General features: G+C 35.2%; 59 protein-coding genes, 1 tRNA gene and 1 other RNA gene (2 of these 61 running past the window's edge). 25 read left to right on the top strand and 36 right to left on the bottom strand.

The features are described 5' to 3' along the window. Both PKC21_05760 and PKC21_05765 read left to right on the top strand, forming a co-directional pair. On the top strand, window positions 1-78 hold the final stretch of the coding sequence (locus PKC21_05760) for a cupin (GenBank protein HMR24841.1). 336 nt of this gene lie to the left of the window's left edge; only the last 78 of its 414 coding nucleotides appear in the window; the start codon falls outside the window, past its left edge; its stop codon occupies window positions 76-78. A gap of 60 nt (window positions 79-138) precedes the next feature. Then, window positions 139-492 (top strand): TIGR02266 family protein, encoded by a 354-nt coding sequence (locus PKC21_05765; GenBank protein HMR24842.1) that lies wholly within the window; start codon window positions 139-141, stop codon window positions 490-492. Here the strand turns inward: PKC21_05765 and PKC21_05770 are convergent. Further along, window positions 458-886: an NUDIX domain-containing protein gene (locus PKC21_05770; GenBank protein ID HMR24843.1), complete on the bottom strand. Its 429-nt coding sequence runs from the start codon at window positions 884-886 to the stop codon at window positions 458-460. The two genes, PKC21_05765 and PKC21_05770, sit on opposite strands and share 35 nt — an antisense overlap. Before the next feature lie 65 nt (window positions 887-951). Here PKC21_05770 and PKC21_05775 point away from each other — a divergent pair, with 65 nt between their 5' ends. Further along, window positions 952-1,647, top strand: a complete 696-nt coding sequence (locus PKC21_05775; GenBank protein HMR24844.1) for a gamma-glutamyl-gamma-aminobutyrate hydrolase family protein — start codon at window positions 952-954, stop codon at window positions 1,645-1,647. A gap of 15 nt (window positions 1,648-1,662) precedes the next feature. Further along, entirely contained in the window at window positions 1,663-2,229 is a 567-nt protein-coding gene (locus tag PKC21_05780) for a DUF2585 family protein (protein ID HMR24845.1), read from the top strand. Window positions 2,230-2,302: 73 nt separating this feature from the next. Here PKC21_05780 and PKC21_05785 read toward each other — a convergent pair whose 3' ends face one another. After that, entirely contained in the window at window positions 2,303-3,424 is a 1,122-nt protein-coding gene (locus PKC21_05785) for a small ribosomal subunit Rsm22 family protein (GenBank protein ID HMR24846.1), read from the bottom strand. Between the two features lie 33 nt (window positions 3,425-3,457). Between PKC21_05785 and polA the strand changes: the two genes are divergently transcribed. From polA to PKC21_05800, 3 genes are all read left to right on the top strand, one after another. Beyond that, window positions 3,458-6,238, top strand: a complete 2,781-nt coding sequence (polA, locus tag PKC21_05790; GenBank protein ID HMR24847.1) for a DNA polymerase I — start codon at window positions 3,458-3,460, stop codon at window positions 6,236-6,238. Window positions 6,239-6,301: 63 nt separating this feature from the next. Further along, window positions 6,302-6,679 carry a hypothetical protein gene (locus PKC21_05795; GenBank protein ID HMR24848.1) on the top strand — a complete coding sequence of 126 codons (378 nt, stop codon included), beginning with the start codon at window positions 6,302-6,304 and terminating at the stop codon, window positions 6,677-6,679. Window positions 6,680-6,787: 108 nt separating this feature from the next. Further along, window positions 6,788-7,162 carry a hypothetical protein gene (locus tag PKC21_05800; protein HMR24849.1) on the top strand — a complete coding sequence of 125 codons (375 nt, stop codon included), beginning with the start codon at window positions 6,788-6,790 and terminating at the stop codon, window positions 7,160-7,162. Window positions 7,163-7,455: 293 nt separating this feature from the next. Here PKC21_05800 and PKC21_05805 read toward each other — a convergent pair whose 3' ends face one another. Then, entirely contained in the window at window positions 7,456-7,881 is a 426-nt protein-coding gene (locus PKC21_05805; GenBank protein HMR24850.1) for a hypothetical protein, read from the bottom strand. Window positions 7,882-8,081: 200 nt separating this feature from the next. Here PKC21_05805 and PKC21_05810 point away from each other — a divergent pair, with 200 nt between their 5' ends. The 4 genes from PKC21_05810 (at window position 8,082) to PKC21_05825 (ending at window position 11,664) form a co-directional block, all read left to right on the top strand. Further along, on the top strand, window positions 8,082-9,185 hold the full coding sequence (locus PKC21_05810; protein HMR24851.1) for a hypothetical protein: 1,104 nt from the start codon (window positions 8,082-8,084) through the stop codon (window positions 9,183-9,185). 112 nt (window positions 9,186-9,297) lie between these two features. After that, window positions 9,298-10,551, top strand: a complete 1,254-nt coding sequence (locus tag PKC21_05815) for an adenosylhomocysteinase (GenBank protein ID HMR24852.1) — start codon at window positions 9,298-9,300, stop codon at window positions 10,549-10,551. Window positions 10,552-10,593: 42 nt separating this feature from the next. Further along, window positions 10,594-11,154 carry an elongation factor P gene (efp, locus tag PKC21_05820; GenBank protein HMR24853.1) on the top strand — a complete coding sequence of 187 codons (561 nt, stop codon included), beginning with the start codon at window positions 10,594-10,596 and terminating at the stop codon, window positions 11,152-11,154. A gap of 198 nt (window positions 11,155-11,352) precedes the next feature. Beyond that, complete coding sequence (locus tag PKC21_05825) at window positions 11,353-11,664, top strand: hypothetical protein (GenBank protein HMR24854.1); 312 nt, start codon at window positions 11,353-11,355, stop codon at window positions 11,662-11,664. A 40-nt stretch (window positions 11,665-11,704) separates the two neighbouring features. On the opposite strand, the gene rnpB is transcribed toward PKC21_05825, so the two are convergent. The 7 genes from rnpB to rpsU form a co-directional block, all read right to left on the bottom strand. Beyond that, window positions 11,705-12,074, bottom strand: an RNA gene (gene rnpB, locus PKC21_05830) — RNase P RNA component class A. A gap of 103 nt (window positions 12,075-12,177) precedes the next feature. Next, window positions 12,178-12,603, bottom strand: a complete 426-nt coding sequence (locus PKC21_05835; protein HMR24855.1) for a ribonuclease HI family protein — start codon at window positions 12,601-12,603, stop codon at window positions 12,178-12,180. Continuing rightward, window positions 12,593-13,303 (bottom strand): C4-type zinc ribbon domain-containing protein, encoded by a 711-nt coding sequence (locus tag PKC21_05840; GenBank protein ID HMR24856.1) that lies wholly within the window; start codon window positions 13,301-13,303, stop codon window positions 12,593-12,595. The genes PKC21_05835 and PKC21_05840 overlap by 11 nt, the downstream gene beginning before the upstream one ends. Before the next feature lie 45 nt (window positions 13,304-13,348). Continuing rightward, a tRNA-Ile gene (locus PKC21_05845) sits at window positions 13,349-13,424 on the bottom strand. Window positions 13,425-13,536: 112 nt separating this feature from the next. Beyond that, entirely contained in the window at window positions 13,537-15,303 is a 1,767-nt protein-coding gene (gene rpoD / locus PKC21_05850; protein ID HMR24857.1) for an RNA polymerase sigma factor RpoD, read from the bottom strand. After that, a complete protein-coding gene (dnaG, locus tag PKC21_05855) occupies window positions 15,300-17,087 on the bottom strand; it encodes a DNA primase (GenBank protein HMR24858.1) in 1,788 nt (595 codons plus the stop codon). Before dnaG ends, rpoD begins: the two co-directional genes overlap by 4 nt. 63 nt (window positions 17,088-17,150) lie before the next feature. Further along, window positions 17,151-17,354, bottom strand: coding sequence for a 30S ribosomal protein S21 (rpsU, locus tag PKC21_05860; protein HMR24859.1), 204 nt, complete (start codon window positions 17,352-17,354; stop codon window positions 17,151-17,153). Window positions 17,355-17,648: 294 nt separating this feature from the next. Here rpsU and PKC21_05865 point away from each other — a divergent pair, with 294 nt between their 5' ends. Next, the gene (locus tag PKC21_05865; protein HMR24860.1) at window positions 17,649-18,053 is read left to right on the top strand and encodes a hypothetical protein; all 405 of its coding nucleotides are present in this window, start codon (window positions 17,649-17,651) and stop codon (window positions 18,051-18,053) included. Window positions 18,054-18,058: 5 nt separating this feature from the next. On the opposite strand, the gene PKC21_05870 is transcribed toward PKC21_05865, so the two are convergent. The 10 genes from PKC21_05870 to PKC21_05915 form a co-directional block, all read right to left on the bottom strand. Further along, window positions 18,059-20,248 (bottom strand): thiamine pyrophosphate-dependent enzyme, encoded by a 2,190-nt coding sequence (locus tag PKC21_05870; protein HMR24861.1) that lies wholly within the window; start codon window positions 20,246-20,248, stop codon window positions 18,059-18,061. A gap of 126 nt (window positions 20,249-20,374) precedes the next feature. Further along, window positions 20,375-21,538, bottom strand: a complete 1,164-nt coding sequence (metK, locus tag PKC21_05875; GenBank protein HMR24862.1) for a methionine adenosyltransferase — start codon at window positions 21,536-21,538, stop codon at window positions 20,375-20,377. A 162-nt stretch (window positions 21,539-21,700) separates the two neighbouring features. Further along, window positions 21,701-22,597, bottom strand: coding sequence for an RNase adapter RapZ (gene rapZ, locus PKC21_05880; GenBank protein ID HMR24863.1), 897 nt, complete (start codon window positions 22,595-22,597; stop codon window positions 21,701-21,703). Between the two features lie 10 nt (window positions 22,598-22,607). Further along, window positions 22,608-23,069: a PTS sugar transporter subunit IIA gene (locus PKC21_05885; protein ID HMR24864.1), complete on the bottom strand. Its 462-nt coding sequence runs from the start codon at window positions 23,067-23,069 to the stop codon at window positions 22,608-22,610. A 40-nt stretch (window positions 23,070-23,109) separates the two neighbouring features. Further along, window positions 23,110-23,400, bottom strand: coding sequence for a ribosome-associated translation inhibitor RaiA (gene raiA, locus PKC21_05890; GenBank protein ID HMR24865.1), 291 nt, complete (start codon window positions 23,398-23,400; stop codon window positions 23,110-23,112). A gap of 124 nt (window positions 23,401-23,524) precedes the next feature. Beyond that, window positions 23,525-24,961, bottom strand: coding sequence for an RNA polymerase factor sigma-54 (gene rpoN, locus PKC21_05895; GenBank protein ID HMR24866.1), 1,437 nt, complete (start codon window positions 24,959-24,961; stop codon window positions 23,525-23,527). Window positions 24,962-25,320: 359 nt separating this feature from the next. Further along, window positions 25,321-26,931, bottom strand: coding sequence for a CTP synthase (locus PKC21_05900; protein ID HMR24867.1), 1,611 nt, complete (start codon window positions 26,929-26,931; stop codon window positions 25,321-25,323). Window positions 26,932-27,033: 102 nt separating this feature from the next. Continuing rightward, a complete protein-coding gene (gene rpsI, locus PKC21_05905) occupies window positions 27,034-27,435 on the bottom strand; it encodes a 30S ribosomal protein S9 (protein ID HMR24868.1) in 402 nt (133 codons plus the stop codon). 8 nt (window positions 27,436-27,443) lie between these two features. After that, window positions 27,444-27,878, bottom strand: coding sequence for a 50S ribosomal protein L13 (rplM, locus tag PKC21_05910; GenBank protein ID HMR24869.1), 435 nt, complete (start codon window positions 27,876-27,878; stop codon window positions 27,444-27,446). Between the two features lie 158 nt (window positions 27,879-28,036). Continuing rightward, entirely contained in the window at window positions 28,037-28,480 is a 444-nt protein-coding gene (locus PKC21_05915; GenBank protein HMR24870.1) for a hypothetical protein, read from the bottom strand. Between the two features lie 114 nt (window positions 28,481-28,594). Here PKC21_05915 and PKC21_05920 point away from each other — a divergent pair, with 114 nt between their 5' ends. Continuing rightward, a complete protein-coding gene (locus PKC21_05920; GenBank protein ID HMR24871.1) occupies window positions 28,595-28,876 on the top strand; it encodes an HU family DNA-binding protein in 282 nt (93 codons plus the stop codon). Window positions 28,877-28,883: 7 nt separating this feature from the next. Here PKC21_05920 and PKC21_05925 read toward each other — a convergent pair whose 3' ends face one another. Continuing rightward, on the bottom strand, window positions 28,884-30,251 hold the full coding sequence (locus PKC21_05925; GenBank protein HMR24872.1) for an aldehyde dehydrogenase family protein: 1,368 nt from the start codon (window positions 30,249-30,251) through the stop codon (window positions 28,884-28,886). A gap of 112 nt (window positions 30,252-30,363) precedes the next feature. Next, window positions 30,364-30,990 (bottom strand): hypothetical protein, encoded by a 627-nt coding sequence (locus PKC21_05930; protein HMR24873.1) that lies wholly within the window; start codon window positions 30,988-30,990, stop codon window positions 30,364-30,366. 172 nt (window positions 30,991-31,162) lie between these two features. On the opposite strand from PKC21_05930, the gene crtI (PKC21_05935) reads away from it, so the two are divergent. The 4 genes from crtI (PKC21_05935) to PKC21_05950 all read left to right on the top strand — a co-directional run bounded on the left by crtI (PKC21_05935) (window position 31,163) and on the right by PKC21_05950 (window position 35,729). Then, window positions 31,163-32,674 (top strand): phytoene desaturase family protein, encoded by a 1,512-nt coding sequence (gene crtI / locus PKC21_05935; protein HMR24874.1) that lies wholly within the window; start codon window positions 31,163-31,165, stop codon window positions 32,672-32,674. Then, window positions 32,671-34,176, top strand: a complete 1,506-nt coding sequence (gene crtI / locus PKC21_05940) for a phytoene desaturase family protein (GenBank protein ID HMR24875.1) — start codon at window positions 32,671-32,673, stop codon at window positions 34,174-34,176. The genes crtI (PKC21_05935) and crtI (PKC21_05940) overlap by 4 nt, the downstream gene beginning before the upstream one ends. A gap of 103 nt (window positions 34,177-34,279) precedes the next feature. Next, entirely contained in the window at window positions 34,280-35,269 is a 990-nt protein-coding gene (locus PKC21_05945) for a glycosyltransferase (protein ID HMR24876.1), read from the top strand. Then, window positions 35,262-35,729 carry a glycosyl-4,4'-diaponeurosporenoate acyltransferase gene (locus PKC21_05950; protein HMR24877.1) on the top strand — a complete coding sequence of 156 codons (468 nt, stop codon included), beginning with the start codon at window positions 35,262-35,264 and terminating at the stop codon, window positions 35,727-35,729. The genes PKC21_05945 and PKC21_05950 overlap by 8 nt, the downstream gene beginning before the upstream one ends. A gap of 3 nt (window positions 35,730-35,732) precedes the next feature. Here the strand turns inward: PKC21_05950 and PKC21_05955 are convergent, their stop codons facing one another. After that, window positions 35,733-36,185 carry a DUF2141 domain-containing protein gene (locus PKC21_05955; GenBank protein HMR24878.1) on the bottom strand — a complete coding sequence of 151 codons (453 nt, stop codon included), beginning with the start codon at window positions 36,183-36,185 and terminating at the stop codon, window positions 35,733-35,735. A gap of 96 nt (window positions 36,186-36,281) precedes the next feature. Here PKC21_05955 and PKC21_05960 point away from each other — a divergent pair, with 96 nt between their 5' ends. Continuing rightward, entirely contained in the window at window positions 36,282-37,910 is a 1,629-nt protein-coding gene (locus PKC21_05960; protein HMR24879.1) for a sigma 54-interacting transcriptional regulator, read from the top strand. Here PKC21_05960 and PKC21_05965 read toward each other — a convergent pair. After that, on the bottom strand, window positions 37,907-38,194 hold the full coding sequence (locus PKC21_05965; GenBank protein ID HMR24880.1) for an HU family DNA-binding protein: 288 nt from the start codon (window positions 38,192-38,194) through the stop codon (window positions 37,907-37,909). The genes PKC21_05960 and PKC21_05965 overlap by 4 nt on opposite strands. Before the next feature lie 65 nt (window positions 38,195-38,259). Between PKC21_05965 and bamC the strand changes: the two genes are divergently transcribed. Beyond that, a complete protein-coding gene (gene bamC, locus PKC21_05970) occupies window positions 38,260-38,784 on the top strand; it encodes an outer membrane protein assembly factor BamC (GenBank protein HMR24881.1) in 525 nt (174 codons plus the stop codon). A gap of 23 nt (window positions 38,785-38,807) precedes the next feature. Continuing rightward, window positions 38,808-40,337, top strand: a complete 1,530-nt coding sequence (locus tag PKC21_05975) for a serine/threonine-protein kinase (GenBank protein HMR24882.1) — start codon at window positions 38,808-38,810, stop codon at window positions 40,335-40,337. 53 nt (window positions 40,338-40,390) lie between these two features. Here the strand turns inward: PKC21_05975 and PKC21_05980 are convergent, their stop codons facing one another. Continuing rightward, window positions 40,391-41,188, bottom strand: coding sequence for a HEAT repeat domain-containing protein (locus tag PKC21_05980; protein HMR24883.1), 798 nt, complete (start codon window positions 41,186-41,188; stop codon window positions 40,391-40,393). Between PKC21_05980 and ispH the strand changes: the two genes are divergently transcribed. Both ispH and PKC21_05990 read left to right on the top strand, forming a co-directional pair. Further along, the gene (gene ispH, locus PKC21_05985; GenBank protein ID HMR24884.1) at window positions 41,187-42,152 is read left to right on the top strand and encodes a 4-hydroxy-3-methylbut-2-enyl diphosphate reductase; all 966 of its coding nucleotides are present in this window, start codon (window positions 41,187-41,189) and stop codon (window positions 42,150-42,152) included. The two genes, PKC21_05980 and ispH, sit on opposite strands and share 2 nt — an antisense overlap. A gap of 164 nt (window positions 42,153-42,316) precedes the next feature. Beyond that, window positions 42,317-42,994: a hypothetical protein gene (locus tag PKC21_05990; protein HMR24885.1), complete on the top strand. Its 678-nt coding sequence runs from the start codon at window positions 42,317-42,319 to the stop codon at window positions 42,992-42,994. Here the strand turns inward: PKC21_05990 and PKC21_05995 are convergent. The 7 genes from PKC21_05995 to PKC21_06025 all read right to left on the bottom strand — a co-directional run bounded on the left by PKC21_05995 (window position 42,991) and on the right by PKC21_06025 (window position 52,322). Beyond that, window positions 42,991-44,847: a M48 family metalloprotease gene (locus tag PKC21_05995; GenBank protein ID HMR24886.1), complete on the bottom strand. Its 1,857-nt coding sequence runs from the start codon at window positions 44,845-44,847 to the stop codon at window positions 42,991-42,993. The genes PKC21_05990 and PKC21_05995 overlap by 4 nt on opposite strands. A 2-nt stretch (window positions 44,848-44,849) precedes the next feature. Continuing rightward, window positions 44,850-45,428, bottom strand: a complete 579-nt coding sequence (locus tag PKC21_06000; protein HMR24887.1) for a LemA family protein — start codon at window positions 45,426-45,428, stop codon at window positions 44,850-44,852. A 77-nt stretch (window positions 45,429-45,505) separates the two neighbouring features. Continuing rightward, window positions 45,506-46,669, bottom strand: coding sequence for a PLP-dependent aspartate aminotransferase family protein (locus PKC21_06005; protein ID HMR24888.1), 1,164 nt, complete (start codon window positions 46,667-46,669; stop codon window positions 45,506-45,508). A gap of 1 nt (window position 46,670) precedes the next feature. After that, window positions 46,671-47,642 carry a cysteine synthase family protein gene (locus PKC21_06010; protein HMR24889.1) on the bottom strand — a complete coding sequence of 324 codons (972 nt, stop codon included), beginning with the start codon at window positions 47,640-47,642 and terminating at the stop codon, window positions 46,671-46,673. A 23-nt stretch (window positions 47,643-47,665) separates the two neighbouring features. Then, window positions 47,666-49,303: an ABC transporter substrate-binding protein gene (locus PKC21_06015; GenBank protein HMR24890.1), complete on the bottom strand. Its 1,638-nt coding sequence runs from the start codon at window positions 49,301-49,303 to the stop codon at window positions 47,666-47,668. Beyond that, on the bottom strand, window positions 49,285-49,665 hold the full coding sequence (locus PKC21_06020) for a hypothetical protein (GenBank protein HMR24891.1): 381 nt from the start codon (window positions 49,663-49,665) through the stop codon (window positions 49,285-49,287). Before PKC21_06020 ends, PKC21_06015 begins: the two co-directional genes overlap by 19 nt. After that, window positions 49,662-52,322, bottom strand: coding sequence for a pitrilysin family protein (locus tag PKC21_06025; protein HMR24892.1), 2,661 nt, complete (start codon window positions 52,320-52,322; stop codon window positions 49,662-49,664). The genes PKC21_06020 and PKC21_06025 overlap by 4 nt, the downstream gene beginning before the upstream one ends. A gap of 397 nt (window positions 52,323-52,719) precedes the next feature. Here PKC21_06025 and xseB point away from each other — a divergent pair, with 397 nt between their 5' ends. Genes xseB through PKC21_06040 form a run of 3 tightly spaced genes read left to right on the top strand, consistent with a single transcriptional unit; the run spans window position 52,720 to window position 54,637 of the window. Continuing rightward, window positions 52,720-52,947: an exodeoxyribonuclease VII small subunit gene (gene xseB, locus PKC21_06030; GenBank protein ID HMR24893.1), complete on the top strand. Its 228-nt coding sequence runs from the start codon at window positions 52,720-52,722 to the stop codon at window positions 52,945-52,947. Between the two features lie 5 nt (window positions 52,948-52,952). Beyond that, the gene (locus PKC21_06035) at window positions 52,953-53,852 is read left to right on the top strand and encodes a polyprenyl synthetase family protein (protein ID HMR24894.1); all 900 of its coding nucleotides are present in this window, start codon (window positions 52,953-52,955) and stop codon (window positions 53,850-53,852) included. A 17-nt stretch (window positions 53,853-53,869) separates the two neighbouring features. Then, entirely contained in the window at window positions 53,870-54,637 is a 768-nt protein-coding gene (locus PKC21_06040; protein ID HMR24895.1) for a TlyA family RNA methyltransferase, read from the top strand. 15 nt (window positions 54,638-54,652) lie between these two features. On the opposite strand, the gene PKC21_06045 is transcribed toward PKC21_06040, so the two are convergent. The 4 genes from PKC21_06045 to murA all read right to left on the bottom strand — a co-directional run. Then, a complete protein-coding gene (locus PKC21_06045; GenBank protein HMR24896.1) occupies window positions 54,653-55,795 on the bottom strand; it encodes a hypothetical protein in 1,143 nt (380 codons plus the stop codon). A 75-nt stretch (window positions 55,796-55,870) separates the two neighbouring features. Beyond that, window positions 55,871-56,203 (bottom strand): hypothetical protein, encoded by a 333-nt coding sequence (locus tag PKC21_06050; protein HMR24897.1) that lies wholly within the window; start codon window positions 56,201-56,203, stop codon window positions 55,871-55,873. Window positions 56,204-56,348: 145 nt separating this feature from the next. Next, window positions 56,349-57,248, bottom strand: a complete 900-nt coding sequence (gene accD / locus PKC21_06055; GenBank protein ID HMR24898.1) for an acetyl-CoA carboxylase, carboxyltransferase subunit beta — start codon at window positions 57,246-57,248, stop codon at window positions 56,349-56,351. 69 nt (window positions 57,249-57,317) lie between these two features. Next, window positions 57,318-57,671, bottom strand: the 3' end of a protein-coding gene (gene murA, locus PKC21_06060; GenBank protein HMR24899.1) for a UDP-N-acetylglucosamine 1-carboxyvinyltransferase. It continues 912 nt past the right edge of the window; the window shows 354 of its 1,266 coding nt (coding positions 913-1,266); the start codon falls outside the window, past its right edge — the gene reads right to left on this strand; its stop codon occupies window positions 57,318-57,320.

The raw sequence follows: 57,671 nt of genomic DNA on the forward strand, positions 1-57,671 counted from the left end.
AAGACTACAGCTTTGTTTATAACTGCAGGCTTAGGTACTCAGCATAAACCCAGAACAAAAAATTCATCCACACTTTAGAAATTACTCTACACCTGTATTTTTTCGACGACTTTAAAAAATAATGCTAGGTTGTTAATCATGTCAGAAGATTCTTTTGCAAGTCGTCGCCAGAGTCAACGGGTTAAAGTTGAAATTGATGTTGATTTGGGTGCCTATGGAGAATATTTTTTAAGTAAGCTGGATAACGTCTCTACCGGTGGTGCTTTTGTTAAAACGCGCAAACTACAAGATGTGGGTTCAGAAGTTAAACTTAGATTCAAGCTTCCCGGTGATGATCAATTGATTGAAGCTGAAGGTATTGTTATCTGGACTTACAATCAAGCTGGCCCTATTGATGGCAACTCCTCGGGCATGGGCATTCAATTTACTGAAATTCTACAATCTGACCGTGACCGTATTAAGACTTTTGTGGCTCAACACACAAACCCGTAACAAGTCTTTTATTACCTGATAAAAAATTAAATGTTTTTATATCATTCATTGAAATCCACTTGAGCTCAGCATGTACATTTTTTTGTAAGGCATACGGTGAGTTTAAATAACATTGATAGAAAAATAATTGTACGCTCTTATTTGGGTAGGTGTATGTGTATGTATCAAGTAGCCTATTGATTTCAATAATCTCAATCCCCAACTCTTCCTTTAATTCTCTCATCAAGGCTTGCTGATGATTTTCCTCTAACTCTATTTTTCCCCCAGGAAATTCCCAATTCTGCTGACCATCTTTTCTTTTTGCAATCAGGATTTGATTATCCTGATTGTAAATCACAGCTGCCACGACTTGCACAGGCTTTAAACCTTTACTTTGATTGACTTTAACACCCATAAAAATTAATTTTTTACCTTAAAACTTAAACTTCTCATTAAAAATATGTTTATACTAGCTTGGAAATGAAAAAGAAACCCATTATTGGCATTGGCCCACATTACTTAACCAACCCAAAAAGAAAAAAAGTGATTGGTTGTTATGAAAATTATATTCGTTGCCTTGAGATGGCTGGTGCTAGTACACTGATCTTTACTGCAGACATGGATCATATTGATTATCATTTAAGCTTGGTGGATGGCATCATGCTCACCGGCGGAGATGACATACATCCCAGCTATTACCATGAGAAAAAACTCCCAAAAATTAAATTTGAGCTCTCACCTAATGAACGCAGTGACTATGATATTGCTTTACTTAAAAAAGCTTTAAAACAAGATATACCTTTTTTAGGTATTTGCCTTGGTTGCCAAACGCTTAATGTTGTTCAAGGAGGCAATTTATATCAAGACATGCCGTCACAACTGGAAAAAGTGAATGACCACAAAAAAGGTCAACATTGGATTGATTTAGAGAAAAAAACTTTACTTCATTCCATCTTAAAAAAAGATCGGGTCAAAGTAAACTCTAATCATCATCAAGCAGTAAAACAACCCGGTCAAGATCTTATTATCAGCGCTAGAGCTTTGGATGGAACAGTAGAAGCCATTGAATCCACCAAACATTCTTTTGCATTGGGCATTCAATGGCATCCAGAAGAGTTGTTAAAAACAGATGTAAGTAAAAGTATTTTTACTGCATTTGTGAAAGCTTGTAAATAAAGCCTCCACCTAAGAATGTTCATTAAAATAAAATTTTTTAAACAGCTTTGGCCTACAAGCATACTTGTATTGTTTTTATTAGGGGCTTTACACTTTTTGGAAAGAAATTTTTTTTCAAAGACTGGGACAATAGCTTTTTGGATTGGCGACGCAATGAGCTCTGAAACTTCGCAACAGTTTGTCGATCCATACAGCTTCAGTCATATACAACACGGTTTATTGTTCTTTGGATTGTTTTGGTTATTTAGAAATCGACTATCCCTTCACATAAGATTTTTGTTTGCAAGTGCTATTGAAGTTTTTTGGGAAATTTTAGAGAATACGCAATTTATCATTGATCGTTACCGAGAATCTACTGCCGCTTTGGGTTATTATGGAGACTCTATTTTTAATAGCTTGGGTGACCTCGCTTCTTGCTGGATTGGATTTTATCTTGCATATAAATTTGGATTAAGATTATCGGTTCTTTTATTCCTCATCATTGAAATTATTATGATAATCATGATTAAGGATAGCTTATTACTGAACATTATTATGTTGCTCTACCCAATAGATTTTATTCGAGAATGGCAATTGACGTAAAATACACTCTAGCCTTATAAAAAAACTAAAATCATCTGTTTTTAATTTTCCACTCAAAGTAATAAAACAAACTCTACAACGTTTGCAAAGTAATTGTATCCCCACGCCTATATGTATTTTTCTTCAAACTTTTATCTAGTTCAATCAGTTGTTTCCCATTTGAAGTACAAACCAATACGCAACGCTTGGGTTTTAGTTTGAGTTCGTTGGATATGACTCTTACTTTATTATTTGTTTCTTGCTTTTGGAGATCTATTTTACTCAACACAATATAACTGGCTTTCAAGGCTTTATCTTTATGCTCTAAAAAGCGTTCAATTGTTTTTCTCAAGCGGGGTGCATGCCATAGAGTTTCAAAATGACACCAATCTTTTTTGTCCTTGTTCATTGGACACTGGGCCTGATGTAAACATGGAAACGGAGAATACGCTTGCCAAGCTTGTAACCATTGATCTCTTAAATGTGTTAACTGTTTAGACGTACTCATCAAGGCCGGCTCCACAATAACAATGGCCCCATTTGTACTGAGATGATATTTCCATAATATTGTAAACACTCGATCAACTTGCTCTTGTGTATTTTTACTCACTTCATTGATAGCATTGGCGGCTACAATCAAATCATAAGGTTGTTTTTGATGCAGTATTTTTAATGTCTTTTTTGTGTTTAAATCAAAAACCTTACTGCTCACTTTGACTTGAGTAAAAGGCATAAAACTAAATAAATTTTTTGCCTGCTCTAAAATTGATTTATTTTGATCTGTTAGCACAACTTCAGCGCGAATATGTGGCCAGTGGTTTTTCAATAAAAACTCTATAGCCCAAGCGGTTGCTCCCCAGCCTGATCCAAGATCTAAAATATGTATTTTAGTTTTTTTAGTATTGTGTTGAATATATTTATCTAAATATGATTTTAAGCAGGCTGCCACCCGGACAACATTGGCCAAGTGAAAATACATTAAGTAAGCCACCTGAACATCTTTTTTATTAAAGTAGTGTTGATCTAACTTTGTCCGATCCAAAGTAAATGCATCTGATAACCTTAATGCATGTGCGCAAATAGACTTTACAATATCCTTAGGAATAGCTTGCCCATCCCAAGTTTGCTGCCATTTCATCTGATACATATAGGCTATCAAAGCATCTTCCCATGCTTGCAGCTGCTCATTATCCAAGTTTTCTAAAGCTCTGATCATAGTTTCATTATTATTAAGAATAAGGTATGCCATATGGATATGAAAAAAACCAACAATGACCAAAAACTATTTTTAATTGACGGCTCAGCCCTGGCTTACCGAAGCCATTTTTCATTTATCAGTAATCCCTTAAAAAATTCTGAAGGCATGGAAACCAGTGCCGTTTTTGGTTTTACCAATACACTTTTAAATCTTATCAAAAAAGAAAACCCCTCTCATATTGCTGTTGTTTTCGATGGTCCTAAAAAAACTTTTAGGCATGAGATGTACAAAGAATACAAAGCTACCCGTGAAAAAATGCCGGATGAGCTCAAAATTCAACTACCGTATATACGTAAAATTGTTGAAGAAATGAATATTCCTTACTTGGTTATGGATGGTTATGAAGCCGATGATATCATTGGAACTTTAGCCAAACAATCCGCCAAAGAAGGAATTCATGCGTATATGGTCAGTGGTGATAAAGACTTTATGCAGCTCTTAGAAGACAATATTTCTATGTATACCATGAAAAAAGGCACAGTAGATATTGTAGGCGTTGAAGGGCCTGTTAAAAAATGGGGTATCACGCCAGAACAAGTTATTGACTTTATGGCTTTGATGGGTGACAGCTCAGATAATATACCCGGCGTTCCAGGAATTGGTCCTAAAACAGCTTTAAAGCTTATTGAGCAATTTAAACATTTAAACGGCATTTATAAAAACCTGAACCAAGTTAAACCTGAAAAACTTCAAATAAAACTTGCAGAAAATAAAGAACATGCTTTTTTAAGCCAAGATCTTGTCACTATAAAAACAGATGTTCCCGTTAATACCAGTTTTGAAGAACTCAGCATCAGTCCTTTTAATAAACCTGAATTAGAAACTATTTTTGATGAATTAGATTTTCATTCTTTAAAACGTTTTTTAAACCCTAAATCAACACGTGACACTGAGTCAAAAAGTAAAGATGTGGTTGTTTCTAAACCAGCACCCAAAACAACTCAAAAACAAAAATCTACTGGAAAAGTAACCGGTACTTACACCTGCATTGAATCTCAACAACAATTAGATGAATTAATTAAGACCTTAAACAAACAAAGTCTTTTTGCATTGGACACAGAAACCACCGGTCTCAACCCTATAGAGGCAGAGCTTGTAGGTATTTCCGTTGCTTTTAAAGAACAAGAGGCTTTTTTTATTCCAGTGCATCCGGGCCACCTTGACTTTGAGACCACATTAAAAAAGCTAAAACCCATTTTAGAAAATCCAAGAATTAAAAAAGGCGGTCAAAACATAAAGTATGATATGCATATTTTATCAAAATATGACATTCAAGTTGCTGGCATCAGTTTTGACACCATGCTAAGTTCTTATGTTTTAGCATCCGATCAACGCCAACATGGTATGGATCATATTGCAGAAAAATACCTAGGATTGAAAAAAATTCCAACGGAAGCTCTAATTGGCAAAGGGCAGAAACAAATTTCTATGGATCAGGTTGAACTTGATAAACTATCGCACTATGCTTGCGAAGATGCTGATGTTACACTGCGACTTTACAACTACTTTGATCGTCAATTCAAAAGCAATAAAAACTTAAGCAAACTTTATGAAGATTTAGAAATTCCCCTATTGTGTGTTCTCCAAAAAATGGAAGCGCACGGCATGCTTTTAGATATAAAAAAGCTTAAATCACTTTCCAATAAATTGAGTAAACGTTTAATTCAACTTACTGAAGATATTCATCAAAAAGCTGGAGAGAGCTTTAACATCAACTCTCCCAAACAAATGGGTCCTATTTTATTTGAAAAAATTAAAGTACATGAAGGCTCAGGTATTAAAAAACTTAAAAAAACCAAGACGGGTTACGCCACAGACCATGCAACCCTAGAAAAATTTTCTGATCATCCCTTGGTTGCCTCAATTTTAGAATATAGAAACTTATCCAAATTGATGTCCACTTACATTGAAACCTTACCCAAACTGATTACAAAACGAACAGGTCGCATTCATACTTCATTCAATCAAACCATTGCTTCTACAGGTAGACTATCCAGTTCAGATCCTAACTTACAAAATATCCCTATTCGCTCTGAGTATGGCAAAGAGATTCGTGAAGCTTTTATTGCCCCGGAAGGCTCATGCTTGATTTCAGCAGATTACTCTCAGGTTGAATTGCGTATGCTAGCCCACCTTGCAAATGACGAAACCTTAATTAAAACCTTTGAACAAGACCTTGATGTCCACACCCAAACTGCGGCCACGATTTTTAATAAAGATCCAAAAGATGTTGATGCAAATTTGAGAAGCCGCGCCAAAGCCATTAATTTTGGTGTTCTTTATGGAATGGGACCACAACGCTTATCCAAAGAAACGGGAGTTAGTTTAAACGAAGCCAAAGACTTTATTGCTTCATATTTTAATAGCTTTTCAAAAGTTAAAGACTACTTAAATGCGCAGATTGAATTTGCTAAACAACATGGTTACATTGAAACCATCCTAGGACGGCAAAGACCTTTGCCTGATATATACAGCAAAAACCCTATGATTAAAGCCAATGCTGAGCGTATTGCCACCAATACACCCATTCAAGGTAGCGCAGCAGATCTGATAAAAAAAGCCATGCTAGATATTGATGCAGAGCTAAGTAAACAAAAACTAAAAAGTAAATTGGTACTCCAGGTTCACGATGAGTTGGTATTAGAAGTGCTTAATGAAGAAATTGAGTCGGTTAAAAAATTAACCCGACAATGCATGGAAAAAGCCTTAAATTTAAAAGTCCCTTTAAAAGTGGATTTAGGCTTGGGGCAAAACTGGTCACAAGCGCATTAGAGAGTTTTAATTTTTATTTATTGTTTTACTTTTTTAATTAGTTTTTATAAAAAATAAATTGCAATGAAGTATTATTTTATCTTAATCCCTGCACTTGCGTTGTTAATTGTTTCTTGTTCAGTTTTTGCAAAAAAACCAAAACTTTATTCACATAAACATAGAATTATGACTTTATGTTGTAAAAGTTCTAGCGCTAATTCTTGTTCCAGTGAACACTGGAAAGCAAGAGTAAAAAAACATTGTCCAGCTGGTGCAACGCAAATCAATCAAGACACCCGTGAACGCTTAAAATATACTGAACTTCCTCAGTCCGGTTTATATGAACAACATGCCCATAATTATGATTTTGAAAGTTCTAACAAAAAAAGCAGTGAGTTTATTTTAAAGAAACAAACATTAAATTGCATTAATTATCAATGCAATGGACCTGTGAAACCTTAAGTTTAATGAATTATAAAACTGAACTGAAACTGAATTTTGATTTTCCTTTGCATAAAAAAATGAATTTTTATTTGATATTTTTTTTAAAATCCATGTAGACTCATTAAAATGAAAAGTACAACTGCATGCTTCTTACTTTTATTTTTAGGCTTATCATTAACTGCTTGCACTCTTTTTACCAACCGGCCTGAGCTAGTTTCATGGCAAGGTAACACTATTACTTTATGTTGTGAAGGTGCCACTTCATCTGCTTGCCCGCAAGAAGAATGGGCCATAAAAGTTCAGCAACATTGTCCACAAGGTGCTGTAGCAATAGGTGGTGAAACCCGAGAACGCTTGGGTGATCGCATCATAGAAGAATCCGTTAAGCAAGATCATAGTTATGATGCCTATGGTGATGCAAAAAAAGTAACTCAATTTAAACAAGAACGAGAATTTTTAAGTTGTGTGACTTACCAATGCAACGGCCAAGTTTATCCTTAGTGTTTCTAAGCGCTTACGCTTCTTTACAACTTTGTAAAAAATCATTCTCGCTTCACTCAGATACACTTGTATCATTTCATACGCCGCATCGCTTTTGCGATGCTCTGTATAAGAGGCTCTAAGCGCTTACACGTAATGCAATGCAAATAATATTTAAAATTACTCTAAGCACGTTCAGTCACTTTATGTGGCTGAACGCACGGGGGTGAGGAAATAAAAACCACGTTTTTTATTTCCGAGGGGGTCGTGAGCCCCCTCTTAAAAAAGAGCGGAGCGGGACGCGCTAAGAAACACTAAAAATGCCAGCCTATACCTAGTTTGAATAGATCAACTCTATAAATGTCTTCCGCCTCATCAATGATCCATTGACTTACACCTAGACCAGTATTGACTCTTAAGTTATCATTTTTTGTCCAACGTCTTAAGTTCCATTCCAAACCAATACCTGCAAACCAGCCTATTTCATTCACGGGTGAATACAAATAAGAAAAATGACCTTGTACAAATGGGCTCAATTCCGTAAAACGCCCAAAATATTTATTGATGCCTAAAGAAATACTATGTCTGTGCTGATCATCTACACCAATATTCCAATTTAAATTAAAGGCTAAGGTTCTATCTAGAAAAAACAACCAATCAAATTGATAGGCTTGACTTAAACTTTTATCAGAACTTTGACTATGTGACTGAACAACAAAAGAATTACTAAATGCACTCATTCTATCATGTATTTGTGCATTTGCATGCCCAAGACAGAAAAAAACTATCCCTAAATAAAGATGCTTTTTTGACAGTTTTATTAAATTTGCATTAAATCGAAAATATGACATTACAAAAACCTTTGACTTACCTTTCCATATCTATTTATTGCTTTTTTTGCTCGTTTTTTTTTAGTTTTAAAAATCTTGCTGCACAACATATGACCAATATTAATGCTGGCTATAAAGATGGTTTTTATTTGGCCACACAAGATGATAAATTTTCTATTAAATTGGGAGGAAGACTTAACTTTTTATACTCTTCCGCCGCACTAGATCAAAATAATAATATTCATCGTTTTGATGTCTTACATGGCAAACTTTACTTGGGTGGCCATGCCTATTCTCAAAATATTGAATACTTTTTACAAAGTGCCTTTGGAGAATTCCAAGATACAAGCATACGTTTTAAAGTTCCTTCTGAAAGTAATAATCAACAAATGCGCCTTGAAGATTTCTATGTACGCTTAAAGCAAGGCAATAACTACTTTCAGCTAGGCCAATTTAAAGTCCCCTTTTCTCGGCAGTCTATGATTTACTCTGGTAACCTTATTGCCCCATTTAGAAACCATGTCAACAATGCCTTTAGCTTGCGTAGAAGCCAAGGCGTTATGTTATCTCATTACAAACCTACTTTTCATATGTCTGCTGCTTTATTCAACAATCAAAACCCAGTGGCCATAGACAACGGCTCACCCATATATCCAGTAACCCATACAAATAATAGTCGAATGATGTATGTAGGAAGAATAGGCATTGCTCCTCAAGGTTATGTCGGGTTTTCCGAAGGTGATGTTAATGACTCACAAACTGGAAAAATGGAACTTAATGGTGCAGTTGCTTTCTCTCAAAAAAACTCTGTATATGTAGACAATGATAACACTGTAGACCTCAATGATGTTGACAATTTATCCGTTAATGCTGATTTTATTTGGAAAAAGAAAGGTGTGGCTTTGCAAGCTGAGTATTATTATAGAACACTCATGGTTGAAAGTGGTTCTGATATCAAAAGTTGGGGCTACTATATTCAACCTTCTATTTTTATTATCCCTTCACAGCTAGAGCTCGCAGGTCTGTATGCTAAGTCAAATTTAAATGATCAAATTGATGATAGTGCTTTTGAAACAGGCGGGGGTCTTAACATCTATTTTTCCAAAAATCATCGCCACAAACTACAAACTCGTTATACTCTTAAACAACACGATTATCAGGGTCAAAAACTGAGTGATCACTGGATTAATTTAGCTCTACAAGTCAGCCTATAAGTCTTTGCTTAAAAGGCAATAAAAGTTATCAAGATCCTTGTTTCCTTGGCAATCCCGGCATCTTCATATAGCTTATAAGCAGCAAAATTTTAGTGACTGAAAGGATTTTTTAATGGATTACAAAGTTAAAGATATTAACCTAGCCGAAAGTGGAGATAAAAAAATTTCTTGGGCAGAAAGCAGAATGCCCGTCTTGATGAGTTTAAGAGAAAAAGCCAAAAAAGAGCAACCTTTAAAAGGTCATACCATTGCCGGTTGTCTTCATGTCACCAAAGAAACTGCCGTATTGATTGAAACGCTTAAAACCGCCGGAGCAGAAATTGCTTGGTCAGGTTGCAATCCTCTATCCACACAAGATGACATTGCTGCCTCATTGGCCAAGCGGGGGATTGCCATTTATGCTTGGCATGGCATGAATAACGATGACTTTTACAAGTGCATAGATGCCACCATAGAAAAGAAACCAAACCTTACCTTGGATGATGGAGCTGACCTTATTTTTACAGTTCACAATAAATATCCAGACTTAACTGCTGATATTATCGGCGGAACAGAAGAAACCACCACAGGTGTTCACAGGCTAAGAGCCATGGCAAAAGACGGTGCTTTAAAATATCCTGTATTTGCGGTCAATGATTCTGCAACAAAATGGGATTTTGATAATGTTTATGGCACTGGCCAATCCTCTTTGGATGGCCTTTTAAGAGCTACCAGTGTACTTATTGCTGGAAAAAATTTTGTAGTAGCAGGTTATGGCCACTGTGGTCGTGGTGTTGCCATGCGTGCTCAAGGTATGGGTGCAAAAACCATTATTACTGAAGTAGACCCTGTAGCGGCTCTTCGTGCAACTTTAGAGGGACACACAGTCATGACCATGGATGAAGCTGCCAAACATGGTGATATTTTTATGACTGCAACAGGTATGAAAGACGTTATTGTCAAAAGACATTTTGAGTCTATGAAAGACGGTGCTATCGTATCCAACACAGGCCACTATGACTGCGAGTTGAATCTAGCAGACTTAGAAAGTATCAAAGAAAACAAACGTGAAATCAGAACCAGCAATGAAGAATACACTTTAAAAAATGGCAACCGAATTTATGTCATTGGTCAAGGTCGTCTTATCAACTTGGTTGCAGCAGAAGGCCATCCTTCTGAAGTAATGGACATGTCTTTTGCCAACCAGTTCTCTGCTATGGTTAAATTGGCAAAAGAAGGGCAAAGTTTGGAAAATCAGGTTTATATCCTTCCCAGTGAACTTGATGAAGAAATAGCAGGTATTAAACTCAAGACCATGGGTCTAGGCATTGATAGCTTAACTGAAGATCAAATTGCTTATCTAACAGATTATGCCTCTGGCACATGATTTCAATAAAGCTCTTAATGGTATGAAAGGATAATAAGCATAATGATTGGATCAAAACAGCTTAAAGTGGGCATGATTATCAAGCATGAAGGTGAGTTATGGCGTGTTATGAGTACCATGCACACTCAGCCTGGTAAAGGTGGCGCTTATATTCAAACAAAACTGCGAAATGTTTTAAAAGGTACACAAACAGAGTATCGTTTTAGATCTGGAGAACCTGTTGAAAGAGTAGTACTGGATCAAAGAGACGCACAGTTTTTGTATGCAGAAGGCGAAACCTACCATTTCATGGACAATACTTCTTATGAGCAAATTCAAATGCAAAAAGACAATCTTGAGAATGCCTTGCCTTATTTAAAAGATGGTGGGAGTGTTATGATTGAATTGTATGAAGGTAGCCCTATTGGTATTGAAATGCCAAAAAGTGTTCGCTTAAAAATCATTGAGACAGAACCCTACATTAAAACCGCAACTGCCACTAACTCTCTCAAAGGCGCTAAACTTGAAACAGGGTATTCTGTTAAAGTCCCAGGTTTTATTGAGGAAGGCGAAGAAATAGAAATTGACACTAGCACCGGTGAGTACTTAAGCCGAGCAAAATAAATGGCTCTGTACTATCCTTTTTTTCAAGTTGGCGATAAAATAAAAATTGCTGATAAACAATTTTTATTGGATTTCAAACAAAAATAGGACAAGCAAATTATAGATTGGTATCACCCCGTCACTGAAAAAGACCATATCCCCTATGCCAATAGCTATGCTTATATATCCCAAGTTATGACTTACCATGGTGGAGCTATATTGTATGAGCTTCAAGGTAATAATTTAGTCTGGCACCAACCTTGTTTAGTGGATGGCTATATTCACTCAGAAAAAAAGGAAGATTCTATCACTGTAGCCTCTGATTTTTATGATGTAAAAACAATAAAAAAGAATAACTCGAACTATTTAGAAATTCACGATAAATCAGGTTTTTGTCTGGCTTCTTTTTATACGCTAGATGAAAACCTAAGCCATACTATTCAACAGTTGGCATCTCTTAGAAATAGATACTCTTTTGAACAGCGTTTTCTATTCTCTCCACGATATGAAACTAACAGCGATGAAGAATAAAATATGATGGAGCTCATAGAATAGAACTCCACCACATTATAAATTAAGTTAAATATAAGCCGGATTCTGTATGTATTGCTACATTGATCATCATTTATCTAGGCTTGCTGTTACCAACAAGCTCAAGCGATCTACCCAAAAGCCTCGGGCGGGACACCCTCAAACACTTTTCTATTTGATCTTGCTTCAGATGGGGTTTACCGCACGGCCGCTCACACGGCTCTCGTGAGGGAGCTCTTACCTCCCTGTTTCACCCTTACCTGTAAGTTACTTACAGGCGGTTTACTTTCTGTTGCACTTTCCTGCAGTCACCTGCACTGGTCATTAACCAGCATCTTTCCCTATGAAGTCCGGACTTTCCTCTGATATACTACTAAAAATAGTACGTCAGCGATGATCCATTTAACTTTATTCAAACCGTTCTATCAAAATGTTAATAAAAGAAAAAGTATATTTTTTGAGATAAACCTTAAAAAACAGCTCCCTCAACTTTAACAAAAGCAGTTAAAAACTCTAGAATTTACTATCCAAGGCAATATTTGCCAGTTCATCCGCACGTTTATTGTACTCGCGTCTAACATGTTCAATCTCAAACGAATCAAATAATTGAATTTTATCCATAGCCTGTTGCCATAATTTTTTTAATTCTGGATTTTTAACTTTATAGATACCTTGAATTTGCCGGACCATAAGCTGTGAATCTGCATAAATTTTTACATTTTTACACATTTGAGCTTTGGCCAAATCAAGCGCTTCAAGAAGCGATGTATACTCAGCAACGTTATTGGTAGCCTGTCCAATATATTTTGCAACCGTAGCAAGCTCTTGTCCATCTTTAGCGCATAAACTAACTCCTACTGATGCTTCTCCCGGATTGCCTCTTGAAGCTCCATCAATGTAAGCTATGCATATTGGTGAAGATTTTTTTTTATCGTTCAATGTAGTCTTCTAGATATAAAATTCTGTGACAATTGGGGCAGTTGTACAAATCTTTTTTAGTTTGCATTTCATTCACCATTTGGGGGGGTAAACTCATGTAACAACCTTTACAAACACCCTCATCTACACAGACAACTGCTTTATTTAAGCGTGTACGAATAAATTTATACTTGCTCAATAAAGCTTTCTCTATGTGATCATGGTATTGGTTGACTTCATTTTGGCGTTTGGAAATCTCTTGCGCGTAATAGTCACTCTTTTCATCAACCAAACTTTTAACATCATCAAACTCTGTTTCAACTTGTTCTAACTCTATTTTTTTTTGTTTTAAAGACTCTTCCAACTTTTGCAACTCTTCACTATGAGAAGCAATGGTTTGCTCCAAAGTAAAATTGCTTTTTTCAGTGGAATCAATTTCTCTACGTAAAGCTTGATATTCAAAATTATTTTTAATTTCATTTAATCTTATTTTACTTTTATTCAAGCGGGTCACTTCTAAACCAAGTTTTTCTTCTAAACTTATTTTTTCGGCTGTTAAGGTTTCTACACGACTATTAAGGCTTTTATATTGACTTAAAATTTGATCATAATTGTTTTTTACCGACTCTAGTTGATTAGGATAACCTTCTCTCTCAGACTTAATTTTATCCAACTCTATATCCAGCGTTTGTAATTTTAACAACTCTTCAAAATGCATCATCCATAACCCCATTATAATATTTATCAACTCACTTTAAACCAAGTATGGTGGGCCCTCCAGGATTTGAACCAGGGACCTGCCGGTTATGAGCCGGATGCTCTAACCACTGAGCTAAGGGCCCGCTAAACTTATGTTTAACCACTCTTATTTAAAGTTTATGCATTAATTTCATAGTTCTTACTTTTTTGCAATCATCTTTAGAGCTTATGCAAAAATAATCACTCTAACATACTCTAATTGTCTATGAATGTTTTAAGCTTCTTAGCACGGCTAGGATGTCTAAGCTTACGTAAAGCTTTGGCTTCAATTTGACGTATACGTTCACGTGTCACATCAAAATCTTGGCCAACCTCTTCAAGGGTATGGTCTGACTTTTCACCAATACCAAATCGCATGCGTAAAACTTTTTCCTCACGGGGTGTTAAGGTTGCAAGAATTTTACGGGTTTGCTCTGACAAACTCATTCCAACAACAGCATCAGATGGATTAATTGCATTTTTATCTTCAATAAAATCACCCAAGCTTGAATCTTCTTCTTCACCTATAGGCGTTTCCAAAGAAATTGGCTCTTTTGCAATTTTTAGAACTTTACGCACTTTATCAACTGGCAGCTCCATTCTTTCCGCAATTTCATCTGGAGAGGGCTCTCTGCCCAGTTCTTGAACCAAAAATCTTGAAGTTCTGACCAATTTATTGATGGTTTCAATCATATGTACAGGAATACGAATTGTTCTCGCCTGATCTGCAATTGCGCGAGTAATGGCCTGACGGATCCACCAAGTAGCATAAGTTGAAAACTTATAACCTCTTCTGTACTCAAATTTATCAACAGCTTTCATCAAACCTATATTACCTTCTTGAATCAAGTCCAAGAACTGTAAACCTCTATTGGTATATTTTTTTGCAATAGAAACCACCAAGCGTAAATTAGCTTCAATCAGCTCTGCCTTTGCTATATCTGCTAAACGCTCACCTTTACGAATTCTATTGTAAGTATCTTTAAGCTGCTTAGCTGTCATGCCAGCATCTTCTTCAACACTTAAAACTCTTTTTTCTGCAACTCTGATTGCTTTCACTAGATCTACTAAAACTTCTAAAGAAATCTTTTTTAACTTTTTTTCTACTTTTTTAGCTTCGGCACTGCCTTTTTTAGACTCTTTGAATAAAGCTTTTAATTCTTTTGTTGTTTTACCCGATCTTTTTTCAGCAGATGTAAAAACTTTTTCAGATTGATCAATCTTTAAAATCATTGTTTTTAAACGAGATACAATCCTATTAATCCATTTGCGATTAAGGTTAATTTCCTTAAGCGTCTCAAACATCTTAATATAATTTTTTTCTACTTTTTCAGTGATTTGACGTTTTTTTAAATTTGACCGACCTGCAGTTTTTTTGTCTTTCAACTGCTTTTCGTTATCTTTGTCAATACGCTTAATTCTATCAATCAGCTTAAGAACTGCTTTGGTGGTACCTTCTTCATCAAATGTTTCATCATCTTCTTCTATACCACGAATAAGATCTTTAATTCTTATGGTTCCTTTTTTAAGCTTTTCACCTATATTTAAAATTTCTTTTACACCTAAAATAGAACGAATAAGGATTTGAAGCACATCGTCTTCACCTTCTTCTATTCGTTTAGCAATTTCGACTTCGCCTTCTCGAGTAAGCAAAGCAACAGAACCCATGCGTTTTAGATAAACTCTAACTGGGTCATTAGATTTTGAATCACTATCATCCGTGGTATCTTCACCTTCAGAGTCATCTTTTGAGCCAGCTTTCAGTGCCATACCTTCTTGTTCAGAATCAACAATACTTATGTCCATCTCTCCAAACATAACCATGATATCATCAAGCTGGTCATTAACCACGACATCTTTAGGCAATACATCATTAACCTCTTCATAGGTTAAATACCCTTTTTCTTTACCTGTCTCTATGAGGTTTTTGACTACATTAACATCTTTATTTTCGTCGTCTCTCATACTGCCTCCTTGACTCATAAACCTTCTGGTTTAGAGTTTGTTTGTAAAGTTTTTTTTAAGCTTTCAATCTCACTAAAAATAGCATGTATATCTTCCGTAGATTGACCTTCACTGCTCTTTAGTTGTTCTGTTAAAAATTTTATACGTTTGGTTTTCATTTTTTTAATACAATCCGACCAAATCTTTTCCCAATCTTCCTGGATATCATAGTTATCTTCTAAAAATGCTTTGCTTAAAGCTCCAATATGTTCTTTTACCGGCCACAAATCAATACTTCTGGCCAAATTGCTTTCAGCTGTCGCATTTTCGCGATTGGCATCCAACCATGATAAAATATGTTCTTGAAAGCTTTGATCAAAATATTGTTCAGCTTGATCTTTTATATAACGATCAAAACTTTGTGGAACTTGCAAAAGAACTCGTAACAATAAACTTTCCTCACGCCAGAACTTTTCTTGAACACTGTTTTTATGCAAAGATTTTTGCATTTGTGTCACAGGTTTTTTTACTTTTATAAAGCTACTTTTTCCATAAAAAATATCTTTTTCAACCGAGGTCTGGCTTACCAATTGATTCAACAAAGCTTCTTTTAAATAAACATCGCTTGTTAGCTTGATTAGTTCTACTAAAGTTTCAATTGCCATTGATTTTTTTCTTATATCTTGGTTACTTAAAAACTCCTTCTCAATATAGTAATCCAATAGTTTTTTAGGGTTGACCAATTGTTGGGTTAAGCTTTTAAACTTATGCTTGTCTTTTGCAACGCTATCTGGATCTTCCCCTTCTGGTAAAAAAATGACTCTTGCATCCAAACCTTCACTAACGGCTGGAACTAAAGCTTTATATGCGGCATTAACCCCCGCTTGATCACCATCAAAAATAAAAACAATTTGATCCGTATACTTGCGCAAAACTTTGGCGTGATCTTTAGTAAAAGCTGTTCCCAAAGATGCTACGGCATTGTTTTGCCCTGCTTGATGTAAAGAAATGACGTCTGTATAACCCTCTACAACAATGGCTTTACCTTGTTTTTTAATGGCTTCTTTTGCTTGCCATAGACCAAAAAGTGTCCGACGTTTATTAAACAATATATGTTCTGGTGAATTGATATACTTGGGTTTACTATCATCAAGAACTCTAGCGCCAAAACCAATGGTCTGACCTTCGGTATCAGAAATAGGAAATACAATACGATTTCTATACATATCGTATACCCCTTTTTCATTTCTTCCTATTAAGCCTGAAGTCAACATATGTTTCTCTTCAATGCCTCCTTTTTTCACCAAAGCCTGATACAAATGTTTGGTCCCAGCTGGCGCAAAACCTATGCCCCACTTTTTTTGAATATCACTAGCATAGCCTCTTTTTTCAAGATACTCTCTGGCAAAAGCTGCTCTAGGCGACTTTGCCAAACATTTTTGAAAACATTGATTGGCATAAGCAAACAAATCTCTCATTTTTTTCTTTTGCTCTTTTTGCTGTTGATACTCTTGTGCTGATTGCCCCTGCTTGTATGGCCCTAAATCAATCCCTGCTTTACTCGCTAAACTTTCCAATGCTTCTGGAAAACTTAAACGATGATAATTCATCATAAATGAAAATACCGTACCACTTTCACCACAGCCAAAACAGTGATACAACTGTTTCTCTTCACTGACAGAAAAAGAAGGTGTTTTTTCTTCATGGAAAGGACAACAGCCCATCCAGTTGCTCCCTGAACGCTTTAAACGCGTTACTTGCGAGATAAGGTCAATTAAATTAGTTCTATGCCTAATTTCATCAACAATATCACTTGGAACCAAAGAATATCCCTCTCAAACTACAGTCTATTGTGAAATAAAACGGTATTTTCATGTAATGTAACATTAAAACCGAGGTGTCGATTTTCTTGCTGTCAATACATTACGTTTACGAGCCATAATCGCTTTTTTCTTTCTTTTCACGCTTGGCTTAACGTAATGCTCTCTTTTTTTTACTTCGGCTAAAATCCCTGCTTTTTCACAGATTTTTTTAAACCGGCGCATGGCCGCTTCAAAAGATTCGCCGTCTCTTACTTTAACTAAAGTCATGATATCATCACTCTCCTAAAAAATTCAATAACTTAGTCAGTTAATGCGGCAATGTTACATATAATACACGTTAAGTCAACCTGCTTCTCGCTTTATTTTTGCTTGAGAACCCTTCTCCTCTATACCTGGAGTTTTTTTCTAAATGATGCTCTAGCTCGTTTATTTGATCAAGGCTAAAAAACGCGTTTTGGGCCTAATTACCAAAGTTTTATTGCTTAAACACAGCCCAAGCTTCTTAATTAAGGCTAATCTAAGGTGCATTTTAAAACCAAATTGTGTTAGTCTGCTTAAGACATGAAGTATTTAATTATTGTATTCAATTTACTTTTAGGCAACTTAACGGGCATTTTTATCAATGCATTTGATCTAAAAGCTTCTTTTATTTTTTCTATGGTCGCCACCGGATCCTTGTTTTTATGTTTAGATTTTTTACAAAAAAGATTCCAAACAGCGGGTTTAGGCACATCAATTATTTTAAGTATTCTAAATAGTCTTTTTATTGTTTACTTCTCTTTCTTAATCATGACGATTTCTCTTTCGGACATTTCAGTTCAAGATATTTTTAAATCTGTCGTTGCTAGTTTTTTATTCTCTTCAGCAGCAATCATCCCAGCTATTCCAATTACACTATTTAATATCTTTCTTTTTAGCCTTTTTATAAAAACACTTGGCAATCGCTCTTTGAACACAAAAAAATAATTGGTTTAGAATTTTTTTAGTTCTCTCACTATGTCTTCTTCAGTTGGAAGAACTAAGTTTGCTGCTGGGCCTAAAGGTATATAAGATTCTTGGGCTTCAATCACTTTGAGTTGAATAGTTTTAAATTCTTCTAATATAGCTCTGCTTAAGCTATCTGCAACACCACCATTTTTTCTGCACTCATCAACAATCAAAATTTGCTCTACTTGCAATCGTTTGAGGTGTTTAAAAAGATGCTCTATAGGCAGTGGATGTAGCCATCTTAAATCAATGACACTGACTTCTTTATGTTGTTCCTCTTTTAATTTTTTAGCGGCTCTTAAACTCATGTAATAGCCATTGGCATAACTGATAATCACTGTTTTTGATTTTCCATGAACAGAGCACTCACCACATTCAATGGTTTCATTCACTTTGGGGTATTTAAAACTCCAAACTTCATCTTGATCTTCATACAAATCTTTGGTCATATACAGAGCAATAGGCTCTAAAAAGAAAACTACTTTCCCACAATGCTTTGCTAGATGATAGCACGTACGTAACATTTTAACCGCGTCATCTCCACGCGATGGTGCAGCAATGATTACGCCCGGAACATCTCTCAAAGCCGCGATAGAATTATCATTATGAAAATGCCCACCAAAACCTTTTTGATAAGCAAAAGATGCTATACGAATAAGCATAGGGTTGTGAAACTGCCCATTAGAAAAAAAGGTTGTTGATCCAGCCTCGCTACGAATCTGATCTTCAGCATTATGGTAATAAGCGAGATACTGTATTTCTGGAATAGGTAAAAAGCCCATATGTGACATGCCAATGGCTAAGCCTAAGATTGACTGTTCATCTAGGACTGTATTAAACACACGTGCAGGGCCAAACTGTTCATACAAACCTTTGGTTACATGATATACCCCACCTTTTTTAGCGACATCCTCACCAAAAATCATTACGCTTGCATCCTTTTGCATGAGTTCTTTCAGTCCCAAAGAAATTAACATGGCCATGTGCCTAGGCTTTTCATTATTTTTATCCAGAACAACTTCCGTTGGTTTTTTATTTTCTTGTAACTGTAATCGTTTACAGTCAATGGTTTTTAAATCATGATTATAAACATTAGCTAGTGTTTGTGATGTTTCGATTTTTTTTAAACTTAAACACTGTTTACTTTTTTCAGTAATATCTTGATTGATTTGATAATAGGTTTGAAGAATCTCTTCCTTACTTACAATATCATGCTCAATCAATGTTTGAGCCCAAGCCAAAATTGGATCATTTTTTTCTTGCTGCAAAATTTCTTGCTCAGACAAATAGGCCGCTTGGATATCGCTGCCTGCATGTCCCATGAGGCGAGTAGTTTTTAAATGTAAAAAAACCGGTTTTTTATAATTTCTGCAATAATCAATAGCCATTTTAACCTGATGATAGGCATCTTCGATATGGTTGCCATCCGCATAAAAATATTTTAAAGACTTAGTTTCTGCAAAGTTATTTTGAATCCAGTGCTGTGGTGTTTTAACTGAAATTCCAAGACCATTGTCTTCGCAAACAAATAAAACAGGCATGGGAAGTTTTTGATAGGCCGTCCATTTTGCCGTATTAATTGCACCCAGTGCAGTTGAATGATTGGCAGACGCATCACCAAAACTACAACACACAATACTTTCTTTATTCACACCTTCCAAGCATTCTTGACCTTTTAATTTTGCCAGGGCATAGGCTGCGCCTACTGCTTTGGGTAAATGTGAAGCAATCGTGCTGGTTTGTGGTAAAACATTCAGCTTAACGCTACCCCAAACTTTGTGTCGCCCCCCACTAACAGGTTCATCTTGCGCACAAACCAGAGACATCAATACATCTTTTGTATAATTTCTTTCTGGGTCAAAACGATAACGTCTGGCCATCAAAGCACCACTTCTATAATGTAAAAAGCATGGATCAGTTACTTTTAAGTGTTGCCCAAGTAAAACATTACTCTCATGGCCTGCGCTACTAATAGTATAATACGCTAAATTTTTTTTCTTTAAATCTCTTGCTGTATAATCCAAAGCTCTGGACAACAATTGATCAAAAAACATATGTTTGAGCTCTTGTGCATGTTCAATAAAAAATGGGGTAGGTTTTTGAACTTGGTTTTTAATTTGATTTAAAAACTGAATAAATCCAAGTTCAATACTCTTTTGACGATCCAACTGCATTGAAAATATCCTAAACCACAGTTGAATGCTAAGCAACAAAAAGATCTAAGAGGTTAATCTATAGCGTTGCTCATTTTAATATTACTTTATGTCAAAATTAATAAAGATGAGGGCATTACAACAACCTTAAGCAAAAAAGCTTTTTAACTCATTTACTTTATCAGTTTTTTCCCACGTAAACCCCGCTTCATCTCTACCAAAATGACCATAGGTCGCAGTAGCACGAAAACGTGGGCTGGTTAAGTCTAAGGTTTCAATGATACCTTTAGGTTTCAGTGGAAAAATTTCCCGAATCGCTTGTGGTAATTTCTCATCATCGATTTTAGCACTATCAAAGGTGTCTACCATAATGGATACTGGGTCAGCTACACCAATAGCGTAAGCCAATTGCACTTCACACTGATCTGCCAATTCAGCAGCAACAATATTCTTTGCAATATAACGGGCCATATAAGCTGCGCTACGATCAACTTTTGTTGCATCTTTACCTGAAAAAGCTCCGCCCCCGTGCCTTCCCCAACCGCCATAGGTATCCACTATAATTTTTCTGCCCGTCAAACCACAATCACCTTTAGGTCCACCCAAAACAAAACGACCTGTTGGGTTAACCAATATTTTAGTTTTATCACTGATTAAATTTTCTGGCAGGAAAGGAAGAATAACTTTATTTCTTATATCTTGCGAAATTGTTTCATGATCAATGTTTTCATCATGTTGAGAAGAAATAAGAACCGTATCAATATGAACTGGTTTACCGTTCTCATATTGGATGCTGACCTGACTTTTACCATCCGGTCTTAAATATGCTAAAGTTTTATTATGTCGAACATTTGCCAATTGTCTGGTTAATAAGTGAGCATAATAAATGGGAGATGGCATAAAATCTTTGTTTTCATTGCAGGCAAAACCAAACATCAAACCTTGATCACCTGCACCTTGCTCTTTAAATAAACCTTCACCTTCAGATACACCAACCGATATATCTTGTGATTGTTTTCCTAAAGAAACATGTACTGCACAAGTATCTGCATCAAAACCTTTTTCACTTGCATCATAGCCAATCTCTTTAACCACTTGACGTGCCACATCTGAAATTTCTACTTTAGCATTACTGGTTACTTCTCCTGCAATATGAATAAATCCGGTTCCACACATGGTTTCTGCTGCAACCCGACTTTGAGGATCCTGTTTTAACATCTCATCTAACAAGGCATCTGAAATCTGATCACAAATTTTATCTGGATGACCCTCAGTGACTGACTCTGACGTAAACAAAAAGTTCTTTAACATATTAACTCCAAGTAACCTTTTAATATTGCAAGTATTATACTCACTATTTACTGAACAATGAATTTTTTAGGGATACAGCCTGTGCTTTTTTAGGTCAAGCTAAAAAGCTTATAAAAGGGTATTGTGCTCATACATTTTAATTAAACACTAACAAAATCAAGCTTATGCGCTGGTCATATCTAGCATAATATCTCTATGTCTAATTGAAACTGATTTATACGTTTGAGCAATAAATTTATAAACTTGTTCAGCCATAGCAACTGATCTATGCTGTCCACCTGTACAACCAATGGCAATCGTCAAGTAAGCCTTAGGTTCCTGTTCATACTTTGGAATAGAAAACTTCAACAAATCTTGGATATAGTCTAAGTATTTTTGCGCATCTACTTGCTGCATAACATAAAGCTTTACTGCCTCATCTAAACCACTTAATTTTTTTAAATGGTCTTGAAAATAAGGATTGTTTAAAAACCTTACATCAAAAACTAGATCCGCGTTATGAGGTAGACCATGTTTAAATCCAAATGACAGCACTGAAATAAACATGTTTTTATAGACTGGCCAAGATGAAAAAATTTCCATACAGTGCCGTTTTAATTCATGCACATTATAAGCACTAGTATCAATAACTTGATCAGCTTCCATTTTTAGAGGTTGTAAAATTCTTAATTCCTCTTCTATTGCAGAAACAATATCTCCTTTTTTATCTACAGGATGTCGCCTACGTGTTAACCGAAATCGTTTAAGTAAACTTTCTTTGTCTGCTTGCAAAAACAACAGTTTTACTTTTTCACCATTTAATCTAAGTTGGTTAATCTTATCTGCAAAAGGTTTGATATTAACCAAACTCTCTCTTGCATCTATGACTAGGGCAATATTCTCTATGTTTTCTTTAGACTGCTTAAAGTAGCTGACACATTGATCAAACATTTGTACCGGCAGATTATCAATGCAATAAAAACCAATATCTTCTAAGGATTTAATAACCGTTGACTTTCCTGCCCCTGACAAACCAGAAACAATAATCAGGTTTAATTTTTTACTCTCTTTTGGCTTCATGATTATTCAATCAATAACTACTATCTTTTTTTGCCAGTGCTTGTAAAACTTCATTTTCATCACTTGCTTTAATCAGTTGTTCTTTAAAGGAAGTATCATGTAAAAACTTAGCAACTCTCGACAATAACTTTAAATGTTTTTCAGTAGCTTTAACGGGACTCAATACACAAAAAATAAGGTGTACAGGTTTTTCATCAATAGCATCAAAGCCAACACCTTTAGCACTTTTTGCAATAAGGACATGGCTATCTTTAAATGACTTTAAACGCACATGCGGTATAGCCACCCCTGCACCAATTGCTGTTGAACTTAACTTTTCTCTATTAATTAAAGCTTGTGCTATTTCTTGAGCATCAACATCTCCAATTTTTTTTGCTGCATACGCTGCAAGCTCTTTTAAAATTGAAGCTTTACTATTGGACTCCAAGTTAAGCAAAACATACTTGTTCTGTGTTTTCTCCCAAACTGACACAGCCAACAAAATAGCTTAAAAATCAATATTGATAAAATTTTTAACCTTGTGCTCGTATTTTATCATTATGCTTTTTTATTGACTGTTCTAGTTTTGTTACTGCATCATCAATAGAGGCATACATATCTGTACTTTCAGCACTGACAGTTGAAGAAAATTGTTTTGCGGTAAAGTTTATTTCTGCTTGATGTCTATGGCCATCAACACTTAGAACAATATGTGCTTCGCTAGCTGGATTATTGTATTTTTCTAGTTTTCTTAGCTTTTCGTATGCATGTGTTTTTAATGCATCGCTACTATCCATATGCCTAAATGTTATATTTTTTTTCATTGTAAAATACTCCTTCTGCACACCCGTATTGCTTTTTTAAACCCTAAAAACGATGTCTGTTCTTTAAAGGTTAAAGTCAAGATGCTTATTTCTTAACTATTCTTAAACTATCTTCTATTTGATCTTAGTTCAATAAAACTTGTTTTCTTTTTGAGGATGACAAAATACCTAACATTTCTCTATACTTAGCTACTGTTCTACGGGCAATGTCTATATTTTTTTGTCTTAACAATTCTACAATTTCCTGGTCACTGAAGGGTTTTTTTGCGTCTTCACTTTGTATCACCAACCTAATTTTTTCTTTTACAGCTTCTGAAGCCATATTGGTACCTTCTACGCGTTTTATACCTGAGTTAAAGAAAAACTTAAGCTCAAAAATACCCTGCGGTGTATGTACATACTTATTGGTTGTTACCCTACTTACTGTTGACTCGTGCATGCCTATATCTTCAGCAATATCTTTTAAAACCATAGGTTTTAACCCGCCAATGCCTTTTTCAAAAAAGTCTCTTTGCATTTTTACTATAGACTCTGTGACTTTATAAATAGTTCTTTGTCTTTGATGAATAGAACGAATCAGCCATATTGCTGAACGCAGTTTTTCATTGATGTATTCTTTTACACTTTCAGAAGTCTTTGCTCCCCTTAAAGCCTGCTCATACAATCGAGAAATTTTTAATTTTGGCAGGCCATCTTCATTTTGACGAATCACATACTCACCATTAATTTTATCAACATAGATATCTGGCGTGATATAATTTGAGTTTTCGTTAAAAAATTGTCGGCCCGGTCTAGGGTCTAATGAAGATATATACTCTATACACTTTGCCAATTGTTGTTTTGACATACCCGTAGATTTGCATATTTCCGCGTAATTTTTCTTTTCTAAATCAGCTAAATGCTCCCGAACAACCATTTTAACCAAATGACTGCTCTTTTTGTAATTACACTGTGCCAACAAGCACTCTTTTAAATTTCTAGCAGCAACACCAACAGGATCAAAACTTTGAACACATTCCAAAACTGCTTCTACATCTTCAAACTCTACTTCTAAACTTTGTGCAATTTCTTCACACGATGTTCTTAAATATCCATCTTCTTCTAGATTACAAATAATAGCATTAGCAATTCTTCTATCTTCTTCAATCAATTTGCTTAAATACAATTGTTGCAATAAGTGATCAATTAGCGTGGTTTCTTTAACCAAATTAGCCTCAAATGAAGGCTTATCAGGGTCATAGTCACGGATTGCTCTTCCTTCAGATGCGGTTCTATGGCTTTGGCTATTTAAATAGTTTTCCCAATTGATATCCTCTGAGCCTTGATTTTTTTGTGGATCAACTTCTTTATTGGCATCTTGCTCACGCTGGGCCAGTTTCTCTTCTCTATTTTCAGATTGACTAACAACTTCTTCTAACAAAGGATTTTCAACCAATTCAGTCATACAGTGCTCAGCCAGCTCCATGCGATTCAATTGCAATAATTTAATTGCTTGCTGCAATTGTGGTGTCATCACCAACTGCTGACTTAACTTTAAACTCTGCTTTAACTCTATTGCCATCTAATTACCTTCCGTTTCTTTACTTATATTCTACTGTATCAAACAAAAAAAGGAACTGTAAACATTAAAATTTTAATTTTTCTTAAAAAATCAATAATTTCAATGATTTAAAATGGTACATTTTTTGAATAAGCATATTCTAAACCAGTTTCTTCCTTTCATTTTACTAGATAGCAAACTTTATGCCAACATAAAAAAATAAATGTAGTTGACAAGCAGTTCTGGGCAACGCAAAAACTGGCTTATAACAAAGGCTTTCTTTGCTTAAACGCACTGTATAAATGATTTATTTTTGTCGATCAAATGAAGTAAAAAAGGTTCGAAAGTCAAACACCTGAACACTTTTCAAACATATCCGCTTACTTTTTTAATTTTAGGGCTGCACCTATAAAGCTTAAAAATAAAGGGTGTGGCTTTAAAGGCTTGCTCTTAAACTCGGGATGAAACTGGCATCCCAAAAACCAGGGATGCCCTTGTAATTCCATAATTTCAACTAGATTGCCCTGCTCTAACCGACCCGATGCTTTAAAACCAACTTTTTCTAGTGCATCAACATAATCGTTATTAACTTCAAAACGATGTCTATGTCTTTCATGAATAACATCTTCTTTATAACAAGCTCTAGCCAAACTATTTTCTTGCAAAGAGCAAGGGTAGGCTCCTAAACGCATTGTACCGCCCTTTCGATAAACGTTTTTTTGATTATCCATTAAAGTTACAACAGGATTCTCTGCTTGTTCATCAAACTCTAAAGAAGTTGCATTTTTTATACCTGCAAGCGACCGGGCCACTTCAATAACTGCACATTGTAAGCCTAAACAGATACCAAAAAAAGGCAATTGCTTTTCTCTGGCATAACGAATACTTTTTACTTTACCTTCTACACCACGATTTCCAAACCCACCGGGCACCAAAATAGCATCAACTTCTGCAAAAACTTTAGACAAGTCTTCCTTTTTTTCCAACTCTTCTGAATCAAAAAACTGAATGTTCATTTTGCAATCATGCCCAAGAGCAGCATGGGTAAGCGCCGCATTTAAACTTTTATAGGAATCCGTTAAATCAATGTATTTACCTACAACAGCAATATTAACTGCATACTTGGGTGACCTAACTTTTTTAACCAAGTCTTTCCATTGCGCCAAATTTGGCTCACGCGTCCACATGTTTAATTTTTCAACAATCCTGTTGGATAAACCTTCTTGCTCAAATAACAGAGGCACTTCATAAATAGTGTCTGTATCTTTTGCGGTAATCACTGACTCTGGGCGTAAGTTACAAAACAGCCCAATTTTAGCTTTAATTTCTTTGTCCAAGTCACGATCAGTTCTACAAATCAATATATCTGGCTGTATACCTATTTGTTGCAAAGCCTTGACAGAATGCTGTGTAGGCTTGGTTTTAACTTCGCCAGCCGTGGGCAAATAAGGCACCAATGTTAAATGAACATACAAAGTATTATCCCAACCTAAATCGCCCCTGCATTGACGAATCGCCTCTAAAAAAGGAAGGCTTTCAATATCGCCAACTGTTCCCCCCACTTCAACAATAGCTACATCATAACCTTGAGCATTTTTTTTAACTCTATCTTTTATTTCATTGGTAATATGAGGAATGACCTGCACGGTTGCCCCCAAGTACTCACCTTTACGTTCTTTTTCTAAAACTGCTTCGTATACCTTGCCTGTAGTGAAGTTATTATCTTTTTTCATTACAGCATGTGTGAAACGTTCATAATGACCTAAATCTAAATCTGTTTCACCACCATCTTCAGTAACAAATACTTCTCCATGCTGAAACGGTGACATCGTCCCAGGGTCAACATTGATATAAGGGTCTAGCTTTTGGAAAGTAATGTTTAAACCTCTGTTTTCTAAAAGTGCGCCAATAGATGCAGCTGCAACCCCCTTTCCCAAAGAAGATACCACTCCACCTGTAACAAAAATAAATTTTGGACCTTTCGTTTTCACAACTCTCTTTTAACGTGATCAGAAAAATTGACAACAAAAAAGGGGCCAATAGCCCCTTTTTTGAAAACTGCAATGTAAGCAGTTGATATTGTAATGTATTGTTTAACGTTTTGAATACTGGAAACGTTTACGTGCCCCAGGTTGGCCGTATTTTTTACGTTCTGTTTCACGCGCATCTCTAGTCAACAAACCTTCAGCTCTCAGTTTTGGTCTATTTTCTTCCTCATTAACAGCTGTCAAAGCTTTTGATAAACCATACATGATGGCTTCAGCTTGTCCGGTAATTCCACCACCGGCTACAGTAACTTTAACATCATACTTGTTTTCTAAACCTAACAATGCAAAGGGTCTGTTAATACAAATTTGATGCGTACGTGTTGGAAAATACTCATCATGTGCTTTTCCATTAACTGTCCATTGTCCAGAACCTTCATTCATGTAAATTCTAGCAACTGATGTTTTACGTTTACCTGTCCCTGTATATTTATAATGTGCTTTTGGCATAATACCCCTTAAAACTCATATTTTTGTGGCTGTTGAGCTTCATGTGGATGCTCTTCACCCGCGTATATTTTTAATTTTTTAATCATGTCACGCCCTAATGAACCTTTAGGCAACATTCCTTTTACAGCATACTCAATCATTCTGCATGGATTGTTTTCCAAAAGCTCAGATGCAACCACCTGCTTTAAACCACCTCTGTATCCTGTGTGGTGGTAATAAACTTTTTGATCAAGTTTGTTGCCGGTAAGTTTAATTTTTGCTGCATTGGTTACTACAACAAAATCACCCCCATCAACATGTGGCGTAAACGTTGGCTTGTGCTTACCTTTAAGCACACGAGCGACCTCAGTGGCCAAACGTCCCAAAATTTTACCGTCAGCATCCATTACTTTCCAATGACGTGTCACTTGTTCTTTTTTCTGACTATATGTTTTTGCAATCATAAAATACCTTAAATTATTGTATTTATTCAAATACTCTTTTACTAAAAGAAATACCTTAGTCTGCGCTAAATATTGATCTCAAAGCAAAATGTCAAGTTTCTTTTTGCCCACTTTAGCCTTTTTGTTAGAAAAAACCTGATTTTCTTAAATAATGCCATTTATGGCACAGAACAAAAACTTAAAATTTGGCCAACGCTGGGCAATCCATTGTTTAAACCAATGATTTGCAGCTCTAAAGTGTAACTGGGTTCAGTTGTCACAATATGGGGAGCAAAATCATAATTATAATTTTGTACGGCATTTGCGTGCAAAATTTGATCTCCAGAAAAAAGATTTAACACATCATCTCCATTCCAAACATCAAGCTGAGTCAATTCTCCCTCTGAATTTTTAAGCCACAAAGACGCTTCAATGAGAATAATATGCTCTTGAATTAAATTGCTCAGTTGAAAACTAACATCACAAACATTTTGTTCTGTTAACAGCTCAACCGTAAAGTTTGTTTGGCCAGATAGAAAAGGTTGGTTACGGTTATTGGCAGCACATGTTGTTAAAAACAAGGCTAGACATAAACTACTGAACCCTCTATTCAAGTAATGCATGGCTTTGTTTTTATATGATCGTAAACGTAAGTAAAGGTTTATCTATTTTTACGCAAAGCCCTTTATTTAATTATTATTTTTGCTTAGAAAGGTCATCTATGTCATAGCATGGGTATGCTCAAGCAAACACTGATTAATCGCATATATAAGGATATTAAATTTCGACATATACCCAAAGTTGCTGTTGATGAAATGCTCAAGGCATGTCTTGAACAAATCGTTGTGGCTGCTAAAGAAAATGAGTCTACGCAATTGAGTCACTTTGGTACATTCTACCCCACTTTATATCAGGAAAAAAAAGGGCATAACCCAAACACTGGAGAAGTTTTACACATTAAACCGCACAAAAAACTCAAATTTAAAGCTTCAAAAAAGTTACTTACAACTCTGAAATAATAAAAGCTCAACTCAAAAATTTACGTATCATTTTGTAAAATTTACTGTATGCCGGCTGTAAGGCAAACAAATCTTGACCAATTTTATATGTCAATGATCTTGTATAGCTAAAACTTTTAAAACCAAAAAAACCATGACTACTTCCCATACCACTATGCCCAACACCACCAAAAGGTAAGTTGATATTGCTCACAGACTTCATGATTGAATTAACATCAACCACACCCGACTGTGTGTTTTGAACAATTTTTTTGATAAAGATTTTGTCTTTAGCAAAAACCGATAAACTCAAAGGCTTTTCCAATTGATTGAACTTGGACAGCAATGTATCAAGAGAACTAAACTTTATTACAGGTAAAATTGGACCAAAAATTTCTTCTTGCATGATTGGATCATCCCAAGTGATATCAAAAACTAGACTTAGCGGGAAGTAGTGTTTTTTAAAACTATCTTTACTAAAAATAATAACTTTGGATGGATCGCTATTTGCTACTAGTTTTTCTAAACGAGTAAAATGCTGTTCATTGATAATTTTTGAACTCCAAGCTTCAATAGGATGTGGTTTATAAACCTTGTTGTATATTTGAGTCATTGTTTTCTTAAAGTCATCTTCAAGTGATGCTTCAATACAAACATAATCTGGAGCGACGCAGGTTTGCCCTGCATTAAATATTTTGGTTCTAAGAAGATTTTCGCAGGCTAACTCTAGATCTGCTGATTGATCAATAACACAAGGACTTTTACCCCCGAGCTCTAAAGTAACTGGGGTTAGTGTTTTTGCCGCTTGTTCTGCTATTTTCAACCCTACAGAAGTGCTCCCTGTAAAAAAAATTTTATTAAATCGATGTTTTAATAGTTCCTGTGCTGCATCAACACCTCCATTGATGCAGATCACCTGCTCTTGTTTAAATGCATCTTGTATAACTTTTGCTATAATTTTTGCAGTTTGTGGTGTTTTTTCAGATGGTTTTACCACTGCAACATTCCCAGCAGATAAAGCTGAAACCAAAGGCCCTAAGGTTAACTGAACTGGATAATTCCAAGGCCCCATAATTAAAACTTGCCCATAGGGTTGATATTGATAATAACTTTTAGAATAAAAATTAAAAAAGGGACTGGATACTTTTTTTTTCTGCATCCACTTTTTTAAGTTACGTCTTGCAAGTTTTATTTCAGAGTAGACAAAATAAATTTCACTTAAAAAAGCTTCAATCTCTGGTTTTCCACAATCCAACTGCAATGCTTCAAGAATATCATCCTCATATTTTTTAATTGCCTCCTGTAAACGATTAAGAAAACTTATTCTAGTCTGATAAGAAGGTTTAAATTGATTAGAATAGAAGTACTCATTTTGTTTTTCTAAAATATCTTGCATATATAGACCTTATAAAGGACTACCACTCAAATGGATCTTGCACTATATTTTTATTGTCTTAATAGAATATTGATATGATTCATGCATATACGCTTTTCATCATAAAACACAATTAACGTCTATTTGACCGGCAGACCCCTAGGCTTGTTACCGCCAACATATCATCATTTTTGTATAATACATATGGATCATCTGTAAGTTGGTACTGTTTTGCATAACTATAGTCTACCTGATGAACTTCATTATACTTATCACTCTTGGTAACATTGAATGCATTAACAAAGTAAAATGTTGCTCGTTCTGCATACTTAATCAATGAAACATAGTGTATGGCTTCACTTAACTGATACATATTTTCAAAAATGGCTTTATTGGTTTCTAGATAGTTGGAATAATCAAACAACAGCACTTTATCCAGATTTACTTTTGAAAACGCTTGATGCGGCACTGAGAATAACCTATTATCTTTATAAAACCTTATTTCAAGCTGATATTGATCTGTCACTTTATCAATACTTCTTGTGCTATCATCACGATTAATGTTTATTTTGGTACAGGTCCATATATTATTAGCAAAAAACCAGTCCTGTCTGACGACATGACTTTTTTCTTTATTAAATTGTTCCCAAATAAAGTTGAATTCATTTTCACTTGTTCTTTTAGTAAAAACATAATTTTTTTGCTGAGCAAAAATATTTGTTAGCATCACAAAGCATAGCAATAGGATTAATTTTTTCATTGTCTTCCCCTCCACCGTTTTTGCTTACCTTGATAACAAAGAGCTTACAATACAAAAATGTTAATGAATCCATTGATTTATTTTATTGATTGTAATTATTGAAGTATTTCATCTATCGAAACACATTAAATTGACTTAAACTCTAAATATGAGATTCCCTATACAAAAAACCATGAAAAACAAAAAAAAAGTACTTATAGTTGGTGGTGGTCCAGGCGGTTTAGCTGCATCCATGCTCCTTGCCCACCGAGGATTTTCTGTTGAACTGTTTGAAAAAAATAGCGTCGTTGGTGGCAGAAACGCTCATATTGATCTAGATGGTTTTAAATTTGATATAGGACCTACATTTTTAATGATGAAGTTTTTATTGGATAATCTCTTTGAACAGGTAGGCCTAGATATAAATGATTATATGAAGTTTATTAAACTAGACCCCATGTATAAACTTCAGTTTGCAGACAAACAGATTTTAATGAGCTCCAACAGAGAAAAGACCAAAGCAGAAATTGAACGGGTTTTCCCTGGCCTTTCTAAAGGCTATGACAAATTTATGAGCAAAGAGGAAGCTAGATTTAAACGCTTATTGCCTTGTTTGCAAAAAGATTATCCAACTTTAATTTCATTGATGTCAAAAAGAAACATTAAAGCCTTACCTTACCTATCTTTAGGTCAATCCGTATTTGATGTTTTAAAATCTTACTTTCAAAACGATGATCTTTCATTGTTATTTTCATTTCAAAGTAAATATTTAGGAATGTCAGCCTGGGATTGTCCCGGAGGATTTTCAATGCTTTCCTACATAGAACATGCTTACGGTGTTTATCATGTTATGGGTGGCTTGAGTGAAATCAGTGCTTCAATGGCTAAAGCAGCACAATCTCTTGGGGCAAACTTTCACTTAAATACACCTGTAAAACAACTCATTGTAAAAGGTAAAAAAGTTATAGGTGTTGAAACTGAAGATGAAAAAATATTTGCCGATGAAGTGATTGTTAACGCCGACTTTGCTTATGCCATGGATAAGCTGGTTCCAAAAAATACTTTGAAAAAATATACCCCTAAAAAACTAGAAAAAATGAAGTACAGTTGTTCTACTTTTATGCTTTACCTTTGTTTGGATAAAATTTTTCCAAGCGAGCATCACACCATAGTATTTGCAAAAAATTATAAAAAAAACGTGGATGATGTTTTTAAGAATGAAACGCTTTCAGATGATTTCTCTTTTTATGTCCGCAATGCAAGCGTTAATGACCCTAGCCTTGCACCTAAAAACCAGTCTTCCTTGTATGTATTGGTCCCTGTTCCAAACTGTGATGCACAGGTTGATTGGGAAACAACCCAACATCACTACAGAAACCTTGTCTTGGATATGATTGAAGAACGCATGCAATTTAAAAATCTAAGACAGCACATCATCAATGAACGTATTTTCACCCCCAATACCTGGGAACAGGACCTTAATGTATATAAAGGCGCAACATTTAATTTATCACACAATCTTGGACAGCTTGCTTACTTCAGACCCAGAAATAAGTTTGAAGAGTTTGATCAGTGTTACATTGTAGGTGGAGGAACCCATCCTGGCAGTGGCTTACCCACAATTTTACAATCATCCATTATTGCCAGCAATCTGATCAGTAAAAAACACAATATCAACTATATTTGCGAGGAACTAACAGCATGAAATTAAAGACCAACAAACATATTGCTGTAATTGGTGCTGGATTAGGCGGCATGTCAGCCGCTATTGCTTTAAGAGCACATGGATACCATGTTGACCTTTATGAAAAAAACAATCATCTGGGTGGAAAACTCAATCAATTGGAAAAAGATGGCTTTACCTTTGATCTTGGACCTTCAATTTTTACCTTACCGCAGTATTTTAGAAGTCTTTTTCAAAGAGCAGGTAAAAACTTTGATGACTATGTGCAAATCAGCCCTGTTAAGCCGCATTGGAGAAATTTTTTTGAAGATGGTCTAGTTCTTGATTTATACAAAGAAGAAGAGCTGATGTTTAAAGAGCTTAAAAAACTTTCTGGATCATTTGAAACCCATAAACAAGAATTTCTATCATTTTTAAACTACTCAAAACAACAGTACACTATTGTTGAATCTGGATATTTTGCAAAAGGTTTGGATAATCTGATGGATTTCATTAAACATTATGGTCTATTTAAACTGTTTTTTAAGATAGATCATAGAAAAAAGATGGCGGTCAGCATTGATCAACATTTTTCTGACCCTCATCTTAAACGTATTTTTGAATATTTTATTAAATATGTAGGGTCTTCTGCCCTCGACTCCCCAGGTTTTATGAATCTCATGCCTCATATTCAATTTGAATATGACCTTTGGTATGTCAATGGGGGTTTGTACAATTTGGCTTTGGGCTTTGAAAAACTCTTGAATGATATGGGTGTAAACATTCATCTGAATACTGAAATTGAGCAAATTGAACAATCCTCTAATAGAGTTAAAGGCATTCAAATCAAAGGTCAAGGCTTAAAACAATATGATTATGTTGTGTCAAATATGGAGGTTATCCCTGCCTATAAAAAACTTTTAAATCAGCCTAAATCTTTTATGGATTCTTTAAAAAAGTTTGAACCGGCATGCTCTGGTTTGGTTTTACACTTAGGAGTAAAACAGCACTACCCTCAACTGGCACATCACAACTTTTTCTACTCTAAAGATCAAAAAAAACATTTTAATACTGTTTTTAAAGAAAAAAAATTACCTGATGACCCAACCATATATCTGGTAGCTCCAACCCGGAGCGATGCCAGCAAAGCTCCACAAGGTTGTGATAATATTAAAATTCTGCCGCACATCCCTTATATCAATGAAGAGAACCCTTATACTGAAAGTGACTACATGCACTTTAAAGAAAAAGTCCTTGATAAGCTTGAGCGCATGGGTTTAAACAATTTAAGAAAAAACACTATTGTAGAAGATATGTGGACACCTTTGGATATTCAAAAAAAATATTACTCCAACAAAGGTTCAATTTATGGTGTTGTTTCTGACTGGGATAAAAACTACGCTTTTAAAGCCCCTAAACAATCTAAAAAATTCAAAAATCTATTTTTTGTGGGTGGTAGCGTTAACCCTGGTGGCGGGATGCCTATGGTAACCTTATGTGGTCAAAATGTTGCCGATCAACTGCATCAATTTGATCAATCATAATATGCTTATTCATTGCAGTATAAGTATATTGGCTTTGCTATATGTATTAAGCAGATTTTACCATCTTCCAAAAGCAACTCTTAGCCACAATAACCTGCTGCCGTTGCATAGTTTATCCATTATTATTCCAGCAAGGAACGAAGAACATAACATTGCTCGCTTACTCAACAGCATTTATTTGCAAACAGAACAAGTAAAAGAAGTGCTTGTTGTCGATGATAATTCAAATGACAATACGGTACAGATTGCTTCTCAACTTGGCGCAAAAATTGTTAGCGTAAAAAAACCAGATAAAACCTGGGTTGGCAAAAGTTACGCCTGTTACCAAGGTGCTAAAAATGCAAGTGGAGAGTACTATTTATTTATTGATGCTGATACTTGGTTTGAAGCTGAGGCTTTTAATAAAATACCCAACCTTCTTGCTCAAGATAATGCTGTTGTCTCACTCTGTCCCTATCATCATGTTCCAAGTCTATATGAACAGTTCTCGGCTTTTTTTAATATTATGATGGTTTTAGGCTTAAATGCTTTTGAACCTGTATTTAAACCGTCCAAACAACAAAAAAAACTATTTGGACAGTGCTTACTCATTCACAAAGATATCTATTGGTCCATAGATGGGCATGCTGCTGTTAAAGAAAAAATTCTTGAAAATGTTTTTATGAGTGAATTATTGCTTAAAAAAAACATACTTATTCAGAATTTTGGAGGACAAGGCTTTATCAACATGAGAATGTTTCCTCACTCATTTAAAGAGCTTTGTTTTGGCTGGATCAAAGCTTTCACTTCAGGAGCCAGCCAAACACCTAAAAACACTTTATTCAATATTATTATTTATTTGAGTGTATGTATGTTTACAGGTATCTCAATTTTTTTGCTTCCTTTGTTAGACGCTAGCTCTTCTTACCTAATACTGGGGCTTTATACTTTAATTGCTGCTTATACGTATTACCTTTTAAACAAAATTGGATCTTATAAAGCTATAACAGCATTGTTGTTTCCAATTCCTTTATTTTTCTTTATGGTTGTTTTTGGTTTTTCTCCAATCATAAAAAAAATCTTTACCGTTACTTGGAAAGGTAGACATGTTTAAATTTAGCATTCTACTAACAACTTTTTTAAATATTATCTTATGGCCTATCATTCATATGTCTATTTCATGGCTCATTACTCGGCTTCCGTTAAAACATATTCCTGCTCATGCCAACCTATTTAAGCCTTTGCCTTTTGAAACGCCCACTTGGTACAAAAAATACTTGCTGATTAAAAAATGGAAAGATTGCTTACCCGATGCTGCAGCTTGGTTTGAACATGGGTTTGCCAAAGCAACCTTAAAAAGCTCAGAAGAAGCATATTTAAAAAGATTTTTTATTGAAACCACACGCGGTGAACTTGCGCATTGGCTAACCATGGCTTTTACTCCTCTATTTTATCTCTGGAACCCAATATGGGCGTGCATAGTGATGACAAGCTATGCCCTAGTTGCCAATGTGCCCTGCATATTGATCCAGCGTTACAATCGCCTGCGAATAAAAAAAATCTTAAAAATCTAAAACTTACTCTTTTTCTATCCCTGACTTGATTATAATTTCCATGTTAACTTTTTCAGCATTGACCGTAAATAAAGTCTGCTTGTATTTAGGTGGTCCATACTTACGCCAAGCATTATTAGAAAACCCATAGTCTTCTTTGGGTATGCCAAGAAAATTTGCATCCAAATCCATATTTGAGTTCTCATCGTGAAAAACAGCTATCGAGTACTCTCCATATGGCACATTTTTAAAAATATACTCTGCTGTCTTATTGTTGATTGTAACTTTTGCTCCTTTAAATGGGGCTTTCTTTTTTAAAAATGTTTTGTTGGTATTATGCAAAGCCAACATTGCTTGTCCTTCATCAGATTTAAAGCCCTTAAGAATCACTTGAATATCTGCCTGATCAGCCGCAAAACTTAAAAAACTAAATAACACACTTACAATACATAGTTTTATTTTCATTGTTTTCATCATAATGAAGACTGACCTATAAATAAAGAATTACAAATAAAATTCATTCGATCACTATTTTTCTTTATTGAGTCTGACATTTTTCCTAAGATACAAGGTATGTATCAATTGAATTTACAAAAAGGTCAAGATGAGGCCATGCAAGTCGTTCTTAAACAAAACCAAACCAGTGTAGGTAGAGCTGCAAGCAACGATATTTGCCTCCCTGATCCAGATATTTCACGTGTACACTTTATGATCACCAAAAACAATGATCATGAGTTCATCATCACTGATAAATCAACCAATGGTACCTTTTTAAATGATAAAAAAATCAGCAGTAGCGTTATTCGACCCCAAGATTGCATTAAAATTGGGCAATGGACTATCTTCTTTTTACAAAGCCAAGAACGGTCTGAAGCTGCAACACAAATCATTGACACGGCTCCAACCAAGGTTATTTCTTATAAGCCAGACAATGGAGAAATACTCACTGAAACCTCACAATTGGAATGCCTAAACACACAAACCAGTTATGACTTAACAGAAAACATGATATCTATAGGTAAAGCTGCATCCAATACTATTGTTATAGACTCAGAGTATGTTTCTAATTTTCATTGTAAACTTGAGTATAAAAACAAGCAATTTCATCTTAAAGATCTTAACAGTACCAACGGGACTTTACTCAACAACAACAAAATTCTTGAAGCCCCACTCAACGATGGTTCAATCATTTCCGTAGGTAAACATAATTTCCGTTTTTCTTCTGAGAAGAGTTTAGAAAAAATTAAAGCATTGCCTGTACAAAAATACCATAGCATTATTTCTCAAGATAAAAGCATGCAACAAATTTTTGCTTTGATTGAACGCATGAGTCAATCTGATGCAAATGTTTTAATCCAAGGAGAAACTGGTTCTGGTAAGGAATTAATTGCCAGAGCCATTCATAAAGTTAGCAACAGAGCTGTGCAGCGCTATATCACTTTAAACTGCGGTGCCATTGCAAAAGACTTGATTGAAAGTGAACTTTTTGGTCATGAAAAAGGAGCTTTCACTTCTGCGCTTAGCCAACGCAAAGGTGTTTTTGAAGAAGCCAATCACGGGACACTTTTTTTAGATGAAATAGCCGAACTCCCACTTGAACTGCAACCCAAACTGTTGCGTGTTCTAGAAAACAATGAAATCAGGCGTGTTGGCAGCAATAAAACCATTGCTATCAATACTCGTATTATTGCAGCTACCCACCAAAACTTGCATGACTGTGTAAAGAAAGGAACCTTCAGGGAAGATTTATATTACCGTTTATTTGTTGTTCCTATTAATATTCCAGCCTTACGAGATAGAAAAGAAGATATCCCTCTTCTTGTAGAGTATTTCTTAAATGAAAAAAATAAAATCTCTCAAAGTGCTCTTGAGTTGCTCAAAAACCACTCTTGGCCGGGCAATATCCGCGAGTTAAAAAACCTTATTCAAAGAGCCCAAATTGCTGCTAATGAAGGACAAATTGAAGACGAACATATTAATTTCTCACCTTTAGGCATTGCTGATAGAACTTCTTATGAATTTGATAGCACGCTGAATAAAATTCCAAAGGTTTCAAAAACATTAAAGGATGTTGAAAAAGAGATTATTCTTGAAGAACTTAACAATAACAATTGGAATAAAACAGAAACTGCCAAGAAATTAGGCATTGCTAAATCAACATTGCATGAAAAAATCAAAAAATACGACTTAGAAGAACATTAAGATTCATTTATTTTTTGTTTCACACGCGTAGAAGGTCTAAATACAACATGTTTTTTCTCTTCTACCTCTATCATATCTCCTGTTCGTGGGTTTCTTGCCAGTCTTTTAGTACGTTTTTTGACTTGTAAAACACCTAAAGCCGGGTGACTTATTTTTTTATACCTTTTTAACATATAAGCCATTTGATCAGTCATACTTTCTAAAAAGTCTTTTATTGCCGCCTTAGATATTCCTCTTTTTTTCTGCTGTTCATATAAGACTTCCACCAGATCACTTTTATTCATAATAAATATGTTCATAGCATGACTTGAAACTTGGCTCCAGGCATTTTAGATGCCATAATAATGAAATGAAGAAACTAAGTTTTTTAATGGTCCTTCTTGTCTTGCCGGGCTTGAGCGCATGCTTAAACTCAAAAAAACAATTTGCAGAACCTTATGTACAAAAAAACGACACTGCTGGTTACAGTACTCAGCAAATTTATGGTTACAGCTACAAAGATACTTGGGAAGCCACCAATGAAGTTCTCAATGCCATCAATACCCCTATCTTGGTTAGTCGTCGTGAACATGGCCTCATCATCACAGACTGGATTACTGGCAAATCTTCAAGATTATTTTCAGGTTATGGAGAATCAAAAATACCTTATAAAATTCGTTACAAAATGAAAGTTACCGTGCAACCCAGCAAGCAAGGAACAGTCATTACCATTGATTCAAAAGAACAATACTACACTGACGTGATTTCTGGGCAACTGGATTTTCAAGGATCTTTATACCGTTGGGTAGAAACCAAGCCTGGAGGTGAAATACAAAAAAATCTGCTTCAACAAATTCAAAATTACTTGGCGCAATCCTCCAGTACTCAAAGTTAATGACTGGATAAGTAAAGGACCAAGTGGCAGAAAAAAAAGAATACCTTGGGAACTACATCCTCTCTGAAAAGATTGGTACAGGGGGTATGGCAGAAGTTTTTCTTGCTCACCATAAAAAACACCCTAACAAACGATTTGCATTAAAGCGCATGCTCACCAAGTTTTCACAGAATAAAAGCTTGGTTAACATGTTTATCCAGGAAGCCAGCTTAGCCTCTATTTTAAATCATCCCAACATTATTCCCATCTATGACTTTGGTGTTATAGACAATCAATATTTTTTAGCCATGGAATATCTTGAGGGAAAGGATTTAAAATCTGTTTTACGGGCATGTATTATCCAAAAAAAATCTCTCCCAGTAGCACTCTGTGTTCATATAGCCTGTCAAGCACTGCATGCGCTTCATTATGCTCATAATAAATGTGATCATTATCAACGTCCTTTACAAATTGTACATAGAGACATCTCACCACAAAATATTATGATTTCTTTTGATGGCAATGTAAAAATTTTAGACTTTGGTATTGCTAAAGCCATTGCTAAACCTGGTGATGAAGAAAAAGGAATGCTTAAAGGCAAGTTTTCTTATATGTCTCCTGAACAAGCCTCTGGAAAAGCGATTGACCCTAGATCAGATGTTTTTGCAGTAGGTATTGTATTATGGGAGTTGTTAACTCTGCACTCTTGCTATACAGCCAATGACCCTATGGAGCTCATTAAAAAAGTAAGATTAGCAAAAATTGCTCCTCCCCACATCATTAATCAAAAGGTCCCTCTTGAGCTGTCAGATATCATTATGAAAGCCTTAGAAAGAAATTTACAAACACGTTACCAAGGGGCTCTAGAGTTTGGTATAGATCTAGAAAACTTCTTACTTGATCGTTATGGAAGTGTAAATCACGCGGATATGATTTCGTTTTTAAGCACTGTTTTTTATGAGCCAAAATTAACTGAAACCCTTAACGAAGCTTTACAAAATAATACAGATTATGTTTCATTCAATCAATTCAATGACAATAAAAATGGTCAGTTTGATCATTCAAAATATGCTCAATCTTCAAAATTAAAAAAAGTAACTCCATGGAAAGTTGCACCTTCTTTACTTGAAAAATACCTTAAACCTTTAGTCGTACTAGCACTCTATATTTTAACCGGCTTGTTTATTTATCAAAAAAAACCGGCTTTAAAAGCAGCTTTTACTTCACCCCCAGCTTATATTCAATCAACCAGTAAAGCTATCAGTGCATTTTTAACCGAAAAAAACATAAAAAGTAGTTCTATACTATCTTTAAGCAGCTCATTACCAAGTAACACTAACAATGCTCCCACTGTATTTTTTAATAAGCCCATCGCTGACACCATTAATACTTTAAGGGCACAAACCATTTTAGCCTTAAGTCAGCAACTTGAAGCCGTTGCTCAAAAACCAGAGAACTACTTTAAAAAAAGTGATGTTTATGAATTCACTTCATCAGGTTACACTGTAGGTATGCTTTTTTCAAAAGAAACCCAAAGCCTCAATATTATAAGCCTAAAAAAAAATGACCCTTAAACACACTCTAGTCCTTGAGATTCAGTACATTTCAGTTCAATAATAAAAACTGCTTAAATGCTACTTTGGTGTTGTTGGTACCAACGTTGCCATTGATATGCACAATCACTTTGTTCTTTTATCGTTTGTTCAAGTTTCAAAGAATTGTTTTGTACCAAGCTTTTTAAAGCATTGCATACCTGAATTTTAAATTCAGATTCAATATTACTGCGCTTGATGAGTTTGGCTAAAGTATGAATGGATTGCCTATCATTGTAACGAACAATTATCTCCAACATACTTTGCAGTATACCCATTAGATCTTGTTGATTTTGCAAGCGATTTTTATCATCAAACATTGCCTTTTCAACGGCTTGTAAGACTTGTTGATTGGGTTGAATAGAAAGTGCATTAATAGCTGCTTTTCTCACAACCAATGAATCATCTTTTAAACATTGAATGAGCTGCTCTTGATATTTTTCCAGATTATCTTGTACAGCTAAAGCTTTAATACTGGCTAAACGGATTAAAAACAGCGGATCTTGTAAACCTTGAACTATTTTTTGCTCTGCACTGGGCATCATATATTCTGCCATATACATCACACTCAGCCACCGCCATTTCCATGGATAGGCTGGTGATTCCCAAACCCTCAGTAAAGATTGTTTATCTTGAGTAGACAAAGAATTGAGCTGTACAAATTGCTCAGAAAAATCTTTTTTATTTTCAGCCTCAACAAAAATTTTTTTTACACTCTGACTTAAAACTTGTCCGTCATTGGCGTAGGTTTGAGCTTGGTGGTAGAAAGGTATAAGGAAGAACAAAAACAAAGCTTGCATCCACACTAAATCTCTTCTAATAGTACTAAACATGAAAAAACTTCTCCTAGCTTCACCTCGTGGTTTCTGTGCTGGCGTCGTCCGGGCAGTTGATATTGTTGACCTTGCCTTAAAGCATTATGGCACGCCTTTGTATGTAAGAAAAGAAATTGTTCACAATCAATCTGTTGTTCAATCTTTTAAAGACCAAGGTGTTGTTTTTATTGAGGAATTATCTGAAGCACCCAAAAACAGCCGGGTTATTTTCAGTGCACATGGTGTTTCTCCACAGGTTAGGGAGGAAGCAAGAGGCAAAGGACTCAAAATTATTGATGCCACTTGTCCACTTGTGACCAAAGTTCATTCTGAAGTCCATAAATACAAAAAATTGGGTTATTCTATTGTTCTTATTGGCCACAAAGAGCATGAAGAAGTAGAAGGTACCTTTGGTGAAGCCCCTGATATCATTCAGATTGTTGGTCATTTGGCCGATATAGACCGTTTAAAAAATATTAACCCTGAAAAAGTGGTTGCTTTAACCCAGACCACGTTAAGTGTAGATGAAGCCAATTTTTTAATTGATGCATTAAAAGTAAAATATCCAAAGCTCACCACTCCCCCAAAAGGTGATATCTGTTATGCTACTCAAAATAGACAAGATGCTGTACGTGCTTTGGTCAAAGCAGGTATTGATTTACTCTTGGTCATTGGTTCACAAAACAGCTCTAATTCAAAAAGGTTGGCCGAACTTGCAACCAGTCTTGGTGTTTCAGGATACTTAGTTGATTCCGCCAATGAAATAGAAAGCTCTTGGTTAGATAACAAAAAGACCATAGGCTTAACTGCAGGAGCTTCTGCCCCAGAGTATTTGGTTCAACAAGTGGTTGAGAAACTTAAACCTTTAGGCTTTGAGGAAGAAGATTTTAGTTTTGTTAAAGAAGATGTATTGTTTCAGTTGCCCAAAGAGTTACAAAACCTTCAAGAAAATCAAAGTACCGCGTTACCCACACATCGTTAACGACCTCGATAAAAACTGGATATGCAACAACTATTATCTCTTTCACCTCACTGAGTATAAAAAATAGCATATGTAAACTTATCTCGCTTTTTACTATTAGGTATATTGATAAAAACTAACTTTCTTGTTTACCAAAAAAAATCTTTTTGTTAATTCAATCTTATATGAAACATATTTTTGCACTTGCTCTTTTATTTTCTTCAGCCTTACTTGCTAAATCATCAGGTTTCGCTAACTTTAACCTTTACCCTTATGACACAAGAGACCTGAGTGTTTACACTTTAGAGTTGGGCATTAATATTTCATCAAAACTAAAATATTTTTCATTTACAAACTTTGAGTCCCAATTTGGAATAGACAATGAGGATATTGCCACATTTTACAGTGAACAAAACGTATATTGGGCAATGTTCAATAACACACCATTACATTTCGTTGGTCAATGGGCAATCGCTGGAGGGAGCCAAAACGATACATTACGTGCAGGAGCAGGTTGGAATATTTCGCAAACAAAGTTTTTAAAAGATTTCTTTAAAACCATCCATTTAAGCTACACTCTTAACTGGTACCCATTACAACTAGATAGCCTCCCAGGCTATAGGTGGCAAATAGAACATTACTACTATTGGTTGCTTTTCCCTAAACAACTTAGCAAACGTATGTACTTATCTGGATTTTTTGATCACAATTTCAGTGACAACTCCACCATCACTGTAACCGAACACCAGCTGGGCATTAATTTTTATAAACAACTGTATGTTGTTGCTGAATATAGGTACAATGGTTTCCTAGCTGATAAAAATGGTCTAGGTCTAGGTATAGAGTTTAAAACAAGTTTTTAAAGCTTATTCATTGACTTTTTCGCATTCGTAATAATATTTTGATATGTAGATATTGGTATTGGAATCTCTAAATACTCCCCTAACAGCCGTAAAATACTTGCTTGTTTTTCTGATACCTTCTCATCATAACTGATAGTTTTATAACTTGCCGCTAATAGCTTTTGACGCTCATAAAATGCAAGTTTTTTTAAACTTTCTAAGGCTAGTAACAAAATATCATGCCTAAATTCATGTTTTTCAAATAACTTATACTGCCCATGATGATAGAAAAACTTCATTCCTGACAAAAATGCACTTTCTTGATCTTTAATGTTTTTACTTTGACCTGCATAGCTTAAGCTAGATAAAACTATAACCACAGCCTTATCTATTTTTAATTTAATGCTTTTAGATCTTTCTCTAGGTAAACAATTCAATTTAAAAATTTGATAGGCAACACACTCAAACAAAGATACTTTAGCATCATGATCAATAATTTTTTTTATTACATCATTAATCTCAAATAAATAGTCATGTCTTTGCTTCTTAAGCAATGGTAGCCACAAATCCTGCATACCAATTTTTTCATTGTAACTATGCTTACTAAAAAAATCATTGGCTTTGATAAAAATTTTAAATTCATCTTCTAAGAGATGATGATTTAAAAATTCTTTTTGCTGATCTAGCATTGTTTTGTTCTTTGAACTGTAAATTGCACAAAGCTTAGCTTTTAAATGTTCAGAAGACTTTAACCAATGATATCCATCTAAATTTAAGTCATTTAAAAAATGGGCCGCGTACAAGGTATCAATGGGAGAAATCATGCCTCCAAGCATAATAGATGGTTTATCTTGTAGCCATTGTGATTCAACCCCCGGAGTTACTTCTTTTTTTCTGGTTTGTGGAAAAACACCATCAAATGCTTTTTCATACACTCTAATCCTACTTTCCAAACTTGGGTGAGAAGCTAAAATTGAAGGAGCAAAGCTATGATTTAAATGAAGATCAGAAAATAACATGTGGCTCACCCTTTCAATATTAGAGTTAAATAATTGAGAGCCCCACCGATCTCCACCAATTTTTTTAAGTGCTCCTGTTAATGCACTTGGGTTACGAGTAAACTGAACGGATAAGGCATCCGCAAGATATTCTCTTTGCCTAGACAATGCTGCTTTAATAATTTTAGAAAACAATTGCCCTAAACTGCCTATCAACATAAGAACCAAGCCTAAAAAAATTTGATACAACCCGCCTTTAACTCTAACTGCTCTTTTACCTGGAGAGAGTAAAAATTTTCCAAAAAGATAAATAGAATTGATGCTATTTAAAGAGGCCAACATCAACATATTCATTTTAGTATCCCCTGACAAAATATGTCCAAACTCATGAGCTATCACTGCTTGTATTTCATCTCGATTCAAATGATCTAAACACCCTTGTGTGATTGCAATAGCACTATCGTGAATACTGTAACCACTGGCCATAGCGTTCATTCCCGTTTCATTTTCAAAAATATAAATATTTGGACATGGAACACCAGAAGCAATTGCCATTTCTTCAACACAATTTTTTAAAATTGATTGCTTGTTTGAAAGTTTTTTACCTAAAACGGGTTTAGCCCCTAAATATTGCATAATTGTATTTGCATTGGCTGCTGGACCCAAACGCATTTTTAAAAATGATATTATTAACGTAATTAAAAAAACTGTACTGACAAGAAAATACCTTTGTGCTCTACTTTCAATAGAGGCTTTTAATACAAGATCTGAACATAAGCATAAAGCTAAATTAATGACTAATACAGCAGATATAAATAAAAAAATATAAAGCTGTGATGCTTGTTTTCTTTTTATTTGTTGATTAAAAAAATCCAAAATTAAAATTTAACTTTTGGTGTACTGCGCTCTTGCTCTGCAATTTTAAGTTGCGCAACGGGTGTAAAAGAAAATAAACCTGCAACCATATTATTTGGAAAAATCTCTCTTGCAGTATTATAAGTCATCACTGAATCATTATAAGACTGTCGAGAAAAGGAAATCTTGTTTTCTGTACTTTTAAGTTCTTCAGATAACTGAGCCATTGTTTCATTGGCTTTTAAATCTGGATAGTTTTCCATAACTGCAAATAACTTGCCTAAACCTGAACTTAACGCATTTTCTGCATTGGCTAAATTTTCCAGCAACCCAGTATCACCCAAATTATTCTTTAATTGATTAACAATACCTGAAGCTTGCTGTCTTGCTTGAATGACCGCAGTTAAAGTCTCTTTTTCATGCTCCATGTATTTTTTACTGACTTCAACTAAATTTGGGATAAGATCATGCCTTCTTTTTAACTGTACATCAATCTGTGAAAATGCATTCTTGTACCTGTTTTTTAACCGAACCAAGCGATTGTAGATGCCTAAAAAAATACTTATACATAACAACAATAAACCTAATAGAATATATATCATAGAATAAATTCTACTTTAATTTATAAAAATGTCCACTTCAGAACACAATGTTGATTTAGATATTAATACTATTAGAGCTAAACTTTAGAAAGTGCATATTGAAGATCGTTTTGTAGATCTTCAATATCTTCTATACCCACAGATATACGTATAAAGGCATCCGTTATACCTAAAGCTTTTCTTTTTTCAGCAGGAAGACTGGCGTGTGTCATGATTGCTGGATGTTCAATCAGTGACTCTACTCCTCCTAAACTTTCCGCTAAAATAAAAAGCTTTAAATGGCTCAAAAAAGCTTTGGTTTGGTTTAAATTCATATCAAGATAAACACTTAGCATCCCGCCAGCATACCCTTGCATCTGTTCACGGACTAAGCCATGATTGGGGTGATCCTCTATCCCTGGGTAAATAACTTGATTAACTTTACTGTGGTTTTTTAAAAAATTGCTTATCTTGCTTGCATTTTCACAATGTCTTTGCATTCTTAAAGCTAAAGTTTTCACACCCCTCAATGACAACCATGTATCAAACGCCGATGGCACTGCCCCAATTGAGTTTTGTAAAAACTTAATTTTTCCAAACCAATTAGCATCATTACACATAATTGCGCCACCCACTACATCAGAGTGCCCACCTATATATTTTGTTGTTGAGTGAACGACCATATCTGCTCCTAGATTCAATGGGTTTTGAATGAAGGGACTGGCAAAAGTATTATCTACAACCAATTTAACATCATGAGTTTTACACAAATTGCTTAATTTTTTGATATCAATGAGTTTTAACATGGGGTTACTGGGAGTTTCTATCCAACTTACATCCACTTTATTTTTATTAAAAAACTCTTCTACTTCATTCAAGTTAGAAAAATCTAAGTAGCTAAACTTTAAGCCATGTTTGGTAAACACTTTATCAAACAGCCTAAACGTTCCACCATAGACATCGTCACTACAGACAATATTTACATTTTTTTCTAAACTTTCAACAATACAATGAATGGCTGCCATCCCAGAAGCAAAGCTAGCACAATAGTTTGCGTTCTCTAAGGAAGCCAAACATTGTTCATAAGCATGTCTTGTTGGATTATCTGTACGTGAGTACTCATACCCCATATGCTCACCCGGAGATTTTTGTGCATAGGTACTGGTTTGATACAATGGAACAATAACCGAACCCGTTTTTTCATCTGGCTCTTGTCCAACATGAATAGCTTTACTTGCAAAATTAAGTTTTGTTTTATCCATATTATAAATAACCGTTTTCTTTTAACCAATCATTATCATAAAATTTACTGATATAACGTGAACCACTGTCTGGTAAAATCATCAAAATTCTTTTTTTACCTTCGGTTTTTTCTGCAACTTTAAGCCCACCAGCAATAGCTCCACCGCATGATCCTCCAGCAAAAATACCTTCTTTAGCAGCCAATTCTCTTGCCATATCAAAACATTCTTTATCTGACACTTGAATCACGTCATCAATTAAATCAAAATCTATAGTACCTGGCATAAAGTCTTCACCAAAACCTTCAACTTTATAACTGGTAACAATTTTGGGTATCTCACCTGTTTGAAAATAATCATAATATATAGACCCTATCGGATCTATACAAATGGCTTTAAGGTGTGGAATCTTTTCTTTTAAATATTTTGCAGTTCCACATAATGTCCCCCCTGTTCCGCTTGCAACAACCAAGTAATCAAGTTCCCCTCCTAGTTGCTGATAAATTTCTGGTCCAGTACTCAAAACATGGGTCTTTGGGTTGGATGGATTATGATACTGATTAACATAAAATGAGTTTTCAGTTTCTTCTGCCAGTTTTTTTGCTACAGAATAGTAACTTCTAGGATCATCTGGCTCAACAGCCGTTGGAGTAACTACAACTTTACAGCCCATGGCTTCTAAAATTTTTATTTTTTCGCTAGACACTTTATCAGGCATAACACAAATACATTTAAAGCCCATAACACACGCCACCATTGCTAGCCCCATACCTGTGTTACCTGAAGTGCACTCTATAATTGTTCCACCTTTTTTTAATCTTCCATTTGCAAGAGCATCTTCAACCATTTGCTTGGCAATTCTATCTTTGATTGAACTACCTGGATTAAAAAATTCAACTTTTACTAAGAGCTCGTGTTGAAAGTTTTGACCAATCTTATTTAAGCGAACAATTGGTGTGTTCCCTATACATTCTAAAATATTATTTTGAATCATACTTTCTCCTTCTCGCTATACAGTTATTCTTTAATGTTAATAGTTGAATATACTTGTTCAGAAAAAACATTAGGTTTAAATCCTAGAAGCTTGTTACTCATGACACGCCCTGTAACTATATGAAAAATTGGAACCAATTCAACACTATCTAGAAGGACTCCTTCAGCTTGTCTAATACCTTGAAGCACTTGACTCCAATAAGCATGTTCAAAGGCTTTGTTTAAAGTTTTTTCAAAACCAATGTGGTAAAAACTACCTGCACTTGCTCTACTTGGCAAGAAGGCTTCTAAGATACCAAATGCATTGTCTGGTAATGCTCCAACAGTATCCAAAGCCATATCAAAGTCACCTTTAACAATTTTTTGATCAAATTCACTTTGCTTCTCGGCTTTTAATATAACTCGCTTAAAAGGCAATGCATTTAAGAAAAGTTGTTGCATAGCCAAAGCAATTTTTTCATTGCGGGGGGTATCAACATATATAAACTGTAGCTCTCCCAATTGTTTGCAATTATTTCGACCTTGCTCAACACAGTACCCTAAACTTTCTAGCTCTTCCATTGCACGTGTTTTTGAGTATGAGAACCCTGAAGGTGGTTGGTAGCCTAAAACATTTTTTGGCATCATTGAGTAAGCTGCTTGATAACTATTGAAATGCAAAGACTGTTTAATAAAATCTCTGTTAATTGACATTGCTATTGCTCTACGTATAGCCACATCTTTTAATATTTCTTGTTTATTATTTAGCCTTAAGAACATGGTTAATAAATCTGGTTCATAAACATATTTATATCCCTGTTGTACAAAACTCATTTTATATTCATCAAAATCAATTGAAAACCCTCTATGCCCCAACAAATGAACTTGCTGAGGTCCAGTCTTTTCTATTTGCTCCAAGTTTTTATTATAAAAAACACTAATCTCATCTACTTCTATTTTACTTGCCCAACGATGATAAGGGTTTTTACGCAACAAAATAACTTGTTCATTCTTCCTCACCGGAACAAACATGCCACTCCCTACCCATGAAGAAAAATCTTGTTGATCTTGCAATGAACCCATCGTGTTTATTTTTCTTAAAGGACTGGTCCATGGACGCGCAAACAGCATGACTGTTCTTAAATCAAAATGTTCAAATTCAATTTTAAAAATCTTTTTACCTAAAGATTTTACTCCCAGTTCATTGGGCGACAGAATTTCTCCTTCTATTAACTTTTGTGCACCTTTGATATGAATCAACTTTGCAATATGAGGACTTTTATTATTTTTATTTAATATATAGCTGATGGCATAAACATAATCGTCTGCTGTAATTTCTTGTCCATTTGACCATTTTAAATTTGATCTTAGTTTAAATGTAATACTTTTTTCATCAAAATTCTGCCTGTAACTCTCAGCTGCCAATGGAACAATTTTTCCCGTCTCCGGAACAACATACAATAAAGGCTCATGAATTTGTAAACCTAATATTGTCTCTGTATAACTATTTAATTGACTTGGATGCAATGTGCTTAAATTGCTTTGCGTAACAACTCTAAATACTTTTTTAGCCGGTTCTCTTCGACCAACATTTACAAATTGAGATGTACATGACCATAAACCAATAAGACTTAGGCCAAGTCCAAAACGAAGCCAGTGTGATACTAATTGTTTGATATGCATGTTAAAAGTTCCTTTTTTGCTTGTTTTAGTTGCGCTATATCTTGTTGTAAAATTGCTACCAAAAAAGAATAGTGTGCTGAGCTTGCGGTATTAAGTAAATTCAGATCTTTAATCAGTAAGCCTTGCCAAAAAAAATCAGTTTCTTTTCCCAAAAAAGTTTGTGGAAGGTCTATAGAGGTCCTAAATAAAAATTCAATACCTTCATAAGGACATGGTTGTATAATGATTTTAATGTAATTGGACTGTTCTAAACCTTTTAATTTCTCTGTAAGCGCTGATATGTTTACTTCTTGGCAGAAAACAACAACACTGACTGCCTGCTCTTTGCTTTTATATTCATTTATAAGTTGTTCTAAGGTCATATTTTGCCTCTTAAAACCCCAATGGCACTATGATCTAAATCAAATATTTTATTTGCACATTCATTGATTTGGCCGATATTTACTTTTTTTAATTTTTGTTCATATTCAAATAGATTTTCTATTTGTTCACCATTGACCGCAGACTCTGCCATTAAATAAGCCAAACTACTGGCAGCTTGCATGTCAACAGCATGCTGACAAGCAGCACATTCAATGGCTTCATACAATTCCTGCTGAGGTATCACTTGATCTTTAAGTCTTTCAAACTCTACCAAAACTCTATTCTTAACTTCTTCTTCATGCTTTAGATTGGTTTTAGCATATACAAAAAATGCTCCTGCCTTTAGTAAAGCAATATTGTAGGCCATACTCTGATAAACTAAAGCACGTTTATCACGCAGTTCATTAAACAGTCTTCCACCTAAACCTGACAAAACATGCGCTAAACAGTCTAAAATAATTTTATCGCTATCATCAAATTTAACTCCTTTAAAACCAAAAACAAAGCCTACTTGCGATCCTTTTGTTAAAGCAATATTTTCTATTGGGCTGCGTGGCGGCATAAATGACAACACACCTTTTTTTTCTATTCGCTTATTTTCAGTCTCTAAATTAAATTGAGATAAAACCATTTCTTGCACTTGCGCATACGAAGCTGGACCAACATAGGACACTACCATATTAGATAAACAAAAATGCTCCTGATGCCAGGCTAAAATGTTTTCTGCATTAAGATTCATAATTGAGTTAACATGCCCATACCTTGGCCATGCATAAGGATGCATACCCATTAAAGCTTGATAAAAAAGCTCAACCGGTCTAAAAAATAAATTCTTATCAATTGCAGATAACTGATTAAAGATTTTGTTTTTTTCTTGCTCTAATAAATTTGCATTCACATAAGGTTCCATAATCATATCTGAAATTATTCTTAGGCCTTGCTGTAAGTTGATTTGTGGTAAAGTCATTGCATAACCAAAATGATCTGCAGACGCATCATAACTTAATTGAATTCCCTTAGACTCAAGGTTATCCTTAAACTCAAGTTGACTTTGATGCATGGTGGCTTGCGCCAATAATCCTAAACATGCGTTGGTGTAACCGCTACTGGTAAAGGTTTCTTCTAAGCGTCCCCCCCGAAAACGAATACTTAAATTTGCCATTTGGGTCTTAGGTTTTTGGCAATAAACCAGCTGTGCTCCACAAGCAAAACTTTGTTGTCTAAACCTATTTTCTTCCCTTGCTTGTGTATTTAAATCACTAGCAAAGACTTTTTCCGGTACCTCAGGCAAAATCTGTTGAGTTTGCTTATTGCTGTAGTTTTCTAAGTAGTTTTCAATTCTTTTATACAACGAAGCCATCTTTTGCTCAGCTTCATGCGTGTGTCCCATATTTTTAGGCACCAATTCTAAAATTTTAACTTGCTGTATATTTAAAAAATCACGGATAAATGTTTGAATATTTTTCAAATCAATATTTTTAAGTGTTTGTAAATAAACTGAATCATCATGATCAAGCGATAACTGTTGTAAACAGTGATGCATATAGCACTGTTTGTATGTGGCATTGACTAAGCTTAAGTCTTGAGAAAAATAATTGCTGTACAAAATATTTTTTGCTTTTTGTAAGTCACTTTGCGCAAAAGCATAACTTTGTTCAATATCTTTTGCAAATGCATACAAGCTGCACAGTAACGTTTCTTGAGTTTGTGCTAAATCCTTAGTTTCACATTCTGCTTCAAGTAAAAATACACTTTTTTGATTAAAGTGTAACACTGTGCTTCCAGCATGATGCCCTAAACTTTTTGATAAAACACTGCTTTTGCCTTTACCTAAAACAATCGCCAATAAATCAGATACCAACATATTGTTTAAATTAAGTGGAAACTCAAATCCTAGTTTGCAATAGGTTTGAGATTGATCGGATAAAATTCTTCTGTACTTTAAATGTTTATTGGAAGTTTTTTGCTTTTTAGGCTTACTTTTTTCTAAGTCCGTATTATTTTTGTTTTGTATGTCTGAAAAATTTACTAGACATTGTTCTAAGTAATTTATGGTTTGCTCAGGGTCAAACCCACCATGGACACATAAAGTCATATTATGCGCTTGATAGTGTCGATTATGAAACTGTTGAACGGCCTGCAACTCTAAGTCAATGGTTTTATCTTGTAAACTACGTTGTTTTAAACCATCATTATCGGTAAAAATCATGGCCAACAGTGCCTCACGGGCTTGAATATGTGGATCAAAAAGCTTTTTTTTCAATTCTTCAAATATAACTGCTTTTTCTATCTGCAATTCTTCATTGTCATAGTGATTGGATAAAATTGCCTGTAACTGAGCAGAAACGACTGGAAGAAAGTTTTTTTGGGTACTCACTGCATAAAAATGCGTGTGATCCTGTGCAGTTACTGCATTATGAACCGCACCATGCCTACGCATACATTGCAGTAGACTTTGTTTTTCACCAGATTCATCAATGATCTTTTTTCGGTAATACAAATGCTCAAGCATGTGAGAAATCCCTAAAATATCTTTGGATTCATGCTCATACCCTGCATTAACCCACAACATAGAACAAACCAATTCTTCATCTTGGCGTGGGCATAGTAAGACGTTTAAACCATTGGATAACTTATAAACCTGAGCTTGTTTCAAGACTTGATGATACTAACATGCTCCTCCTTATGCGTCATGAAAAACTTTAGTAATGACATACTTTACTGTTTCCTCAATCTTGAAATTCACACATACCTACAATAACAAACCCACGAATATAATAGCTCTCATAACTATAGCTATCGACTATAGCATCATTTTATGCTAATTTGCCGGATATTATGTTTGGCTGGAGTATACAAGATATCCTAAACTTTATTTATACCATAACCTTAGAAACTGTATTCTTAGGCTTTTGTATTATTCTTATGGGCTTATCAGTTAGCGAAATCAAGAAGCGCCGTAAGGTTTTTGGGCACACCCTTCTTTTTCTCTTGGGCGGACTACTTATATTGGTCAGTTTTTACGTTAGTATGATTTTTCTTGAGGGATAAACATGGTAGAAAAAAAATCTAAAAAAATGGCTTTTGAAGTTGCCTTAGAAGAACTTGAAACAATTGTCAGTCAACTTGAATCCAAAGACATGCCCCTAGAAAAATCTTTGGCATTGTTTGAAAAAGGCATCAGTTTATCAAAAACCTGCACCCAACAAATCAGTGAAGCGGAAGATAAAGTGGATCAATTGCTACAGCAACTGCAGCAAAATCAAGAACAAGATGATTAATTGTTATGATACAGGAACACCTCACCCAGCTTCTACAACTGACAAAAGATCAGTGTGACACATACCTTAAACAATATCTTAAACAGCAAAATAACTTTTCAACACGTTTGCAGGAAGCTTGTGAATACAGTTTATTTGCCGGAGGTAAACGCATTAGACCCGCCTTAAGTTTTGCTTTGGCAAAAGACTTAGGTGTTGAAAATATTGACCAGATCACCCCCATTGGAGCAGCCTTAGAGTGCATTCATACTTATTCTCTAATTCATGATGATTTACCTGCCATGGATGATGACAGTTTACGTCGCGGTCAAGCTACCTGTCATATTGCTTTTGATGAAGCCACAGCTATTCTTGCCGGAGATGCCTTATTAAACATGGCTTTTGAAATTTTATCTTCTTCTCAATGGGATCTTGTTCCAGAGAAAAAAATTCAAATCATAGCTTATATCAGTGAAAAGTCTGGAGCTTGTGGCATGGTGGGGGGACAAATGCTGGATCTTCTCCATGAAAATAACCCTCATTTAGATCAAAATACCCTTGAGCAAATACACATGGGTAAAACTGCAGCGCTGATCAATGCTGCCTTAGTAGCTCCTGCCATTGTTTTAAATCTAGATCAAAAAAAACAAACACTCCTCAGCACCGTGGCTAACCAGATTGGTTTAGCCTTCCAAGTGGCTGATGATATTTTGGATGTCACCCAAGATTCACAAACCTTAGGCAAAAATGCCAACAGTGACCTTGAACAGCAAAAAAGTACCTATGTTTCAATACTAGGCCTTGAGCAAGCACAAAATGTTATGCATACTTTGCTTCAATCAGTTTTAAGCAATATTAAAGCTTTAGAGTTAAAACATAATAATCTAGAGTGTTTAAGCAAATTTATTATAGAGAGAAAATCCTAAACAATAGCTACGCAACAGTGAAAAAAACATCTGCCCGCATACGTCTTGATCAACTCTTGGTTGATCAAAATTTAGCTGATTCTAAAAGCAAGGCTCAAGCCATGATTATGGCTGGAGAAGTTTATATTGGTGAAGAAAAACAAAGTAAGCCAGGACATAAAGTTGCACAAGATAGCCCTGTCCAAATTAAAAATATTATTCCTACTTATGTCAGCCGCGGAGGTCTTAAGTTGGCTGGAGCCATCAAAGATTTTAGTATTCAAGCCAAAGGTCTTATTTGTTTGGATGTGGGAGCATCCACCGGTGGTTTTACAGATTGTTTAATTCAACATGGTGCTCAACATGTATACTGCATTGATGTTGGAAAGAATCAGCTGCACTATAAACTGCACCAACATCCAAAAATATCCTGGCGTGAATCATTGCATGTTAAGGATTTTTTAGCAGAAAAAACTTTTTCCCCAGTTAATCTTAAACATAAGGTTGATTTAGTTGTGATTGATTGTTCGTTTATTGCTTTAGAAAAAGTCATGCCCCACATTGTTGATACCTTACATGCCCAAAGTCAAGTCATAGCCTTAATTAAACCGCAGTTCCAAGCACAAGCCAAAGATTTAGTAAAAGGTGTCATCAAAGACCAAACTTTAAGACAAAATTTAATTGTGTCTTGTATTGATACTATTGAAAGCAGTTTACCTTTTAGATGCACAGCCAAGAGTGATTCTCATATCAAAGGTCCCAAAGGTAACCAAGAATGTTTTGTCTTGTTTGAGTATCAAGAATAAGCCTTAATTAATTGGTTAATTGACTTGGCGAAGCAGTCTTTTGATCACTTTATAACTTTTATAATGCTCTTTAACACTGTCAGGTTTTCGAATCAGACAGAAGGGTACTCCTTGTTTTTCATGCTGTTCTTTATACTGAATCTTAAATGTATGTTGTCCATACTGTCTATAGTCTTCTGTTGAAAAAACTGTACTTTCTTGGGTCCTCTTGGGAACCATACGTCGAGGAGCTCCTGTTGCATTGCCCCAGTTGGCTCCATCCAAACCTGGTGGCATGGCCAAAATATCTGTATCTGCACCATGTTCTAATAATAATTGAACAAGTTCATCTTCTCCTGCACAAACCGCTGCAAGCAAGGGAGTTTCATAATAGATATTTTTTTGATTAACATTAACATCATGGTCCAACAATGTTTGCATGCAGACTTTAGCTGTCTCTGTTTCTCTATCTTTTGGAATGTAAGCTTTACCCAGACCAAGTTTACCATACAAACACTTATGCAATGCCCCATCCGCATCCATATTGTAAAACAAGTCATCCATGGCGGGTGTTGTTTTAGAAACATTTAAATTTGGATTGGCTCCGTTGAATAATAACACCTCTAGCAAGGGAATATTTCTATTTTCAGCAGCTAAAATAATAGGTAAGCGTCCAAACCAGTCACTTTTATCCAACAAAGCATTGCTATCTTGCGCATGTTCAAGCAAAATTTTCACAACTGCAACTTGCGCTTCCTGTTGGTCAATATTTTTTGCTGTCAAACTTGATAGTAAAACCAATGGGCTGGTCATGTATTGAGCATAGGCTGCTAAACCATACTGTTTAATTCTATTACTTATATTCTCTGAACTCTGATTCATGCTATGCATGCCAAGAATATGGTATGGACTTTTCTTGTCTTCAAAAAAAACACTTGTTTCAACTGTCACTTTTTCATGCTGCAAAAGTTGTTGAACTTTTTCAACATCATAGTTGCGCAAGGCTTTTTCAAATTCAACAACACTGTCATCAATCTTATTGAGGTTTTGATACAATGTTCTAGAATCAATATTGGGATGGTTAACTAAATATGTAAAATACTCTTCAACTGAAGAAAATTGAACCTCTTGTGACAAAACACTCAAAGCTAGCAAGCATGTCATTAAAAAAGCTTTCATACCACAATTTGTAACAGGTTATATACTCTGCATCAAGACCTAAAAAATTGAAAAAAATGGGCTGATTGTTGATGTTTAATGAAGCGTTGGTTCTAGAATTTCGTCATTAATTTGGCCATCGAGTAATTGGAAATAGCCAAAAATCATGGCTTTTTGCAAATCACTATCTAAGGTTTGCAAATATTGTTTTTTCTCCTCAAAATTATCCAATAACAATAAATCATTGAGAATGTCGTTGATTTCTTCAATACGCCCCTCAAACAGATCTAATAAGCTGTCATGTTCATCCCTAAACGTTAGTCTAATCATGTCTAAATTGAATAACAGATGATTACCTTTACGTCCTTCATCTAAAATAAAATTCAGTTTATAAAGCTCACCAAATGTATCCGGTATATCCATCCTCATGACCACTTTTCTCATTCTTTACACTTTATACCCCTGAGAAAAAACGTCAAGTGCCTTACTTTTACCTTTATTTTACAAGTGCTTAGAGACTCAGTTTGAAACTGAACAAAAATATTTTAATTTTTTAGATTATGCCCAATTAAAGTTACTTCTCTTGAGCAACAACTTTCATATTTGGCTTTTGAACATAGAGCTTGTAGCCTAAATTAGAAATAAAAAATTCTAAGCTTGTTCTTAAATCTTTACGGTGAACAATCCTGTCTACCATACCATGCTCCAATAAAAACTCCGAGCGTTGAAACCCTGCAGGCAAAGTTTGTTTAATGGTTTGCTCAATCACCCTAGGTCCAGCAAAACCTATTAAGGCATTTGGTTCTGCTAAATGGACATCGCCCAACATGGCCATCGATGCTGCTACGCCACCTGTGGTTGGATGGGTGAGTAAAACAATGTACGGAATTCCAGCTTTTTTAAGTTTTTTTATGGCGGCTGAACATTTTGCCATTTGCATGAGCGATAAAATCCCCTCTTGCATCCTAGCCCCGCCAGAAGCCGTAATCACAACGACAGGTTTTTTTTCTTTTAAGGCTAATTCATAGGTGCGAGTAAGTTTTTCTCCCACCACAGATCCCATGCTTCCACCCATATACTCAAAAACAAAAGATCCTAGGATAAAATCTTTACCTTTAATTTGAGCTTTGCCATAAATATACGCTTCATTTTCATTGGGAAGGCTTTTCGCCATGGCTTTAATTCTATCACTGTATTTTTTACTGTCTTTAAACTGTAATGGATCTGTAGGCTTTAGGTTATGATCAACTTCATCAAAGCTACCAGGATCAACAATACAATCTATTCTTTGCCTAGCTGATAATTTAAAATGGTGTTGGCAGTTTGAGCATACCATTAAATTTTTGGCCAGATCTTGGGCAAATAAAATTTCCTGACAAGATGGGCATTTTTCCCACAAACCTTCAGGAACATCCTCGCGCTTTTTGGTTTGGTTGGATATTCTTGGTGCTTTAAATTTATTTAACCAGCTCATAATTTTTTACCAGTGTTCACTCTTATCAAAAAAAATAGCTTTCGTAAGGTTTTTATTAAAAGCTTGGATTTATTGGGGTAGTCGTTTAATTTTGGCCCCAAGAGCCTCAAGTTTTTTTTCCATACTGACATAGCCTCTATCCAAATGATAAATACGCATGACTTCTGTCACACCTTGCGCGGCTAAACCTGCTAGAACTAGGCCGGCACTTGCTCTTAAATCTGTGGCCATCACCGGCGCACCGGTTAATTGCGCTACACCCGTTATTTTTGCAATGGAACCATCAATTTTAATCTTAGCTCCCATACGATTGAGCTCAGCAACATGCATAAATCTATTCTCAAAGATGGTCTCTTCAATTGTACATTCTCCTTGAGCCACTGTCATCAGAGCCATGTATTGTGCTTGTAAATCGGTTGGAAA

This window comes from Oligoflexia bacterium (genome assembly GCA_035326705.1).
GTDB lineage: Bacteria > Bdellovibrionota_G > JALEGL01 > JALEGL01 > JALEGL01 > JALEGL01.

Bases quoted from the DNA above. Each gene is read 5' to 3' on its own strand.
- PKC21_05765 (HMR24842.1), top strand. From the start codon at position 139: ATGTCAGAAGATTCTTTTGCAAGTCGTCGCCAGAGTCAACGGGTTAAA.
- PKC21_05770 (HMR24843.1), bottom strand. From the start codon at position 886: ATGGGTGTTAAAGTCAATCAAAGTAAAGGTTTAAAGCCTGTGCAAGTC.
- PKC21_05775 (HMR24844.1), top strand. From the start codon at position 952: ATGAAAAAGAAACCCATTATTGGCATTGGCCCACATTACTTAACCAAC.
- PKC21_05780 (HMR24845.1), top strand. From the start codon at position 1,663: ATGTTCATTAAAATAAAATTTTTTAAACAGCTTTGGCCTACAAGCATA.
- PKC21_05785 (HMR24846.1), bottom strand. From the start codon at position 3,424: ATGATCAGAGCTTTAGAAAACTTGGATAATGAGCAGCTGCAAGCATGG.
- polA (HMR24847.1), top strand. From the start codon at position 3,458: ATGGATATGAAAAAAACCAACAATGACCAAAAACTATTTTTAATTGAC.
- PKC21_05795 (HMR24848.1), top strand. From the start codon at position 6,302: ATGAAGTATTATTTTATCTTAATCCCTGCACTTGCGTTGTTAATTGTT.
- PKC21_05800 (HMR24849.1), top strand. From the start codon at position 6,788: ATGAAAAGTACAACTGCATGCTTCTTACTTTTATTTTTAGGCTTATCA.
- PKC21_05805 (HMR24850.1), bottom strand. From the start codon at position 7,881: ATGAGTGCATTTAGTAATTCTTTTGTTGTTCAGTCACATAGTCAAAGT.
- PKC21_05810 (HMR24851.1), top strand. From the start codon at position 8,082: ATGACCAATATTAATGCTGGCTATAAAGATGGTTTTTATTTGGCCACA.
- PKC21_05815 (HMR24852.1), top strand. From the start codon at position 9,298: ATGGATTACAAAGTTAAAGATATTAACCTAGCCGAAAGTGGAGATAAA.
- efp (HMR24853.1), top strand. From the start codon at position 10,594: ATGATTGGATCAAAACAGCTTAAAGTGGGCATGATTATCAAGCATGAA.
- PKC21_05840 (HMR24856.1), bottom strand. From the start codon at position 13,303: ATGATGCATTTTGAAGAGTTGTTAAAATTACAAACGCTGGATATAGAG.
- rpoD (HMR24857.1), bottom strand. From the start codon at position 15,303: ATGAGTCAAGGAGGCAGTATGAGAGACGACGAAAATAAAGATGTTAAT.
- rpsU (HMR24859.1), bottom strand. From the start codon at position 17,354: ATGACTTTAGTTAAAGTAAGAGACGGCGAATCTTTTGAAGCGGCCATG.
- PKC21_05865 (HMR24860.1), top strand. From the start codon at position 17,649: ATGAAGTATTTAATTATTGTATTCAATTTACTTTTAGGCAACTTAACG.
- PKC21_05870 (HMR24861.1), bottom strand. From the start codon at position 20,248: ATGCAGTTGGATCGTCAAAAGAGTATTGAACTTGGATTTATTCAGTTT.
- metK (HMR24862.1), bottom strand. From the start codon at position 21,538: ATGTTAAAGAACTTTTTGTTTACGTCAGAGTCAGTCACTGAGGGTCAT.
- rapZ (HMR24863.1), bottom strand. From the start codon at position 22,597: ATGAAGCCAAAAGAGAGTAAAAAATTAAACCTGATTATTGTTTCTGGT.
- raiA (HMR24865.1), bottom strand. From the start codon at position 23,400: ATGAAAAAAAATATAACATTTAGGCATATGGATAGTAGCGATGCATTA.
- rpoN (HMR24866.1), bottom strand. From the start codon at position 24,961: ATGGCAATAGAGTTAAAGCAGAGTTTAAAGTTAAGTCAGCAGTTGGTG.
- rpsI (HMR24868.1), bottom strand. From the start codon at position 27,435: ATGCCAAAAGCACATTATAAATATACAGGGACAGGTAAACGTAAAACA.
- rplM (HMR24869.1), bottom strand. From the start codon at position 27,878: ATGATTGCAAAAACATATAGTCAGAAAAAAGAACAAGTGACACGTCAT.
- PKC21_05915 (HMR24870.1), bottom strand. From the start codon at position 28,480: ATGCATTACTTGAATAGAGGGTTCAGTAGTTTATGTCTAGCCTTGTTT.
- PKC21_05920 (HMR24871.1), top strand. From the start codon at position 28,595: ATGCTCAAGCAAACACTGATTAATCGCATATATAAGGATATTAAATTT.
- PKC21_05925 (HMR24872.1), bottom strand. From the start codon at position 30,251: ATGCAAGATATTTTAGAAAAACAAAATGAGTACTTCTATTCTAATCAA.
- PKC21_05930 (HMR24873.1), bottom strand. From the start codon at position 30,990: ATGAAAAAATTAATCCTATTGCTATGCTTTGTGATGCTAACAAATATT.
- crtI (HMR24874.1), top strand. From the start codon at position 31,163: ATGAAAAACAAAAAAAAAGTACTTATAGTTGGTGGTGGTCCAGGCGGT.
- crtI (HMR24875.1), top strand. From the start codon at position 32,671: ATGAAATTAAAGACCAACAAACATATTGCTGTAATTGGTGCTGGATTA.
- PKC21_05950 (HMR24877.1), top strand. From the start codon at position 35,262: ATGTTTAAATTTAGCATTCTACTAACAACTTTTTTAAATATTATCTTA.
- PKC21_05955 (HMR24878.1), bottom strand. From the start codon at position 36,185: ATGATGAAAACAATGAAAATAAAACTATGTATTGTAAGTGTGTTATTT.
- PKC21_05960 (HMR24879.1), top strand. From the start codon at position 36,282: ATGTATCAATTGAATTTACAAAAAGGTCAAGATGAGGCCATGCAAGTC.
- PKC21_05965 (HMR24880.1), bottom strand. From the start codon at position 38,194: ATGAATAAAAGTGATCTGGTGGAAGTCTTATATGAACAGCAGAAAAAA.
- bamC (HMR24881.1), top strand. From the start codon at position 38,260: ATGAAGAAACTAAGTTTTTTAATGGTCCTTCTTGTCTTGCCGGGCTTG.
- ispH (HMR24884.1), top strand. From the start codon at position 41,187: ATGAAAAAACTTCTCCTAGCTTCACCTCGTGGTTTCTGTGCTGGCGTC.
- PKC21_05980 (HMR24883.1), bottom strand. From the start codon at position 41,188: ATGTTTAGTACTATTAGAAGAGATTTAGTGTGGATGCAAGCTTTGTTT.
- PKC21_05990 (HMR24885.1), top strand. From the start codon at position 42,317: ATGAAACATATTTTTGCACTTGCTCTTTTATTTTCTTCAGCCTTACTT.
- PKC21_06000 (HMR24887.1), bottom strand. From the start codon at position 45,428: ATGATATATATTCTATTAGGTTTATTGTTGTTATGTATAAGTATTTTT.
- PKC21_06005 (HMR24888.1), bottom strand. From the start codon at position 46,669: ATGGATAAAACAAAACTTAATTTTGCAAGTAAAGCTATTCATGTTGGA.
- PKC21_06010 (HMR24889.1), bottom strand. From the start codon at position 47,642: ATGATTCAAAATAATATTTTAGAATGTATAGGGAACACACCAATTGTT.
- PKC21_06015 (HMR24890.1), bottom strand. From the start codon at position 49,303: ATGCATATCAAACAATTAGTATCACACTGGCTTCGTTTTGGACTTGGC.
- PKC21_06020 (HMR24891.1), bottom strand. From the start codon at position 49,665: ATGACCTTAGAACAACTTATAAATGAATATAAAAGCAAAGAGCAGGCA.
- xseB (HMR24893.1), top strand. From the start codon at position 52,720: ATGGTAGAAAAAAAATCTAAAAAAATGGCTTTTGAAGTTGCCTTAGAA.
- PKC21_06035 (HMR24894.1), top strand. From the start codon at position 52,953: ATGATACAGGAACACCTCACCCAGCTTCTACAACTGACAAAAGATCAG.
- PKC21_06045 (HMR24896.1), bottom strand. From the start codon at position 55,795: ATGAAAGCTTTTTTAATGACATGCTTGCTAGCTTTGAGTGTTTTGTCA.
- PKC21_06050 (HMR24897.1), bottom strand. From the start codon at position 56,203: ATGAGGATGGATATACCGGATACATTTGGTGAGCTTTATAAACTGAAT.
- accD (HMR24898.1), bottom strand. From the start codon at position 57,248: ATGAGCTGGTTAAATAAATTTAAAGCACCAAGAATATCCAACCAAACC.